The following is a 56,486-nucleotide window of genomic DNA, read 5'->3' as shown; positions in this document are numbered from 1 at the left end:
GAGCGTCGTTGGAGTTCCTGGAGGGCAGGACGCTGCCCGGACTGGCGGTTCTCTGACGGCCGGGTCGTCCGGCTGGCCGGGGGTCGTTTCGGTGCAGGCGGGTACGATCGCCCAGGGCGATCAGCGCAGCCCGCCAAACCCGGTGCGGGCCGGGCCCTCACCTGCCCCTCCACCAGCAGGAGCGAGGTCCAGCAGCATGTCGGCGGTGCCCCCAGTTTTGCCCCCGGACGCCTCCGGCCGCATCGCGGCGCACGACGAGGTGCACGTGCGCCGGGCCCGGCCGCTGCCGGTACCCCCCATGACCGCCCAGGTCACGATGCTCACCGACGGTGCCCCTCCATCGGCCGAGATAGCCCGTCTCAAGGAGCTCGCCGCGGCCCACGATGCGACAGCCAACGCGACCGACGTCGGGTTCATCCTGGGCTGCGTTCCGCGTAAATCAGGTCGTCTAGAGCCGCGATGTGGTGCTTGACCTGCGGGAACGGGTCGAGACGCCCCGAAGGGGCGTGTCTCTAGGCGGTGATGTCGCTGCTGGTCAGCGGCCTGCGATGGTGAGTTCGATGATCTGCTTCGGTGCGGGGATGTCGAGGCGGGCGAGCAGATCTTGTTGGGGCTTGGACAGCTCGGTGCGCTGGCGGAACGTTCCCGGCGGGTCCGGTGAAGGTACCGGCGTGGAGCCGGTCGAGGTGATGGCGGACGTGGTGCCAGGTCTGGCCGGTCGTGGTCTCGACGATCCTGATCAGGAGCAGCGCGAGCCAGCAGAGCAGCAGACCAGCCGAATTACGCGGAACGCGGGCCGGTCGACCCTATGGAAAGTCGACCGGGGACACCGGACATCTGTCCCGTCGGGTCAGTCCGTCTGGTCACCCGGGTACTTCTGCGGGTCCGGCGGCACCGCGGGAATCGCACCGTCGTGCCGGGTGGCGGTCTCCCTGATCGTCGCCGCGGCGTTCTCGGCCGCGTCCTGTCGGGATGATGGCTCACGACCGACCGTTCGCCGTCGGCGACCGTGACGACGGCCCAGCCCTCATCCTGCGGCTCGACAGCGACCTCGAAATCCGACACAGGCGACTGCTCGGGCCTGTTCGACCTCCAGCTCATTTGACCTCGTTGGACGTAAACGGGTTCCCGTTCGGCACCGCTTCCACGCATCGGAGTCGATCGAACCGCGGAATCCCCGTAAAGTGGGGCTGTGTAGGGTGGCGTCACGTGTACAGGCTGATGCCTCGGCGGTCCCCACGAAGGGCATGCCGTAACGCCAGGTCTGCGCGGATGTCACATGCGCTCGCACACTGACGGAGGCATTTCTGTGCACGAGCTTTCGATCTGCCGTGCCATTGTCGACATCGTCGACCGGCACGCGGAGGGTCGCCCTGTCCAGACGGTTCATCTGCAGGTCGGGATGCTGCGCCAGATCGTGCCGGCCACACTCTCCTACTGCTGGACGCTCGTCACCGCAGGATCCTCGCTCGAGTCCGCCACGCTGGAGGTCGAGCATGTGCCGGCCACTGCACGATGCCCGACCTGCGGCCACACTGCCGAGCTCGAGACCCAAATGCTCGTCTGCAATGCTTGCGCCAGCGACGGCGTCGAGATCATCACGGGCGAAGAGTTCCTCATCACTTCGCTCGAACTCACGGAGGTTTGAGCTGCAATGGGGCGTTTCCACCGCCACGATGACAACGACGGCCACGGCCACGGCCACGCGCCAAGTCTCGATCATTCCGGCTACACGACCGGCACCGAGCGAATCGAGGTTCTCGAGCGCATCTTCGACGAGAACGACCGCACCGCCGATGCCAACCGAGCCGACTTCGACCATGCGGGCGTGCTGACGATCAACCTCATGTCGTCACCCGGCGCCGGCAAGACGTCGCTGCTCCGGGAGACCCTCAAGGCGCTTCGCGGCCGCCTCCGGATCGGGATCGTCGAGGGGGACATCGAGACGAGCATCGACGCGGACCGGCTCCAGGGACTCGGCGCCACCGTCGCCCTGCTCAACACCGCCAACGGCTTCGGTGGCGAATGCCATCTCGATGCGCCGATGGTCCGCACAGCCCTCAAGTCCCTTGACCTGACCCAGCTCGACCTGCTCATCGTCGAGAACGTGGGGAATCTCGTCTGCCCGGCCGAGTTCCACGTCGGGGAGCACCGGCGCGCGATGGTTTACTCGATCACCGAGGGCGAGGAGAAGCCACTGAAGTACCCGGTCATGTTCCGCTCCGTGGACCTGGTGCTCGTCAACAAGATGGATCTGCTTCCACACCTCGATTTCAATCTGGACGAGTTCTACGGCAACTTGCGCAAGGTGAATAAGGACGTTGAAGTAGTGGAGACAAGTGCCCGATCCGGGAAGGGCGTGGCCGGCTGGTGTGACTGGCTCCTCACCCAGCGCACACTGCCGCAGGTCAAGCGCTCCTAGCCTAGCGCGGGATCGTCCTCGGCAATGAGCCCGCAACTCCTTGAGCCTCGCTGTGCTTGGAGCAGCGAGAGGAGAGCCGCGGGCCGTGGTTGACCGTAGTGATGATGCGTCATGTCTGTTGGGGCTGGCCGGGTTGGCGGTGGAGCGTGTCGTGCTCACCGTGCTCGGGGTGAAGATCGTGCAGTTGGTGACCGACGACTCGGACGCGGCCCGGTGCCCGTCGTGCGCGACGGTGTCGACGTCGGGGAAGGACTGGGTGCTGACCCGGCCGCGGGACCTGCCGTGCGGGGGTGAGTTCGCGGTGGTGCAGTGGCGTAAGCGGCGCTGGCGCTGTCGCACCGTGGACTGTGTGCGGCAGTCGTTCACCGAGCAGGTCGCGCAGGTGCCGGCGGGGATGCGCACGACGACCCGGCTGCGGGCCGCGCTCGCGGTGGCGGTCGAGGACGGGCGGGATCAGTCCGAGGTCGCTGCGGCGTATCGGGTGTCGTGGCCGACGGTGCAGCGCGCGGTGGTTGCCCTGGGCGCGGTGGAGCTGGTCGAGCCGGAGCCCACGACGGTGTTGGGCATGGATGAGACCCGGTTCGGGCGCCCGCGATGGCTGCCCGACGGCGTGCACGACGACGGCCGGGTCCGCTGGGTCCGCACGGATCCGTGGGAGACCGGGTTCGTCGACATCACCGGCGATCAAGCGCTGTTGGGGCAGGTCGACGGCCGGACCAGCGCCGAGGGAACGAACCGGTTGATCAAGCAGGTGAAACGGGCCGCCTGCGGCTTCCGGAACTGGGACAACTACCGGCGCCGAGTACGGTTGCACTACACCCGGCGCACCCGCCGATTGTCAGCGAGGAAACCGACGGTGCCCGCTCAAAGTTGAAGAGCCGGATTGCCACCAGCGCGGCGAACAACAACAACGCTACGGACGGGCGGACGCGGACGATCTTGCGGTCGGTGATTCGCCCGGCTTCCGTAGGGGACGCTCCACCCGACCGACCATCGCGAGTCCATCGAGGTGTGCCCGCAGCTCGCGACGAGCCCGGTCGACGTGGTCGGGCCGCCCCTTCCAGACCGCCGCGATCGCCGAGAGGATCGTGCCATCGACCCGGAAGCCCAGGGGATACGGCAGTCTGCGTCCGTGCAACGCGTACAGGCTTGCCAACAGGTCCGCTGACGACGCGTTCCCGCCGACTGCCACGCCGGCGAACGACTCATGTCCTGCGCCACCCAGACTGCGCGCGGTCGCGTATGCGACGTCATCTGCGCTGGCAACATCCCAGGCGAGCGGGCCTGGAACGACGACGTTCACCGCCAAGACGATGTTGCCGAGATCAACGCGTCCAGATCGAAACGCCATCATCAGCTCGTCGACAGCCACGCGATGCGCGCGTTCCGCCACTGACATCGATGCACGTGCCGGCGGATTGATCGTGCAGCTCAGCAGTGCGGGTAGACCCACCGCGGACGACGCCTTGGCCCACGACACGGCAAGCGCTGTCCGTCTGGATGATTCGTCGGAAGTCAGTTCGGCGCCCGCGATATGGGTCCAACCGCTGAACGTCACGCCGGCACTCGCGAGGCGGGCGATCCGACACTCGAGATAGGCGCCGGAGTCTCGGAGTCGCAGCGGTACGGTTCCGCTGACGTCGGCACCGACGCGAACCCCCGCCGGGGCGGACCACGATCGGGGCCGATCCGACGAAGCCATGGCGCTGGCGTCGAGAAGTACTCCGCTGACAACGCGGTCGAGCATCGGCAGGCCAAGAACGACCTCGATGAAATCGGCAACTGATCCAACATCAGTCGACAGGCCCGCTCGCCTCAATGCCTTAGCTACCTGCGTCTGGAGCGGAGAGAGAACCATCACGCCTCGACCACTCGACAGCAACGATCTCATGCGTAGCCTCCGCGCGACCCAGAACGTGCCGCATTCGCAGTAGGGCGAAAGGTCGATGAATCTACTTCAGACAGCTATCTTCGTGACCCAAACGCACGACTTGCGTCCCGTTCCCGCGGGGGACAGCCAGGGGTCACTGAAGCTGAGATGGGTGTTCGTCGATTGTATTGATCAGCGCCCGGTTGAGTTAATCGATGCTCCGTAGCGGTCGCCGCGCCTACTCGCCCCGCGCGATGGTCACCGGCCACTCCCTACTCGATTGGGGGCGTCACCCACTCCTGCATACTCGTATCGTAGCCACGGGATTGCAGGAACCTGCGTCGGCGCCGCAGCCAGCATCGACGTCGACCAATCCGCGCCATTGCCTCGGCGTACTCGACGTACTCCGCGTCGCTCTGATCGAGGACAAAACGTCGACGAGCCAGCGCGATGTCTTCCCCCGAAAGAAGGGACATTGATGTCGCACCTCCATGACATTTGGATTGCCCGGATTGACTCGAGTGGTCCCAACGGGGCGAAACCGCAGTCGTCAAGGGCGCCCAAAGTGTGGCATGCTACGCCGATCACTTAATCCCCCAAGGTGGGGGGTGGGGGGGTGAGGACCAGGGCTTCTCGCCACGAGCTCTACCGAGCACAGCACGTTGGGAGCGCTCGATCAGGGTGGGGAGCCGAGACCGACGAGGCCGGGATCGAACGTTGCTCGAGCGGCGACCGATGCCGCCGTCGCCGCAACGACCAGAGCGGCGTCGCCCTCCTGCCCCTTGGGGATCACGACCGCTGCGCTGTCAGGTCCATCGCGATGCGCCATCAAGAAGTCGTACAGCAGCCAATCCAGTGCGCACGCGACGGCGAACGGGTCCGCATCAGCGGACTCGGCAGCTGTCATCACCGACAACAGCGCCTCCCGGTGTTCTCGGCGGGCGGCATCCTTGTTGGTGCCGGAGCTGTCGAACAGAAGTGTCGACAATGTCAGGGGGATTCGACGCCCGGCCTCTGTGCGGACCACCCATCGACCTCCCCGCCACGGCTTACTCGGGTCGACCTGCACCATTTCCCCGAATCCGCCGACGACGCCCATCTCGGGTTCGTCCAGCTCGCCGTCGAGCGGCGCCGGCCCGAGCAGATCCAGGGGCTGGCGTGCACGGATCGAGAACAGCGTCGCGGTTCCGACGATCTGACCGGCCCGCACGTCGGCGTTCAGGCCGGTGAGCTTGAGCGCGATGGCGAACTCGTGGCTCAGACGGTCCAGGACCCGGTGCAGCTCCAGGAGCCCGTCACGTTCCTCCTCCCCCGTCGGCCGCCGTGCACCACCGAGCAGTTCGCCGAACCGCTCGGCGGCAATGATCAGTGCGTCGTCCAGGGCCGCCAGGTGTGTGGCTACGAGCCGGTCCGGCTCGTCGTCGTCGACGACCAGGGACTGCAGTGACGTCGGCTGACCGTCCGGGGTCGCCCACTGGAATCCGACCTGTCCGTCGGACTGGAGGATGCGAGGCCTCATCGTTCCCTCTTGAGTCGACGATTGGTGTGCTGTAGCTGGCGCTGGGTGCTCATCTCGAGATCGCGGACCTGCCGCGCATCGAGTCGACCGCAGATCTGACCCCAGTGCAGCGCGACGGTGTCACCCACAGCCGTGTGGGGAACTGCGCTGTAGCCGTCGACCCAAACCGGTACGCGAAAGACAGCCGGGTCGGACAGCTGTAGCCCCACTTCGCCGAGCGCGAGCCGACGGCACCAGACGTCGGCCTCCGAGCCGTCCCGGGAGAGCACGGTACCCCAGGAGATCCGGCAGTTGTCGAGGACGTGCAACGCGGGTCCATCGGCCCCCCTGGCGAGAAGCCTGGTCCAGGGGTAGACGCCGAAGACATGGAAGCAGTGGTTCGCCGAGGTTTCGGCGAACAGCTCGGGAGTGAGGTGCGTCCAGTAGGACCCGGCCTGTGGGCCGATGACGGCCAGCAGTTCGCTGCCGAACTCCTGGGGGTCCAGCCGGGCACCCAACCCGCCTCCCAGCCAGTACGACTCGACCAACCGATGATCCAGGGGATCGGAGATCCCGGACATCCGCGCGAGTACCTGAAGATAGGGCCACGCACCGGAGAAGCGCCGGGCCGCCGAACGGACCTCCACACCCGATCCCCTACGCATCGCCGACGCGCCCGGGGGACCGCAGTAGCCCAGCGCGTTGGGCGCGAAGGCGTAGCGGGCGAAAATCTCCGTTCCCCGTTGGTCGGACTGCGCCTCCTCTGCCAACTCCGTCGGGTTCGACACAGTCAGGGCCGTCCCGCCTGCCCGACCAGCTGAGCCGCGTCCCGGTGCATCCGGCCGAAGTTGTAGTAGGCGGCGCAGGCGCCCTCGGGGGACACCATGCAGGTGCCGATCGGGGTCTCCGGCGTGCAAGCGGTACCGAACACCTTGCACTCCCACGGCTTGAGCACACCCTTGAGGACCTCGCCGCACTGACACGCCTTGGGGTCGGCGACGCGCACACCGGGCATCGCGTAGCGCTGTTCGGCGTCGAAAGCCGCGAAGTCGTCGTGTAGCTTCAGCGCGCTCTGCGAGATGAACCCGAGCCCCCGCCATTCGAAGTGCGGTCGCAGGGCGAAGACCTGTGCCATCAGGGCGAGCGCTGCGGGGTTGCCGTCCTCCTGCACCACCCGCGCGTACTGGTTCTCGACCTCGCAACGGCCCTCGCGCAGCTGGCGCAGCAGCATCGCGACCGACGCGAGGATGTCGAGCGGCTCGAACCCGGCCACGACGAGCGGCTTGCCGTAGACATCGGGCACGAACCGGTAGGGCCGGTTGCCCACGACGGTCGAGACATGCCCGGGGCCGAGGAATCCCGACAGCCGCAAGTCCGGCGAGTCCAGGATCGCCTTGATCGGCGGGACGATGGTGACGTGGTTGCAGAAGACGCTGAAGTTGGTCACGCCGAGCTCGCGCGCCCGGACCAGGGTCACCGCCGTCGACGGCGCGGTAGTCTCGAAGCCGATCGCGAAGAAGACGACCTGCCTGCCCGGGTTGTCGACGGCCATCTTCAGAGCGTCCAACGGCGAGTAGACGAACCGTACGTCCGCCCCGCGGGCCTTGGCGTCCAGCAGGCTTCCGCTGGAGCCGGGAACGCGCATCATGTCCCCGAAGCAGGTGAAGATCACGTCGGGCTGCTCGGCGAGCCAGATCGCGTCGTCGACACGACCCATCGGGATGACGCACACCGGGCAGCCAGGGCCGTGCACCAGCTCCACGTTGTCCGGGAGCAGGTGTTCGATGCCGTGCCGGTAGATGGTGTGGGTGTGCCCCCCGCAGACCTCCATGAACTTGTAGTGCTGATCGTCACCGCCCGTGGCGAGCGATCTGATGGCGCCCAGCAGCTTCCGCGCTGCGGCAGGGTCACGGAACTCGTCGACGAACCTCATGGCTGACTCCGTACTCAGACGATCGACGACGAGTCGAATGCTTCGATCTCGTCCTGGTAGGCATCACCGAGCTTCTGGACCGCCGCCAGCGTGAGCAGCGCTTCGGCCTCGTCGATCTTCGCCATTGCGAAGCCGACGTGGACGAGCACCCAGTCGTCCGGCTGCGGAAGGTCCTTCTCCAGCAGCCTCACACTGATGGTGCGCTGCACGCCGCTCACGTCGACCTTCGCCAAGCAGTTCTCGGTGTCGGTGACCTCTACGATTCGGCCCGGGATTCCGAGGCACATGGTCCAAACCTTCCTCTAGCAGATCCGCGGCAAGGGGTCACCGACGAGCATGTCGACGATCCTTGTGCCGCCGAAGCCGGTACGGAGCACGACCGTCGCCGCCGGCTCGGCCACGATCGTTCCGATGATCGCCGCTTCCTCACCCGCGGCGTCCGCGAGCAGGGCGTCGAGTGCGGCATCGGTCTCCTCCGGCGCGACGACCGCGAGGAACCGGCCCTCGTTGGCGACATAGAGCGGGTCGATGCCGAGCATCTCGCAGGCACCGTTGACCATCGGCCGCACCGGCAGGCGTTCCTCGTCGAGCACCACGCCCAGTCCCGTCGCCTGAGCCAGTTCGTTGCACACGGTCCCGACGCCGCCACGAGTGGGGTCGCGCAACCAGCGGGTGGACGGGGCCGCAGCGAGCAACGACTCCACCTGGCCGCTCACCGCCGCGGTATCGGAGCGGATGTCGGCTTCGATCGCGAGGTCGCCACGGGCCAGCATCACCGCCATGCCGTGGTCACCCATCGGACCGGACAGAATCAGCCGGTCGCCCTCGCGTACGGCGTCGGCCGACAGCCGCCGGCCGGCCGGGATGACGCCGACGCCCGCGGTCGTGATGAACACGCCGTCGGCCGCGCCACGGGGGACGACCTTGGTGTCGCCGGTGACGATCTGTACGTCGGCGGCGGCGGCCGCGGCGGCCATGTCGGCCACTATCTCCTTGAGTTCGTCGATCGGGAAACCCTCCTCGAGCACGAAGGCTGCGGAGATCCACGAAGGGATGGCACCGGACATCGCGAGATCGTTGACGGTTCCGTGCACCGCGAGGTGCCCGATCGAGCCACCCGGGAAGCGCAACGGCTGCACGACGAACGAGTCTGTGGAGAACGCCATTCGCTCGCCTCCGGGCAGGGTCACGATGCCGCCGTCTCCGCGTGCGTCGAGCACGGGGTTGCGGAACGCCTCGATGAACACCGCATCGACCAGCGCAGCGGACGACTTGCCGCCCGCCCCGTGTGCGAGGGTGACGATCGTGTCCCGTAGCCGCGGTCGCCGCTTGCGGAAGGCCTCGATCCGCGCAATGACCTCGCCCTCGGCGAACGTCGGACCCGACGTCAGGTAGTCGTGGACTGTGTTGCTCATGGGTTTTCCGTTCCGTGCTCTCGCACTGTGCACCACAGCTGGAACCCCAGCAGGGCCTGTGCCTCCTGGATCCGGTGGACACTTTGTGATGCGACGACGAAGCACACGTCGACGTCCCGGCTGCGGGCGAAGTCACCGCCGTCGTACCCGGCGAAGCCGACCGTGTACATCCCCCGGCGCTTGGCCTCCCATAGCCCTTGAAGGAGGTCCGCCGAGCTCCCGCTGGTCGACATCGCGACCGCGATGTCAGCGGCGCCGGCGCGGGCGATCAGCTGGCGCGCGAATATGAGATTGAACCCGACGTCGTTGCCAAGTGCCGTGACGATCGCCTGGTCGGCAGTGAGCGACCAGGCAGGCAGCCCGGGCCCGGCCGGCGGGCGGGAGAACAGAGTCGCCAACGTCGTGGCGTCGGTGGAGCTCCCACCGTTGCCGAACGTGAACATCCGTCCGCCGCGAGCGAACCGACGTGCGATCTGCAACCCCGCTTCGGCGACCAGGGCAGCAGAGGACGACAGCGTCGCCCGGCGCAACGCCGCGCTCTCGATCGCCTTTGCCCGTGCCGAGGCGGCGAGGTCGGAGAGCAGCGACCGCGGGCCACTCTCCTCCGCGTCGATGAACGGATAGAGGAAGCTGGTCGCCTCGGCCCGCGGCGCGCCCGGCAGGCTCTGCGGCTTCATCGTTGACCCACGGTCTCGAGCACCTTGCTGATCGCCGTGCCTGCGTGCACGAGTACCAGGTCACCGAGCTCGAGCGGCTCCACGAGCACCGTCGACACCTGCTCCGGTCCGTCCGCGGTCCGTACCGTCGCGGTACCCCCCTCCGGCGCCCCGGCCACCTCGCCCAGCCGGCCTTCGTCGCTGCATGTGACGCAGACCGGCCCCTCGCAGTCGCCGGGTTGTTCGGCGAGCAGCCCCGGGTGCTCGAAGCAGACGTGCGTGAGCTCCCAGAGGAGGTGGTAGAGCAGTACGAAACCCCCGGTCGCCGGCACGCGTGGGTCCGGATCGTCGAGCCACAACACGTGGTCAGCGGCGCCCGCGGTCGGCCGTGATCCACTACCGATCCAGATCGTGGTCGCACCCCAGGCCGGGCCGCGTCGCATGATCGACCGGACGTCACATTCTGCCGCTCCCGCGACCGCGACGATAATATCGCCGGCGCGAACGGCGAGCCGCGCGGTCGACACCAGGTCGGGCCCGGTGAGGGCAACCGCCGGCAGCGCTCGCTTGCCCACGATCACTGGGTGGACGAACTCCACGGCGACGTGCTGAGCATGTGGCTCCCACGACGGAGCCAGGCACCACATGGTGGCGCCGGCCGCGAAGCGGCGGGCCAGGGTGAGCGACGCGGCCGCGAGGTCCGCCGCCAGCTCCTCGCTCAGTCCCTCGTCGACGACGGTCGTCATGTGGGCACTACGTTCTCGTCGCCGAACACGCCGTACTCGGCCATGGTGGCGAGCGTGACCCGCGCGGAGTCCTCGTCGATCCTGCTCAGCGCGAACCCGGCGTGCGCGATGGTGTACTCGCCGACCTGCAGGTCTGGAAGGTAGGCCAGGCACAGCTTCTTCGTCTCCCCCGGGAACTCGACGTGGGCCATCCGGGCGCCGGACCCCTCGTCCCAGATCTCCGAGATCCGTCCCGGAATGCCAAGGCACATCGCTATCACTCCTTCAGCTCGAACTCGTGGCGCTCGGCCAACGCCCGCAGCACACCTGCGGCCGCCTGCCCGAGGGCGAGGCCTCCGTCGTTCGGCGGAACGACGCGGTGGGTGAGCACCTCGAAGCCCTCTTCCTCAAGCCGCGCACGGCAGGCACGCAGCAGGAGGACGTTCTGGAACACCCCACCTGTGAGACCGACGACGCGAACCGGACCTGCCACTCCGGTCACAACCTGGCCGACCGCGACGGCGACGGCGTCGTGGAAGGCGCGTGCCACATCCGCAGCGCCGTCCGTTCCGCTTCGGATCGCCCGCGCGATCGCGCGGATCATCGGCCGTGTGTCAATCGACCCATCAGAACCGACCACGAGACGCAGCCGATGGGTGAGCTCAGGCTTGAACGCTGAGGAGCAGGCTAGCACCTCCAGCTCGATCGCCGCCTGGCCTTCGTAGCCGATGCGATGGCGAACTCCCAGCAGCGAGGCCACCGCATCGAACAGCCTGCCCATGCTGGTGGTGTCGACACACCCCAACCCGCTGTCGAGCTGGGATTCGAGCAGGCCCAGCTCGCCCGGCGACGCCGCCTGTACGGGCGGCAGGTCAGTGGTCCACGGCACACCCGCCGATCGCAGGTGCGACAGAGCCATCCGCCACGGATTGCGCACCGCGACGTCACCGCCGGGAAGCGGTACCGCGGTCAGGTGCCCGGCGCGGACGAACCGGTGCCCGTCGGGGCCGAGCAACAGGATCTCGCCGCCCCAGACGGTGGCGTCGCAGCCGTAGCCGGTGCCGTCGAAAGCCACCCCGACCACGGGTTCGCCGAGCCGACCGTGCTCGGCGAGCAGGGAGAGCACGTGGGCATGGTGGTGCTGGACGAGGTCCAGCGGCCGGTCCCCGGCGGCACGCTCGGCCCAGGACCGGGTCTGGTAGCCCGGATGTAGGTCGGCCGCCAGCCGCTCCGGGATCCCGCGCAGCCCGCTGAGCTGGCTCAGCGAGCGCTCGAACGCGCGCAAAGTCTCCAGGCTGCCCATGTCTCCGATGTGGGCCGAGCAGAACGCGCGCCGCCCGTCGGTGAGGCAGAACGTGTTCTTCAGCTCGCCACCCACCGCGAGCACTCGCGGCCCGTCACGGCCCAGGTCGATCGGGAGCGGGGCGAATCCTCGGGAGCGGCGGATCGGCAGTTCGTGGCCGTCGACGACCCGTACGACGGAGTCGTCGCAGGGCACATGGATCGACCGGTCGTGGTCGAGCACGGCGTCGCAGAGCGCCGGCAACCGCTCGCGCGCATCCTCGTCGGTGTAACAGATCGGCTCGTCCGACAGGTTGGCGCTGGTCAGCACGACCGCCTCGGGGGCCGGGTCCGCAGTACCCGGAACCGGTGTCAGCAGCAGATGGTGTACCGGGGTGTAGGGCAGCATCAGTCCCAACAGCGGGCTACCCGGGGCGACGGCCGGCGCGACCGGCGCGCCCGGGCGGCGGTGCAGCAGCACCACCGGACGTGCCGGCGACAGAAGCACCGCGGCCTCCGCGTCGTCGATCTCGGCGTAACGACGCGCCGTCTCGAGATCGCGAACGAGCACGGCGAACGGCTTGCCGCCGCGGGCCTTCCGGGAGCGCAAGGCGGTGACGGCGGACTCGTTGTCGGCCGCGCAAGCCAGGTGGTAGCCGCCGACGCCCTTGACCGCCACCACGCGGCCGCTGCGGATCGCCGCCTGCGCGGCGCCCAACGCGGCGTCAGGCGGCCCGGAGATGCGTTGGGCCGCGTCGAGCAGCCACAGCGATGGCCCACACTGCGGACAGGCCACCGGTTGCGCGTGGAAGCGCCGGTCAGCGGGGTCGCGGTACTCGGCTGCGCAGCGCGGACACATCGCGAAGTCGGCCATCGTGGTGGCCGGGCGGTCGTAGGGCAACCCGCGGATGATCGTGAAGCGCGGACCGCAGTTGGTGCATGTGATGAAGGGGTGGCGATACCGCCGGTCGGTAGTATCGAACAGCTCGGAGAGGCAGTCCGCGCACACCGCCACATCCGGGGGGATCGCCGTAGCCGACCCATCGGAGGCCCCGCTGGCGACGATTCGGAAACCTTCGTCGTCCGCGCCGGGCTCAATATCGACCCATGACAGGTCGCTGACAACGGCGAGCGGAGGCGCATCGGTGCGCAGCCGGCGAGTGAAGTCCCCGACGGCCACGGCGCTCCCCTGAACCTCGGCGAACACCGCAGCCGAGTCGTTGCCGACGAAGCCGCCCAACCCGAGCTCACGAGCCGTGCGGTGCACAAAGGGGCGGAAGCCGACACCCTGCACGACACCGGTCACCGTGAACCGGCGCCGGACCTGCGCGGCCCCCGTCAGCATGAGCGCATCCATCAGCGGTGCCGCCAAATCATCACCCGGTTGTTGCCGGCGTCGGCCACGGCAAGTTGGTCGCCCCGCAGCGAGAGACCGTAGGGCCAGCACAGGGTGTCGTGCTTCACCGCCGCCCAACGGTTCTCCCCGTTGGCGGCGAAGGTCGGCTGGGCCAGCACGTGATCCGCGCCTCGGCCGTCGGTCGGGAACCCGTCCCACAGCAGGATCCGGTTGTTCGCCGTGTCCGCGACAGCGACGCGCTCGGCGCCATCCGGCGTGCGGTCCATGCCGATCGCGTAGGGAAAGCGGAATCGGTCGTTGCTGTGTGGGCCGTAAGGCCATTCGTCGGCCGTGTCGAAACCGGGCTGGCCGAGCACCGACGACGCTTCGGCGTCGCCGTCCGGTGGTGGCGACCAGCCCAGGACACGATGGTCGCCGGCGTCGGCGACCAGCAGCAGGTCATCACGGCCGGCGACGTCGTGCGGCCACCGGAAACTCGCCGGGCCAACCACGTCGCCGCGGTTCTCCTCCCGACGGGTCGGATCGGGCTGTCCGAGCACCACATCGGCCGGGCGGTCCATATCTGGTAGCCCGCCATCCCAGCCAAGGACCCGCCGGTTTCCGGTGTCCGCCACCCAGAATCGCCCACCGACGATGCCGATGCCGAACGGCCAGTACAGCGTTGACGCCGAGCAATCCCCGCCGCGGTTCGGGGCTACCGACGACGCGTCGTTCTGCCCAAGCACCAGATCGGGCGCCCGATCGCTGGCCTGCGGCACCTGATTCCAGACCAGGATCCGGTGGTGCCACGCGTCCGCGACGACGAGCTGCCCCTCGTGGATGAGCACGCCGGTAGGCAGGTTCATTCCGCGCTCGGGGCCGCGGCCCGCGGCCGCGCGGCCCTCAGTCGTTCCGTCTGGTTGCCCGAGCACGACATCGGCGGGCTGGTGGTTGGAGGTGGGAACCCCGTGCCAGATCAGCACTCGGTGGTTGCCCGAGTCGGCGACCACCAACACCTCGTCGCTGAGAAACACCGCCCGCGGCGAGTACATGAAGGCCAACGTCGGGTTGGCCTGCGGAAGCGCGAGCCCGCCGGGTGCAGGGGCGCCGAGCCACCGGCTCGCTTCCCACCCCCCTGCCAGGCTCGCCTCGGGTGCCAAGTCCAGCCGCGCCGGTCGACCAGCGACGTTGTGCCGGACTGTGAACCTGCTCATGTGCCGACCCTGATCCAGACTTCGCCGTCGTCAACGCGCATAGGCAGCTGCTCCAGCTGCGCGCCAGGGGCACTGAGGCACTCACCCGAGGTGGCGTCGTAGCAGAAGCCGTGCCACGGGCAGGTCAGTGTGCCGTTCGACCTGTCGATCATCGCATCGTCGAGCGGCAGCCCTTCGTGGGCACACTCGTTGAGGTAGGCCGTGAGCCGCTGCTCCAAGTTCACCACGACGACCTGCACGTCTGTGCCCGACCCGGTGGTGAGATCGAGCCGGGTCAGCTGACCTTCGACGACCTCGTCGGTCGCCGCAGCCCGTACCCAGCCCTCCTTTGCCGGATCGGAGCCGATCCGCAGGGACTCCAGCGGGATGAGGGTGGGCGACGGCTCGTTGGGCAGGACCTCGACACCCGTGACCGACGGCACGCCCTCTACCAGCGCGGTCTCGACAAGGTTGCGCAGCGTCACCGACGACATGGAGCAGCCGTTGCAGGCTCCTTCCAACCGGACGTAGGCGGTGCCGTCCTCGATGCGGACGAGACTGACGTTGCCACCGTGGCTCTGGAGTTGTGGCCGCACCTCGGTGAGGACCCGGTTCGCCAGCGTGGTCGGATCCGGACGGATGATCCCGTGCAAGGAGAGCAGGAGGTGCACGACCGGGTCGTCGACCAGGTCGAACAGCACTGCTCGGGCGTTCTCGTCCTCCCGCATCCGGCGCACGACGACGACCAGGCCCGCCCGGTGCACCGCCTCTATGGCGTTCTTCAGCTCGTCGGCGACCCCGCGCGCGTCGGGTTCGAGCTTGTCCAGGGCGGCGATCGCGTCATCGACCCGCCGGGCGAGGTCCTCGAACGTGGGCTCGGACGTCCCATCCGTGGAAGGGCGGGCGTCACTCGCCGTCTGATCGGCGACCGTCATGGACATCGTCGTCTCCTTGTTGCTGGTACGTGGCATCGCGCGGGTGGTCGGTGCCGGGCGTCGCGACGGTCAGTCGGCCGTCCGGGCCAGCGCAAGCTGGCGGGCGATCTCATCGAGCACGCCGCGCACAGCCCGGACCGACTCCTCGTCGGTGTTCTCCTCGAAGAGGAACCGGGCCTCGAACAGCTTGGCTTTCGCGTCCTCGAACATCCCCAGATGCGCGAGTACGTTGCCCTGATTGGCGAGCACGCGCGCGCGGCCGACGGGATCGGTGCTTCGGTCCCGTGTCTGGAGGACGGCCTCGTACAGCTCGACGGCTTCGACGAGGTTGTCCGCCTGGTGCTTCGACGGGGTGTAGACGAGAGAGTTGGCCAGGTTCAGCTGCACGCTCGCCCACTCCGCGGGGTGATCCTCGCGGTTGTAGACCTTCAGAGCCGACCTCAGTGACTGGGCTGCGATGCCCAGCCGCAGCTGACCCGATGCCTCGACCATCGGCATCGTGAGGTAGGCGGTACCGAGCCCGGCGTGGGCCGCCGCCCAGGTCAGGGGCGCTTCGTCGCGAAGAACCAGCTGCAGCGTCGTGTGGTAGTGCGGGATGGCCTTGTTCAGCAGATCCGGCCGGTCCGACGACCGGCCGTGCAGGAAACCCGCCAGGTTGAGGTGGATCTCGGCGCGCCCGACCCGCAGGTCGGACGCACCGTCCAGCAGGGCCAGGGCCCGCGTGAGCAATTCCTCGCACGTCGGGTCCTCTTGGTCGCGCAGGATCGAACCGGCGGCGCCGAGCAGCAGGCCGGCCAGCGCCGGGCTGACCGGCTCCGCCATCGCCGCGGCCCTGTCCAACAGCTCGACCGCGCCATCCCGGTCGCCGTCCGTGGTCGCCTGGGTGGCCTGTGCCGAGAGCGCAAGGGCCGCCAGTTCCCCGTCCGCCCCGGCGTCCGCCGGGACGACATCGGTGCGGCCGACAGCGAAGCACACCAGGTCGACGAGCAGGCCGAGATCGCCGAGCTCGCTGCGCATGGCCTCGATCTCATCGTGCATCCCGGCGCTTTCGGGGTCGAGGACGAAGCGGTTGTAGCGCGATATGACGTCCTCACCTTCGACTAGAACGGCCAGTGCGCCGTCGCGATCACCGGCGAGAGCGAGCTCGTGCGCGCGCAGAGCATCCGGCCACTTCTCGGGTAGTCGTCCCGCCAGCATCTCCTCGCGGATCGGGTCGGTGTCGTCCCCATCGGGGACGAGCATGAAGCCGAGCGGTAGCGGAAACGCACCGATCGGTTGCGGCCGACACGCCGACGCAGAAAGTTCGCGTGATGTGGTGGGAGAAGCAGGCGCAATCAGTCCATCAACCATTCAACGGTCCTCGAAGATCTCGTTCGGCGGCGTGCTTGATCAATCCGGCTGACAGATGCGCGCGAGCCTCGGTCGGAAAGGTGTCGATGCGGGTTCGCACGACACCGTCGGCGAAGATGACGACGATCTCGACCGCCCATCGCCCACGCTCGGGAACGACCATGGTCTGCACGTCGAGCGCCTCCTCCGCCGAGCTGCCGGATCGAACACTGGTCTTCGGGCGTACCCCCGGGTCCTCGGTCACGACGATCACTGCTCCCGCTCCAGCCGGATTCGCAGCGCACCCTGCGCCTCGTCCCAGTATGCGGTTCGGAAGCCGTGGCCCGTCCAGCCGTCGAGAACTTCACGAACCAGCAACGAGCGGTCTCCGGCCGGATTGCGCTGCTTGAGCAGCAATCCGCCTGCTCGTGGTCCGCGGAGCGGGATCAGCCACAGCTCCAGATCCCGTACGGCGGCGACGACGGCATCGGACGGAAAGCGGTACGCCGCGAGACACGCGTCCATCCGGAGATATCCGTCCTCGGTCAGCTCGACGGTCGGCTCGCCGTTCAAACCGTCAGGACGCAACGGGCCCAGATAGTCACGCTCGATGATGTCGATCACCTGCTCCATCGTCGCGGTCACCGGCTCGGACAGATCCGCGCCCAGCTCGACCTGGACTGCCTCGATAAGGAAGACCGTGATGTCGCTGGGGCACGCGTCGCCAAGCGCCCAGCGGGCCAGCGCGATCGCGTTGTCCCAGCGGAACGCGTGGCTGTGCAGGCCCTCCAGCGGAGGGAGCTCGGCCAGCTCCGCGCCGGGCACCCGGAAGAGGGTGCCCGGTGCCGAGCCGGTTGCCGCCGCGTCGACGATGACGACCCGGTCGGCGTTGCGCATCTGGAACGCGACGTCCATCCCCGCGGTACCACCGTCGACGAGCCGAGCCCCGTCGGGCACCCCACGTTCCCAGAGGTGCCGCACGAGAACCGGCCCTACGCCGTCGTCGCCGCGCAGGAGGTTCCCGCAACCGACCACGAGCACCGCGCATCCTGGTGGCTCGATGTCGACGGCGGGGACCTCTTGTCCGGTGAACCGTTCCGAAGGCGTCGGACTCACACCATTCCGTTGATCACGAACTTGGACAGCTCCCGCCCGGTCTTCCCGTCATAGGCATGCACCGTGCACACCAGGCAGGAATCGAAGCTGCGGGCCACGTGGCCGAGCTCCACCGGATCTTCGGGGTCGACGATCGGCGAACCGACCAGCGCCTGCTCGATCGGGCCGAGCGTCGACGCACCGTCGCGCGGGCCGATGTTCCAAGCGGTGGGTGTCACCACCTGGTAGTTCTTGATCTTGTTGTCCTCGATGACGATCCAGTCCGACAGCGAGCCACGGGCCGCCTCCGTCGAACCGAAGCCCCGTCCCTCGGCGTGCTCGACCGGCTTGGAGTAGAAGGACTCCTTGAGGTCAAGCTGATCGAGCCAGCTCCGCACCCACTTGTAGTACTTGGGCGCTTCGTGCATCCGGGCCAGCTGGCGCACGAAAACGCTGGGGCCGATCTTGTTGAACATGTCGACGAACAGGCCGTCGTCGTCCTGATGCGATGCAGCGTTCGGACCTCCCGCGGCCATGCGGCGAGCCAGCGGGCCGGCCTCGAGCGGGATGTGGCCCATGCCGCCCACGTTGTAGCGGGGCGACTTCGCCCAGCTGTACTTGCCCTGCTTGGCCCCGACCGCCGGGTCGATGGGGTTCGTCTCCCCGTCGAACGGGTGCAGTGAGCCGGTGCCCTCGTAGAAGGAGTGGGTGACGTCCTCGGTGACGTTGGCCTGATCGAACTCGTGCCACCGGCCATCGGCGAAGACGCCGGACCGGCCGATGAGCGCCGCGTTACGCCCGTCGATGGTGGGATTCTCGTACAGCGACGGCTCGAAGTAGGTACCGGTCGCGAGGTAGTTGCCCACACCCTTGCCGTACTTGTCGAGACCGGTGTCGAGGCAGTAGCGGATGAAGAACCCGCAGTCGCTGTTGTACTGCGACTCGTTCTCATCGACCCAGGCGAGCACGTCCTCCCAGGTCCGGTTGGCCAGCCAGCGATCAACCGAGCAGCCGAGCCACATCTTCTCCAGCCAGTTGTCCTTCCAGTGCTCCAGGATCGCGATGGCACGGGTGACGTCGGTCAACGTCGGACCGCACATCACGCCACCCGGGACCATGAAGCTGGAGTGCGGCCACTGTCCGCCGAAGATGGCGTACATCTCGACCGGCTTCGCCGAGAGAACCACCCCGGGCTGGTAGCTGGTCCCCACGTAGGGCGCGAAGCGGCGCACGGCCTCCGCGTAGAGCTTGGACTTGGCGTAGTTCTTGTTGGTGAAGTCGATCGCGAACAGCGCGTAGAAGTAGCGCGGGATGGACTGCAGCGTTTCCGCGGCCTGACAGATGTTGCGGATCAGTGTCGCGTTAGGTGGCATGTGCGTCCGCCACGCTGTGTCGAGCGCGTACGCCGACTTGTACAGGTGGCTGCCGCCGCAGATACCGCAGATGCGGGGGCACACGATGAGTCCGGCCTGCGGGTCCTTGCCACGCAGGATGATCTCGAAGCCGCGGAACATCGCCGCTTCGGTCCAGGCCGACGTCACGACGCCGTCCTCGATGGTCACTCGCACGTCGAGGTCACCCTCAACTCGGCCCAGCGGGCTCACGTGCAGGTCGAGCGCGGTCATGGTGGGTCCTTTCAGGACGACCGTGAATTGTTGAGGCTAAGGAGTCTCGACCCCTCAGACGACGAACATGTCCTCCTTGGACCATTGCGGCGCCGCGATGCGGGCGGCCGCAGCATGGGCCATGTAGGTGAGGTGGTCACTGCCTTCGGGGACCTCCTTCGGGATGGTTCCGCTGACCTTCTGGGTCTTGAAGACCGTGCCGGGAGCAAGGTCGAAGTGCGGGAACTCGGGTTCTGTACAGCCCAGGCACGGCATGCCGGCGCGCGTCTTGGACGACACCCGGTTCCACAGGATCCGGTTGCACGGGGAATGGGTCATCGGGCCCCGGCATCCGAGTTCGTAGAACAGGCAGCCGGTGCGCGTGCCCTCGCCGAACGAGTAGGTGGACTGCTTGTACTCGAAGAATTGCACGCGGGTACAGCCGGTCTGGGTGAACGACTTGAAGAACGTCTCGGGCCGGTGCAGGTCGTCGAGCGAGATGTCACCGGCGCGGCCGGTTGCCAACGCCACGAGGATTTGGGTGATCCAGTCGGGGTGTGCTGGGCAGCCCGGTATGTTGATCACCGGCAGGCCCATCTTCGACGTGAAGTCCGGGCCCAGGAACCCGCCCTTGGCGCGCTTGTGGAACTGCAGACCGGTCGAACCCGACGGGTTGGGTTCCATCGCCGGGATGCCACCCCAACAAGCGCAGTCACCGATCGCGACGACGATCTGGGCGGAGTTGGCGAGGTCGATCACCCAGTCCTTCATCGGGCGGTCGGCAAACATATCCATGCGACCACTGCCGTCGGGCGCCTCGATGACGGTGCCCTCGAACACGAAGATGTCGAGCGGTCGGTCGCCGTTGGCGCAGTCCCAGAACAGCTTCTGCGCATTTTTGCCGAGTTCGAGCCCCAAGGACGGGTGCCAGATCAGGTCCAGTCCAAAGTCGACGATCAGATCGACGACATTCGGCTCCTCGGCGTTCAGGAACGACATGGTGTTCCCACTGCATGCCCCTCCTTGCAACCACAGCACGGACGCCATGCGAAATCCTCTCAGAACCATGTCCGCATCAACTGCACGGACGCAGGTGGCGTCAGCAACCCGTGTCGCTGACGAGATTCGGGTGGATCCAATGCGAGATCGGGCTCAGGCGAGCCTTCGACCGAGCGACCGGACGATCTCGATCAGGAGATTGAGACCTCGGGACACGTTCTCGTCCTTGAGCACTCGGAGCAGGCCGAAGACTCCCGTCGGACCGGCCTTAATTGCCGAGGCGGCATCCGCGCCCTCGACGACCGCATCGCCGAGCAGCGCGATCGCCTTCGCTGCGCGGGGATCAGTCACCAGAGTCGAAGTAAGGAGCGCGTGAAGGGTAGGAGTGGCAGCTACCACACCCCCCGACAAGGTTGTCGCGCTGGACATCAGTCCCTGCACATCGATGCCTGACAGCGACGACACGCCGGGGCCAGACGCCTGGCGCAGGTCGCGCACGCCGTCGGCCACGCCCTCCATGATGGTGTCGCCACGCCGCAGGAACCCGTCGAGTGCGACGACCAGCACAGCAAGCAGGTCTGCGTGTTCGAGCACGACTGACAGCGACGCCGCGACCGTGGGGTCGTCGAGCCGCTCGAGTAGCTCGTCCGCCGGGGAGTGGGCGGCGAGCTGGCCGTTGACGACCAAGGGGCCCCCTTCGTTGGGTTCCGGTGTGAGGTGAGGCACAAAGCTACCTCCCATCGCCCAGTTAGCCTAGCGAGATCGCGCGAAGACTGTCACGATCGCGCAGAGATGCACTCGCAGGAGCGCTGATACCCGCGCCACAGCTTGCACGTTCGAACAGAAACGGCTTCTCGCGGTCAAGGCTTGTGGCGCGACTGTCGCGGGGGTAGTGATGTCCAGGCTTGAGCGGCTGCGGTTCATTGACATCCGCCGCACACAGGGCCCTGTGCGGCGCAAGGTTCGGTCGCGGGGCGTGCCACCCGCGCTGGCCGCGCACGAGATCTTCTACTCCGAGAGCGTTCGCGAAACCGCTGCACTCCTGGGCGCAGCCCTCGCGCCTGGCCATCTGGTGGTCGATGCTGCGCCCCCGGCTGTCTTCGCTGCAAGCCTGCACGGCGTCCGACTTCGTGACGTGAGCCTGCTGCACCTTGACCTGTCCGTCACCGGAACCCTCGACATCCCGGTCCTTGGCAACTACTACACGGTATGCCTACCGACGAATGGGCAGGTCACGTATCAACATGCGGGACAGAAGCTCGAAGCGAACACGGTTTGCGCACTTGTCACGAGTCCCGGCTTGCCCCTGACGCTACATCTAGGGGTCGACACCCCGATCTTGATCGTGCGAATCGAAGAGTCAGCATTGAACGCCCTGCTTGCACGACTGCTCGGCCGCACCCTACCGTCGAAGATAATCTTCGAGCCCGCGTTCGACCTCACCTCAGAGGCGGCAATGCGCTGGAGTTCGGCAGTTCAGCTCATGCACACAGAGGTCTATTATCCGGGGTCACTAATTCAACGCGGAGAAGGAATAGGGGCAATTGAGGAGCTGCTAATGAGCAGTCTGCTCCACCTTCAGCCGTCGAACTTCCGCCACCACTTCAGTGACGCGTCCATCCACAGTGAGGGTCGTGTCGTGCGCAAGGCGTTGAATTTTATCGAGACTCATCTAGGCGATGCGCTGACCGTTGCTGACATCGCCCGAAGCGTACATCTCAGCAAACGCTCAATCCAACAAGTGTTTCACGACGAACTGGGAGTCAGCCCTATGGCCTACGTTCAGCGGCGCCGTCTCGAACGCGTTCGAGACGAGCTGGTCGACGCCATGCCTTCCGAAGGAGTAACCGTAGCTGCGGTTGCACATCGGTGGGGATTCAATCACCCTGGAAGCTTCGCAGTAGCGTATCGAAGGCAGTGGGGAGAATCCCCATCCACTACGCTACGCACGTAGCGCAAACGCCGTGCCACCCTGCGGTATTCACGGTGATCTTGAGGTATGCGCGTCGCGACAAAAGTGCTCTGCCCCGAATCGGCGAGTAGCACTCCAGCCGTAGATCGTTATGTCCATGGCTGGGCTGCTTCGTGGCGCTGGTAGTGGCTGGTGCGGGCGCGGTGTTGGTGGCGTCGGCGCCAGAGTGACCAGGCCAGTGGGCAGGTGAGTGTGCGTGCGGGCTCGATGACGTAGGTGACGAACAGGCGGCGGATCTCGTTGCAGGTCAGCGCGATCAGCCCGTCGGGAGCGGGCTGTTCGGCGTGTTCGTGGGCGGCGATCGCGGCGAGCAGGGCGTGCGCGAGCATGGCGAGCAGGGTCCAGCGCCGCCAGGAGGTCCAGCGCCGGACCTGGTGCTCGCCAGGCCCTTGCCGGCCTGGAAGCTCTCCTCCACGGTCCATCGTCGCCGGCGACGCGGACCAGTTCGCGGAGTGGGACGACATCGGGTGAGTAGCAGCGGTAGAACGCCAGTTCACCGGTGTCTCGGTGGCGGCGCACGAGTAGCCACCAGCACTGGGTGTCGGCCGGGGTCTGCGGCGCCTGTGGGGTCGGGGCGGCTGATCAGTGCCCAGTCGTAGTAGCGCTGCCCTCTCGCGCCTGCGCCTGCGGAGAGTCGTTGCCAGGCCCGGCGTGGGAGGTCGGCGGCGATCTCGTCGGCTCGTATGAGCCCGGCCTGGGTGGGGATGCGGCGGTCGCAGCCGATGGCCAGCACGTAACCGACCCGGCGGGTTGTCCAGCTCGGCGCGCAGGACCGGGTCGGCGCCGTAGACCTCCTGACCTGACTCATGCCACTTATGATGATCTTGGTGCGGTCGTAGGGGTTGACCTGGTGGTTCTCGGGCACGAGCACGGGGATCTGGTCACTAAGAATTGGGTGGCTCGGTAGCCTCGCCCGGGTGAGTTCGCGGTTCGTGCGTCGGGCGCGGGCGGCGTCGGGTGCCACTTGACCGTCGTGTTCGCCGCGCTGGCGGTCTCCCGCCACCTCCAGGACGCCACCGGAGTCTCGATCCAGAACCTCGTGCGCACGCTACGGACGGTCCGCTCCGCCACGATCCGTCTCGGCCGCCACGAGATCACCCTCGCCCTCGACATTCCCGCCGCAGCCCAGGCCATCCTCGATCGGCTACCGCCGAGAGGTCACTAAACAGCGGCACGAGTCATCCCTGAAGGAGCGGGGCCGGTCAACCCCCGGTTCTTGTTCTTGATCTTTGTTCTGGTTGCTCTCCACCTGGGTCGAGCGCCACTACGGCTACGGCATCGCCCGCGCCTTCGCCGAACACACCGACAGCGCCGGAGCGGCGACCACCACCTACATCAAGGCCGACATCCACGCCGTCGCCACCGCATTGGCCGCAATGACGGGCCACTCGCATCCTTTCGCCGTACCGGCTCACCGACCACGACCAAAATGATCACGCCGCACGATCCGCGGGTTGGGCCCGGGTTCCGCAGCTGATGTCGGTGCTGGACACGGAATCTGGGGGTTGACCTGCGAGAACGCCGAAGGCCGCCCGGACGGGCGTGTGTCCAGGCGGTGAGGTTCGTGCTGGTCAGAGCGTTGTGGCGGGCCCGAGTTCGATGATCTTCTTGGGTGCGTTGATGTCGAGCTTGGCGAGGATGTCGCGCTGGGCGGTGGTCAGCTCGGTGCGTTGGCGGAACGTGCCGGCGGGGCCGGTGAAGGTGCCGACGTGCAGGTCTTGGAGGTCCTCGCGGACGCGGTTCCAGGTAGCACCGGTGGTGGTCTCGACGATGCGGACCAGGAGCAGCGCGAGCCAGCAGAGGATGACGTGGGCACGGATGCGTTCTTCGAGGCGGTGATAGACCGGGCGCAGTTCCAGGGTGGTCTTCATGTCGCGCCAGCCGCGTTCGACCTGCAACAGCTGCTTGTAGCCCAGCGCGATGTCCTCCGCGGACAGGTGCGGGTCCGAGCAGCGCAGCAGGTACTTCCCGTCCAGGTTCACCTCGCCGGCGATCTTCTTGCGGTCGACGCGGAGCAGGCCCTTCGGGGTGACGCGCAGGAACCGGTTGAGCCCGGGCATGGTCGAGATGCGCCCGCGCAGCTCGGCCCGCTTGGTCACCGTGAGCCGGTCGGTGTCGGCGATGAGCGCGGTGAGCTTGCCGACCATGACCTCGCGCAGCGCGGCGTCCCGTTCGGCCTGCTCAGGGTTGAAGCAGATCACGAACCGCTCATCAGCGGCGATCTTGACCTCTTTGACCTGCAGGTTGTCCCGGACATGGCTGTAGCGGCCCTGGCGGGACAGCGCCGCGGTGGCCTCCGCGGAACCGGAGCGGAGCTTCTCTCCGATGATGTAGTGCCCGCCGCCGCGGCGCAGCTCCCTGCGGTTCTGCGTCGAGGAGAACCCGCGGTCCGCGACCCACATCACCCTCGCCAGGGTCCAGTCCCGCATGTCCTCGCGGGCCTGGCGGATCAGCGCCGAGTCGGTGGTGTTGCCCGGCCAGCACCACACCCGCACCGGGATCCCGGCGCGGGTGACGGCCATGCCGATCACGACCTGGGGCAGGTCGTCACGGGAGTCCTTCGACTTGCCGTAAGTCCGGAACCCCACCCCGCCGCCGGTGTCCTCGCCCTCGCCGTCGCCGTCGCCGTCGCCGTCGCCGTCGCCGTCGCCGTCGCCGTCGCCGTCGCCGGGGTCCTGGTCGGGGACCGGGCGCCCGCGGACGTCACGGGCGAGCGGGTCGTCGGGCTCGTCGGTCTGGAAGTAGGTGGAGGTGGTGTCGAAGAACAGCAGGTCGACCTCGTGATCGAGCAGGGTCGCGACCTGCCAGAACACCTCCCGTTCCAGATCGGGGGCGATGTCGAGGAGCCAGTCCATCGCCCGGTAGCAGGCGTCGTCGGAGGTCTCGGCCAGGCCGTCGATGTGCGCGCGGCGGTTCACCCAGCCCGCGGCGGCCAGCTTCGAACCCGGCGCCAGCGCCCGGTTCGCCACCAGCGCGAACAGCACCCGCTCGGTGCGCGGGTCGCGCTTGCGCCCGGTGAGCAGCCGGGTCATGACGGTGTCGATCCCGAGGCGGCGCCACAACGCGTCGAGGACCAGGGTGCCGCCGACCGGGCGCGAGGAGGTGAACGCCAGCCCCGCCGCCCCGGGCGCCTGCGAGCCGGTCAGAGCGGTGGCCGGGTCGAGCAGCCTCGTCAGCGACGCGACCAGGCGCTTGATCGCGTCGCGGTCGAGTTGGTCCTCCCGGCCGAAGCTGTGCAGCACCTTGGGCCGCGAGGTCTTCGTGGTCGGGTCCCACTCGTTGTGGGTCAGCTGCAGGTACCGCACCGCGGTGCCGTCCTTGTTTCGCCGTGTCGACACTCGTACGTGCACGTGTCCAGACGTTACATGAGTTCCAGCAGCTCAACAGTTCGAACACCGATCGAACGTGTGTCCAGTATTTTCGCCGCTTCCGGACCTGCTCCCGCTCGCTGACCTGGGAGAATACCGCGGCGTGTGTCCAGATCCGCCCATCAGCTGCGGAACGCGGGTTGGGCGCCGGCAACGGATCCAGGTGCTCCGCGACGACCGGGTCCGATGCGGCGCTCGGCTCAGCGAGAAGGGCTTGCTCCCCGCTTCGGGCTGCACGGCCAGGAACGTCCGACGGATAGAATGCCCGAGTGGCTGGCTACCAGGTGAGTATCCTTCGCCGGTACTCATTCGAGGCGGCTCACCGGTTGAGCTGGCATCCGGGCAAGTGCCGTGCACTCCACGGTCATCGCTACGTGATGGAGGTCGAGGCCACGGGGCCCGTCGACGAGCGAGGGGTGGTCGCGGACTTCGCCGAACTCGACGCGCAAGTCGAGCAGCACGTGCTGGCCCGCCTAGACCACTCTTACCTGAACGACCTGCTCAACAATCCGACCGCTGAGCTGACCGCGTGCATGATCGGCGACTGGCTGAGTGAAGCGGCCGTCCCCTGGACCATGCTGCGCCTATGGGAGACGGAACGCGGATCGGTCGTTCTGCGTCGGCCCTCATGACGGCGTACCGCGGGGTGCTTCGGCCTGGCGCAAGTGAGCTGCTCGTCAGCGAGGTGTTTGGGCCCACTCTTCAGGGTGAAGGGCCGAGCGCGGGGCGCGCGGCAGTGTTCCTGCGACTCGGGATGTGCAATCTCGCCTGCGCGTGGTGCGACACGTCTTACACCTGGGACCGCTCCTCCCACGATCTCGCCGCCGAGCTCCGGACCACTGCCGTGGTCGACCTCGTCAGGGACGTGCTGTCGCGAGCGGCACCACTCGTCGTGGTCACCGGCGGGGAGCCTCTGCTGCAGAGGACTACGCTTCTCTCGTTCGTTCGCGCTGTTTCCGCGGCCGGCCGCCGGGTCGAGTTCGAGACCAGCGGCTCGGTCGCTCCCGGCGGTCTGGCCACGCTCGTTGACCGGTTCGTCGTATCACCGAAGCTCAGCAACAGCAGACAATCGGAACGGGCGCGGCTGCGGTGGGGGGTGCTGCACGAGTTTGCCGCCCTGCGCAGCACCGAGTTCAAGTTCGTCGTGTCATCGCCGTCCGACCTCGCCGAGGTCGACGAGATCGCGGCGCGGCTCGCGCTCGCTCCCCAGAGGATCTGGGTAATGCCCGAGGGGACCACCCGGGAGGCTGTCATCGACGGCCTGGCCGCGCTCGCACCAGGCGTCAACCGCCGCGGGTGGTCCCTGAGCGGGAGGATGCACGTTCTGCTGTGGGGTAACGAGCGAGCCAGGTGACTCGTCGCGATCAGCGCGGCGAGTCTCGGGAACTCAAGCGAATGATCTGGCAGGGTCCAGGGGTGTCCCGCGTGCGTCACCCGTGTCTGCTCCTGAGCGGTGGCGTCGACAGCGCGCTCGTTGCGCGGTTCCTGATAGAGGCCGGCACTCCGCCGACTGGACTGTTCGTGGACTACGGCCAGCCTGCGGCGAAGGCCGAGGCGCACGCCAGCACGGCCATCGCTGCGGCCTTCGGCCTGTCGCGCGAGTGCGTGACCATCGGCGGACTGAGCGTCCCGTCTTCGGGCGAGATCATCGGGCGTAACGACTTGCTGATCGCGGTGGCGCGCGCCGCGGCGCCCGGGCGGGACGTCGCGCTCGGCGTGCACGGGGGCACCGGCTACGCGGACTGCTCACCGGAGCACCGGGACGCCTGGCAGTCGCTGCTCGACGCGCAGCACGGCGGCGCAGTCCGACTCCTCGCGCCGCTGCTGCACCTGACCAAGCCCGAGGTGCTAGCACTCGCTGTGGACGGCTCGATCCCTCTGGGGCTGACGCACAGCTGCGAAGCTGGTGACACGGCCTGCGGCCGGTGTCGCTCCTGCCTCGACCGGGCGATCCTCGATGCGCGCGCGTAGCCGTCCATTGCGGTTGGCCGGAGCGACGCTGACCACTCCCCTGCTGATCCCTAGCGTGAGCAGCCGGGGCTTTCCCCTGGACCCGGCTGGGATCGCAGAGAGCAGCCTCTACCTGCAGTACGCTCTCGACGGCCTCGACGAGGCCCTGCTCGTCTCGGCGTACGACGTGGAGCACCGCACGCTCAAAGACGTCACCCGGCTGCTCGACGACACCGCCTCCGGCACGGTGTTCGACCGGCCGCGGCTGCTAGTCCTCGACAGCGGAGGCTACGAGACCGGCCTGGCGTGGGAATCCGGCCACATCCAACGAGACGATCCAGCCCGTCGCCTCTACGACGCGGCGGCGTTCGCCCGCATTGTGGATCGGCTGCCGCCACAGCGGCCCACGCTCGTCGTGTCCTACGACGGTCCCGACCTCGCGGGCGACACTTACGGCGAGCAGATCCGCAGAGCTCAGGCGTTCTTTGCCACGCGAACCCATGTGGCGAGCGACATCTTGCTGAAGCCGACCGAGCGGTGGCACTCGCCGCGCGAGCTCGCGCCCTACGCTCCTGATCTGGTTGCGTTCGACGTGGTCGGGTTCACCGAGAAGGAGCTGGGCGACTCGTACCTGGCCCGCCTGTGCACCCTGGCGCGTCTGCGAATCGTTCTCGACGAGGCCGGCGTCGACGCACCGATCCACCTGTTCGGAGCGCTCGATCCGCTCCTCACACCGCTGTACTTCTCGGCGGGCGCTGAGATCTTCGACGGACTGAGTTGGATGCGCTACGCGTACATCGGCGGCCTGGCCGTCCATCCCGACGCGGGCGCCCTGCTTCGTGGCGAGGACGATGACCGACAGCAACTACGGGACGCCAAGCGGCCCATCGTGAATCTCGGGCACCTGCGGGCGCTGAAACGGCAGATGGAGCGGTACGCGGCGACCGGCGGCCGTGGTTTCGATGAGTTCGCCGAGCACGGGGCGGTGCTGGCCCGAACCCATGCCACCATGCTGGCAAGGATCGAGAAGGGCATCGACTGATGGGCGGTAGTGGCGGCGGCACCTACAGCGGCAGCGACGAGGAGCTCGCGCGAACTCGTGCCGAGGTACGGCGAGAACTGGCGGAGCAGCAGCTCATCGCCGATATCAACCAGTTCCTCGCTGAGCAGTTGGTCGGCTTCAACGACCGCGACACCCAGGCGGTCTCGAACAAGCTCGATCAGCTTGAGGAAGTCCTGCGCGAGCTGGGACACGACGTGGACCACCTGCTGTTCGGCGGCAGTATCGCCAAGCACACCTACGTCGACGGCCTGTCGGACGTCGACAGCCTCGTCTTCCTCAACGGCCCCACCTCTGGGCCCCCTGACGCCGTCCTCACCGCCTTCGCCGACGCGCTCAGGGCGAGGCTCCCGGCCTCGCAGATCAACGACATCCAGGTCGGGCGGATGGCCGTAACTGTGACGTACCGCGACGGCACGCAGGTCCAGCTCCTCCCCGCGACCGAGCGGAGCGACCACACCGTTATCCCCGCGCCGGATGGCAGCGGCTGGAAGGCCGTTCGTCCGCACAAGTTCACCAAGAAGCTGACCGAGGCAAACCATCGCAACGGCCACCCCGGGTTCCGCAGCTGATGTCGGTGCTGGACACGGAATCTGGGGGTTGACCTGCGAGAACGCCGAAGGCCGCCCGGACGGGCGTGTGTCCAGGCGGTGAGGTTCGTGCTGGTCAGAGCGTTGTGGCGGGCCCGAGTTCGATGATCTTCTTGGGTGCGTTGATGTCGAGCTTGGCGAGGATGTCGCGCTGGGCGGTGGTCAGCTCGGTGCGTTGGCGGAACGTGCCGGCGGGGCCGGTGAAGGTGCCGACGTGCAGGTCTTGGAGGTCCTCGCGGACGCGGTTCCAGGTAGCACCGGTGGTGGTCTCGACGATGCGGACCAGGAGCAGCGCGAGCCAGCAGAGGATGACGTGGGCACGGATGCGTTCTTCGAGGCGGTGATAGACCGGGCGCAGTTCCAGGGTGGTCTTCATGTCGCGCCAGCCGCGTTCGACCTGCAACAGCTGCTTGTAGCCCAGCGCGATGTCCTCCGCGGACAGGTGCGGGTCCGAGCAGCGCAGCAGGTACTTCCCGTCCAGGTTCACCTCGCCGGCGATCTTCTTGCGGTCGACGCGGAGCAGGCCCTTCGGGGTGACGCGCAGGAACCGGTTGAGCCCGGGCATGGTCGAGATGCGCCCGCGCAGCTCGGCCCGCTTGGTCACCGTGAGCCGGTCGGTGTCGGCGATGAGCGCGGTGAGCTTGCCGACCATGACCTCGCGCAGCGCGGCGTCCCGTTCGGCCTGCTCAGGGTTGAAGCAGATCACGAACCGCTCATCAGCGGCGATCTTGACCTCTTTGACCTGCAGGTTGTCCCGGACATGGCTGTAGCGGCCCTGGCGGGACAGCGCCGCGGTGGCCTCCGCGGAACCGGAGCGGAGCTTCTCTCCGATGATGTAGTGCCCGCCGCCGCGGCGCAGCTCCCTGCGGTTCTGCGTCGAGGAGAACCCGCGGTCCGCGACCCACATCACCCTCGCCAGGGTCCAGTCCCGCATGTCCTCGCGGGCCTGGCGGATCAGCGCCGAGTCGGTGGTGTTGCCCGGCCAGCACCACACCCGCACCGGGATCCCGGCGCGGGTGACGGCCATGCCGATCACGACCTGGGGCAGGTCGTCACGGGAGTCCTTCGACTTGCCGTAAGTCCGGAACCCCACCCCGCCGCCGGTGTCCTCGCCCTCGCCGTCGCCCTCGCCGTCGCCGTCGCCGTCGCCGTCGCCGTCGCCGTCGCCGTCGCCGTCGCCGTCGCCGGGGTCCTGGTCGGGGACCGGGCGCCCGCGGACGTCACGGGCGAGCGGGTCGTCGGGCTCGTCGGTCTGGAAGTAGGTGGAGGTGGTGTCGAAGAACAGCAGGTCGACCTCGTGATCGAGCAGGGTCGCGACCTGCCAGAACACCTCCCGTTCCAGATCGGGGGCGATGTCGAGGAGCCAGTCCATCGCCCGGTAGCAGGCGTCGTCGGAGGTCTCGGCCAGGCCGTCGATGTGCGCGCGGCGGTTCACCCAGCCCGCGGCGGCCAGCTTCGAACCCGGCGCCAGCGCCCGGTTCGCCACCAGCGCGAACAGCACCCGCTCGGTGCGCGGGTCGCGCTTGCGCCCGGTGAGCAGCCGGGTCATGACGGTGTCGATCCCGAGGCGGCGCCACAACGCGTCGAGGACCAGGGTGCCGCCGACCGGGCGCGAGGAGGTGAACGCCAGCCCCGCCGCCCCGGGCGCCTGCGAGCCGGTCAGAGCGGTGGCCGGGTCGAGCAGCCTCGTCAGCGACGCGACCAGGCGCTTGATCGCGTCGCGGTCGAGTTGGTCCTCCCGGCCGAAGCTGTGCAGCACCTTGGGCCGCGAGGTCTTCGTGGTCGGGTCCCACTCGTTGTGGGTCAGCTGCAGGTACCGCGGTAGCTGTCAAGTCAACTGAGACAGTTGATCTTACTGAGTTGGCTGTAGGACGGGTTGATTGATCCACGCCTGCTCGGGCAGGCGCGGCGGGCTGGGCCGGCGACTGAATCGCTCGGGATACTGGGCGTGTGCGCGGTCGAGGACGGTCTGACGCTGAGCCCGGACCTCGGTCGCGGTGTCGAAGTGGATCGACGCCGGGGTGTGCATGCCGATGCCGGAGTGCCGATGCTCGTGGTTGTAGTGCTCGAAGAACCGCTCGCAGAACGCGCGGGCATCAGCGAGCGAGCCGAACCGGTCCGGGAAGTCCGGCACGTACTTCAGCGTCTTGAACTGCGCCTCGGAGAACGGGTTGTCATTCGAGCACTGCGGCCGGGAATGTGACCGGCAGATACCGAGATCGACCATCAGCTCCGATACCGGTTTCGAGGTCATCGACCCGCCCCGGTCGGCATGAATCGTCTGCGGGATGACGTGGTTGCGGGCGACTGCGTCGGCGAGGAAATCCTTCGCCACGACGGCATCCTCAGCGTTCGCGGCGAGCCATCCGACTACGTAGCGGGAGAAGATGTCGAGCACCACATACAGCTTGTACCACTCGCCCTTCCGCGGGCCCTTCAGCGCGGTGATGTCCCACGACCACACCTCGCTCGGGCCATGAGCGACCAGCTCCGGGCGCACCCGCGGCGGATGCGTGGCCTGGGCGCGCCGTTCCCGGTTCTGACCCGCTGCGCGGGCGATCCGGTACATGCTCGACTGCGAGCACCACCACCGGCCCTCGTCGAGCTCCCGGGCCCACACCTGCGGAATGGCCAGATCCCGGTAGTCCTCGGAGTTCAGCAGCGCGAGCACGGCGGCACGCTCGTCGTCGGTGATCGTCGAGGGCGGGAGCCGGCGCGCACGGTGCGGGCCGTGCAGCGGCCCGAGCGTCACCCCCGCCGGGTCGGCGCGGCGGTAGTGCGTGGCCCGCGACCGACCGGTCAACGCGCACGCCGCCTTGATCGACACCTCAGCGGCGCGCAACTCGGTGAACGCGCCGTTCAACGCCGCTTCCGCGGCGCCGGTGGTTCCTGGTCGTCCGCGCTCTCGGACAGCTGCTCCAAGAGCGCGTGCGCTTTTCCCATGATGTCCAACGCGGTCCGCGTCTTCGTCAGGTCGGATTCGAGTTTCGCGTTCCGGGCCCGGAGCCGTTCCAACTCGGCCGCCTCCGCCGACCGCTTCGGACGTTTCGCCGACCGCCTCGAATCGGCTACGCCCTCCAGCGCGCCGACGTCCCGGGCCCGGGTCCACTCGATCACGTGCGACGAATACAGGCCCTCCCGGCGCAGGACCGCGCCCTTCTCACCGTTCGGCGCGTTCTCATACTCCGCGACGATCGCCAGCTTGTATTCCGCGCTGAACGACCTACGCGACGGACGCGGCGACGGACCACCAGCCGACCGCGGACCCGACGACGACGCCGTCGACCCGCTGCTGCCGGCCCCCGCACCGCGACGCTCCTCCGATGACACGAGCACCAGGATCTCCGATCACGCCCTCTACTGTGAACCGCTGACTTCAACCTGTCTCAGGTGATCTTGGCAGAGAGGGCCGCACCGCGGTGCCGTCCTTGTTTCGCCGTGTCGACACTCGTACGTGCACGTGTCCAGACGTTACATGAGTTCCAGCAGCTCAACAGTTCGAACACCGATCGAACGTGTGTCCAGTATTTTCGCCGCTTCCGGACCTGCTCCCGCTCGCTGACCTGGGAGAATACCGCGGCGTGTGTCCAGATCCGCCCATCAGCTGCGGAACGCGGGGCCACGGCGTCGTTCCCGCGATCAAACTCGCGAAGGCCCTGATCGACAAGTTCCCGCAGGACCGGCGGCTGTCCGGCTACCACGTCGAAGCGTTGGCCATCGACGCGTTCAAGAGGTACGACGGCCCCCTCAACAGGGCCTCGATGCTGCACCATGTGCTCCGGCACGCCGCCGAAGCGGTCCTGCGGCCCACAGGCGACATCACCGGCCAGACCGTGCACATCGACGACCACCTCGGAGCGCCCGGGTCGGCTGCTCGGCGCGCGATCGCCGCATCGCTGAACGCCATAGCGACGACGCTGAGCTCCGCTCGCACCGAGCAGGAGTACCGGCGCGCGTTCGAAGGCGAGTAGCGGCATGGCGACCGTTCCCGTTCCGGACGAGGTGACGAGACAGCAACGGCTCGTGGACCAGGCCGTATCGATACACGCCGCGCTACGCGATCGTGCCAACCGCGTTGCCACCATCACTACCGTCACCCTGCTCTGCGCCTCTGCGATCGGTACCGCGCTCGCGTTCGCCGGCGACGACACACCCCTGCAGCTGCTCGGGCTGCAAGCGACCACGTCAACCTGGCTCGGCGCATTCTCCGTCGTCGTGTTCTGCGGCACCCTCAGCGAGCTCGTCACCGACCGACGCGGGACGGCTCGACGCCACGACGCTGCGGTACGGCTCCTGGCCGACCTCAAGTCCGAGTACCGGAGCGCCGCACCCGATGGCGACGCCAGCTGGACAACCGCCCAGGGTCGGCTGCGAGAGCGGTACGACCACGTGATGGGGCTCGTCCCACCGATACCAGAGGCCCGGTTCGCCGGGCTAAAGGCGCGACACCTGCGCAAGGTCGAGCTGAGCAAGCTGCTCTCCGCACATCCCGGGCTGACCGTCAGGCGGGCCCGCCGGCGGCTCGACCGGCGGCTGCGCGAAGTCGAGTGAGCGAGTCTGCGGTGACGAAGGCCGACTATGCGAGAGGCTGTGTGCGTGCCACAGGACCGCATCCTCGCCACGCACGACCTGGTCAGCGCCTACGTCGTTGCCAAAAAGGAGGTCGTTCGAGCGGGCCACCTCGATGAGATCGCCGACCAACGCAACGCTCGCGTCGCCGCTATCGACCACATTTCCTTCACCCGGGAGGCAGCGTGGGTCGTGCTGTCGACCGGCATGCGCGAACAGGTCATCCGAAGCCTGTTTGGTCGGCTCGGCGAGACGTTGCACCACTGGGACCCGCACGAGATAGCCGGTGACGAGCGCGCGGCGGCACGCGCGCTCACGGTGTTCCGCCACCCCGGCAAGATCACCGCCATACGGTCGATCGCCGCCACCGTCGCGGCACTCACCCGCTGCGAACTCCGCCACCAGCTCCAGGACGATCCGAAGACCTTCCTGCTGCGGCTGCCGTTCATCGGCCCGGTCACATGGGCGCACCTGGCGAAGAACCTCGGCACGCCCGTCGCGAAGGCGGATCGGCACCTCGTCCGGCTCGCACGTGCCTGCCGTCGCGCCTCCGCCGCTGACCTATGCTCCGAGATCGGGTCCTGGCTGAGCGAACCGATCTCGGTCGTTGACGTCGTCCTGTGGAGGTATGCCGTCCTGCACGCCAGACAGTGCTCGTCGCGCCCGTGCCTGCCGCACGTGCTGCCATTCGTCGTAGCCGGGGCGAACGCCGCTGGACCTCGCCGCCCGCCCCCCGTGGCGCAACCGATGGAGTGGCCGGCCGATGGATCACCGGATGCGATGTGCCAGGAGGGGTCAGGCCGCCTACGGCTGACGCGGAGCAGCGTCCGGCGGACTGCGGGGCCGGTCAGCAACCGAACGCCAGCCGGCTGGCTCTGATGCGGGCGACAACAGGCAGACGTCCGAGCTAGGCGCGGACCCCGGCACATGTCGCAGTCGTGACTGGCAGCTGAGTATACCAATCGCTATACTTTGGTCGTGGTCCACGAGCAGTGGGAGGTGTACATCGCCAACGAGGTACGCGACTGGCTCGACACACTCGACCCCGCCAGCCACAGCCGGGTCGTGCAGGCCATCGACACCCTCGCCGACACCGGACCCGGCCTCGGACGCCCGCTGGTCGACACCATCCACGGATCCACCGTCGCCAACCTCAAGGAACTCCGCCCCGGCAGCGTGCGGATCCTGTTCGCCTTCGACCCGTGGCGATCCACGATCCTGCTCGTCGCCGGGGACAAGGCCGGACGGTGGAAGACCTGGTACACCGAAGCGATACCGCTGGCCGAGTACCGATACGAGCGCTATCTGAAGGAACGAGCCCACGAGGAGGGAGAGTCATGAGCAGCCACGTGGCCTGGAACGACATCCGCGCCGCCCACGTCGAGCGGGCCGGCGGTGAGGCCGCCGTCGACGCCGGCAAGCGCCAGATGCTCGCCGAGGTCGTCGGCCACCGCCTTGCCGAGATCCGACGTGCTCGCGGTCTGACCCAGCAGCAGGTCGCCGACCGCATGGGCGTCACCAAGGGCCGCATCTCCCAGATCGAACGCGGCAAGGTCTCTGGACAGGACGTCCTCGCCCGCTACGCCCTCGCCCTCGGCGGCCGCCTGCACCAGGCCATCTACTTCGACGACGGCGACATCACCGCCATCGCCTGAATGCGGGTCGCGCTATCGTCGTGCACATGAACCCCTGTCTGCCGCAGGGGTGCAACTCTGGGGTGATCATGTCCCTCGGACACAGTATTACCCCATGACTGGCTGGTTGCCTCGCGCGGAGTACCGGGCTCGGTCAGAGTTCATCGCGGACAGCCACCCTCCATCCGGTGCGCTCGTGCACTATCACCATGCTGCGCGACCGTAGGAGCGCCACCGCAGTCACTGCGCTCGAAGCGTGCGTGGCTCCGTCGACCAGTTGGCGCTGGGTGAACTCTTCCAGCAGGTGATCCTCGCGGACGTAGAGGTTCTTCGGTCGGCCCGGGGGCGCGGGCCGGGCACTGTTGTGACCGTGACGGCAGCGGTAGCCGGCGCGGCCGTTGACCCAGTGGGTGAGGTTCCCCCGCTTTGCCGGAGTGTCTGAACACTGGTTCGATCTTGAGAACCAGGAAGGAAGGCACTGGTGCCCGCACCGAAGAAGTACCCCGATGAGCTGCGCGAACGAGCGGTCCGGCTGTATCGGGAGTCCGACCCCCGCCCGACGTTCCGCGGGCTCGCGCAGCAGCTCGGGGTGCATCACGAGGCCCTGCGCAACTGGGTCCGCCAAGCGGAGGCCGACAAGGGCGAGCGCGATGATCGGCCGTCGACCGACATGCTCGCCGAGAACCGGCGGTTGGCGAAGGAGAACGCCGAGCTGCGGCGGGTCAACGAGGTCCTGCGCGCGGCGAGCGCCTATTTCGCCAGCGAGATCGGCCCGACCCGGAGGTGGTCATGAGCTTCGTCGACGCCCATGACTTCCCCGTCGGTCTCGTACTACGGGTCCTGAACATCGCGGCCTCGACCTACTACGACTGGCGCGCCCGCCGCGCGTCACCATCGCAGCGGCAGCTCGACGACGCCGTCCTGCTCGAGCAAATCGTGAAGATCCGCTCGATCAGCGAGTTCGCCACCACCTACGGCTCCCCGCGGGTCTGGCTCGAGCTGCGCCGCCAGGGCGTGCACGTCGGCCGCAAGCGCGTCGAGCGGATCATGCGCGAGCACGGCCTACAGGGCGCCCACCTGCGCCGCGGCTGGAAGGGCGGCTCGACCCGGCAGAACCCCGCCCACCGGCCGGCGCCGGACCTGCTCGAACGCGACTTCACCGCGACCGCGCCGAACCGCGTCTGGGTGGCCGACCTGACCCGGATCGTCACCGGCGAGGGCGTGTTGTGGCTGGCCTCGGTGCGTGACGCGTTCTCCAACCGGGTCGTCGGCTGGGCCACCGACCCCCGTGCGACGACCGCGCTGGTCCTCACCGCGCTCAACCACGCCCTGCGCTCGCGGGACCTGCGCCCCGGCCAGTTGATCTTTCACAGCGACAAGGGAGCCCAGTACACGGCGCTGCGACTCACCCAGCGCCTGGTCGACGCCGGTGTCGCCCCGTCGACCGGGTCCACAGGGGACAGCTACGACAACGCCCTCGCCGAGAACCTGTGGTCCACCCTCAAGATCGAGCTGCTCTACTGGCCCGGCACCACCTTCACAACCCGCCGCGACGCCGAGCACGCCCTGATCCGCTACCTCGACGGCTGGTACAACCCGCGCCGGATCCAGGCCCGCCTCGGCGGGCTCTCACCCGACGAGTACGAAGACGACTATCGTCGCACCCAGCGCGACGCCGACAGGTAACCCGCACTCCGGCGAACCGGGGGAAGCTCAGGGCGTCCATGAGCCGACCGCAAGGCCTGCACCGGATCAGCCCGGCGAGCTCATACCGGCGGATGACGCCGTCGTCGGCTACGCGTGCGGCCCGGATCTGCTGGACGGCCACGAAGTCCGCCTCGGCCACCAACGCCGGGTGCGCCAACGCCGCGGAGATCGCCCACTCGCCTGGGATCACCCGTCGTCCCCCGCCCGGTGTCGCGCACTGGTGGCGACGCCAGACCTCCCTGCCCGTGTAGCGCGGGTTCGCCAGAATCACCGCCACCGACCGCAGGTTCCACATCTGCCCGCTGCGGTGGCGATTCCGTCCGGGATCCGCGGCCGACGGGCAGGGCACACCTTGTTCGTTCAGCCTGCGAGCTATCCGAGCCACGCTGCGACCGGCGAGCCGCTCGGCGAAGATCCACCGTACGTGCCGCGCGGTCAGCGGATCCGGATCCAGCTGCTGTTGACGCCGCCCCCAGGCCGCGTGCGCCCGATTCGGATGGGGTCCGGCGTCCACCAGTCGGTACCCGTAGGGCGGCCGAACCCCGAGGAACCGGCCCTGCTCAACCGTCTGAGCGGTCATCGCCGCCAACGTCCGGTGCCGCGACCGCACTACCTCGCGCTGCGACTGCGCAGCGAGTACCTGCATCAACACCCGGTGGTCCGGGTCGGTGAGATCCACCGGCCCGCCCGTCTCGGGCAGCCACACCGCCACGCCTTGTGCGACCAGCAGTGCGGCGACCTCATGGAACTGGCGATCGGTGAACGCCCGCTCGAACTCCCCGACCACGACGGCATCGAAACCACAGGCCATTCCTTGCGTCTCCTCCAGCAACGCCGCCGCCCGCGGCCGCCGCATCCACGGCACCCGACGTGAGCATCCGACGTCGAAGAACTCGCCAGCGATCACGCCATGCCCGGCGATGACCGACTCGGCCATCTCCCGCTGCCACGCACGCGACGTCACCGGATCCTGGAACTCCGCCGTCGACGTCCGTCCGTAGAACGCGAACCGCAACCCGGTGACGGCCATCTCGGGCTGCGCGTCGCGTCGACGCCGATCCCGACCGGGGGCTTCCGCCCACCCTTGAAGAACATCCCGATGATCGATCTCGAACAGAGATTCCATCCCACCATCAGAGCTACAAGCCGGGACCGGCTCGGCCCGACCGGTAGCTGTCAAGTCAACTGAGACAGTTGATCTTACTGAGTTGGCTGTAGGACGGGTTGATTGATCCACGCCTGCTCGGGCAGGCGCGGCGGGCTGGGCCGGCGACTGAATCGCTCGGGATACTGGGCGTGTGCGCGGTCGAGGACGGTCTGACGCTGAGCCCGGACCTCGGTCGCGGTGTCGAAGTGGATCGACGCCGGGGTGTGCATGCCGATGCCGGAGTGCCGATGCTCGTGGTTGTAGTGCTCGAAGAACCGCTCGCAGAACGCGCGGGCATCAGCGAGCGAGCCGAACCGGTCCGGGAAGTCCGGCACGTACTTCAGCGTCTTGAACTGCGCCTCGGAGAACGGGTTGTCATTCGAGCACTGCGGCCGGGAATGTGACCGGCAGATACCGAGATCGACCATCAGCTCCGATACCGGTTTCGAGGTCATCGACCCGCCCCGGTCGGCATGAATCGTCTGCGGGATGACGTGGTTGCGGGCGACTGCGTCGGCGAGGAAATCCTTCGCCACGACGGCATCCTCAGCGTTCGCGGCGAGCCATCCGACTACGTAGCGGGAGAAGATGTCGAGCACCACATACAGCTTGTACCACTCGCCCTTCCGCGGGCCCTTCAGCGCGGTGATGTCCCACGACCACACCTCGCTCGGGCCATGAGCGACCAGCTCCGGGCGCACCCGCGGCGGATGCGTGGCCTGGGCGCGCCGTTCCCGGTTCTGACCCGCTGCGCGGGCGATCCGGTACATGCTCGACTGCGAGCACCACCACCGGCCCTCGTCGAGCTCCCGGGCCCACACCTGCGGAATGGCCAGATCCCGGTAGTCCTCGGAGTTCAGCAGCGCGAGCACGGCGGCACGCTCGTCGTCGGTGATCGTCGAGGGCGGGAGCCGGCGCGCACGGTGCGGGCCGTGCAGCGGCCCGAGCGTCACCCCCGCCGGGTCGGCGCGGCGGTAGTGCGTGGCCCGCGACCGACCGGTCAACGCGCACGCCGCCTTGATCGACACCTCAGCGGCGCGCAACTCGGTGAACGCGCCGTTCAACGCCGCTTCCGCGGCGCCGGTGGTTCCTGGTCGTCCGCGCTCTCGGACAGCTGCTCCAAGAGCGCGTGCGCTTTTCCCATGATGTCCAACGCGGTCCGCGTCTTCGTCAGGTCGGATTCGAGTTTCGCGTTCCGGGCCCGGAGCCGTTCCAACTCGGCCGCCTCCGCCGACCGCTTCGGACGTTTCGCCGACCGCCTCGAATCGGCTACGCCCTCCAGCGCGCCGACGTCCCGGGCCCGGGTCCACTCGATCACGTGCGACGAATACAGGCCCTCCCGGCGCAGGACCGCGCCCTTCTCACCGTTCGGCGCGTTCTCATACTCCGCGACGATCGCCAGCTTGTATTCCGCGCTGAACGACCTACGCGACGGACGCGGCGACGGACCACCAGCCGACCGCGGACCCGACGACGACGCCGTCGACCCGCTGCTGCCGGCCCCCGCACCGCGACGCTCCTCCGATGACACGAGCACCAGGATCTCCGATCACGCCCTCTACTGTGAACCGCTGACTTCAACCTGTCTCAGGTGATCTTGGCAGAGAGGGGACCGTCGCGGTGGGACGTGCTGCGTCGTGCTCGGGTCGGGAAAGCCCAGGCTCCGGTAGCCGGGCGCGCGCTTGCGCAGGGAGGACGCGAGGACTCCGGTCTGGATGTCGTGGTAGTCGTGCACCTCGACTACGTGCTTGCCGGGTGCTGCGCGCAGCACCCGGCCGACGTACTGCACGAGCCGACCCTTGAACGCGATCGGTGCCACCAAGAACAGCGTGTCGAGAGCAGGGCAGTCGAAACCCTCACCGACGTACGGGCCCGTCGCGACCACCAGCAGCGGCCCGTCGCTGGGCTGGAGCTGCTCCAGGGCATCGCGGCGCTGACCGGCTCCCATCCCGCCACGCAGCACCACTGGTTCGTGCCCGGCCGCCCGCAACAGGCCGGCGAGCAGCGCGACATGCGCGGTCCACTGGGTCAGGACCAGGCAGTTGCGCCCGCGAGCGAGCGCGGCCTGGACGTCGGTGAGCACCTGCTGATTGCGGGCGTCGTCGGCGACGAGGTCGCGGTAGACATCGGCGATCCCGCCCGGAGCCGACGGATCTGCCTCGCCGCGGTAGACGAAGTCGGTCAGATGGACGGTGAGGGATCGGTCCGGTGCGCCACCGGCCGCGGCGGCGAGGGTGCCCGGCTCCGGGGCGCGCATGGTGTGTCGGACCGGGCCGAGTTGCAGCGCGATCAGGTCGTCGAGCTCGTCGCGCCGGTACGGGGTCGCGGTCAGCCCGAGCCAGCGCCGGGCCGGGATCTGGCGCACGGCGTTGTCGAACGCCGCGGCCGGAAGGTGATGACATTCGTCGACCACGACGAAGCCGTAACCGGCGGTCAGCGTCGGCAGGTCGTCGCGCCGAGCGAGGGTCTGGAGGGTCACCACATCGACCGTGCCGCGCAGCTTCGTGCGGCCGCCACCGAGCTGGCCCGCGACGACGCCGAGGTGCTCGGCCAGCCGCGCCCGCCACTGATCAGCGAGGGTCTTGCGGTCGACCAGCACCAGCGTCGAGGTGGCGTGCCGGGCGATCAGCGCGCACGCGATCACGGTCTTACCTACCCCGGGCGCCGCGACCAGCACCCCGTGGTCGTGATCGGCGAGGTCGGCGACGGCGTCGGTCTGGTCGTCCCGCAACGTCGCAGTGAAATCGAACTGCTGCGGCGTGCCGTCCGCGCGCCGGTCGTCGATCTCCAGCGCGCTGCCGGCCTCCGCCACGGCGCTCGCCAGCAGACCCGCCAGCCCGCGTGGAAGCACCAGCCGGCCGTCGAGAGTCTCGTCGAACGAGTGCAGGAACCTCGGGACGCCCCAGGTCGAGAACCGGCGACGCTGCCGGTCGTAGAAGGCCGGGTTCGGCATCGACGCCGCATGCTTGAGCGTCGCGAGCAACGCCGGGGTCAGCGCGGACATGTCGACCGAGGCGCCTGCGGCGAGTTGCACGCGCACCACCTGCGCCGGGCGAGGTTGGATGCCCGACGCCGTGGCCGGCACGAGCCTGGTGACGGCGACACCAACCTTCGGCGGGGCGACCTGCCCGGCGAGGCGCGCCACCTCACGTGGTGACAGCCGGTGCAAAGTCGCCAAATAGGACCACTGGTCGGCCTGCGGCTCCAGGGTCGCCAGGTCCAGGAAGACAGTCGCTCCGTGTCTGCGTGATCGGCCCTGCAGCGGTGCCGCGATCAGGTTGCCGATCCCACCCGATGCCGGGAGCACGTCCTGCGACGGGAACAGGCGGTCGTAGGCGGTCAGGTTCATCCGGCCCCGCAGCGCGATCGCCTCCCGCAGCAGGCCGGAACCCAGCGCCCGTGCGGTCGCGGCGGGCACCGGGCCGGTGAAAAAGATCCAGACGTGCGCACCGATCCCCGACCGGGACACCTCCAACGCGGCCGGAACCCCGACCACCCGAGCTGCCTTGAGATAGGCCAGCGCGTCGAGCATCGCGGACGGGCCGTCGAAGTCCGCCGCGAGCCAGTGACAGGTGTCGCCAGCGAGCAACGGATACAGCCCGAGGTGGACCTCGCCTTTCAGATGCGCCTCGACCACCCGGTCCGTCAGGCGCAGGTACGGCCGGTTGGTGCCCTTGCGCCACCCGCCTTCGACCACAGGCGACCACCCCGAACGGCCCGTCCGCGCGTTGTCCCACCGGATCGCGTACACGTCGGTGCGGGCGGCGAACAGCGTGCGGAAGAACTGCACCTTGTCCGGCCCGGACGACGACGCGGTCACCGGACCGGGGCGATCGAGAAACAGTCCCGTCTGCGCGGCAGCAGGCGGGCGAGCCTGCTCGGGCGTCAAGTCCAGCAGCCGTCGCAGCCGCGCGTTCTCCGCCCGCAGCGCCGCCAATTCAGCCTCGGGTGAGGAGGATGGTGGGCCTGTCACGGCCTGGCGTACCCAGGCCGCTCGACGTGCGCCCATGTCAACAGACCGCGCAACGCGCCGAGCTCGCAGGCACCCAGCCGCTGATCCATCGCCGCGAACTCGATGCACTCGCACCCGATCACCCCTCAACGGTAGCCAGAACGTCCGCGACCGAAGTCCGCTGGTGGCCGGCGTGTCGATCAGGGCACACTGTCGACATGACTCCGTCCGTGCTGCCGCTGGAGCGCCGGGTCTACGGCATGAGCCAGGCCGCGCGCCTGCTCGGCCTGCGCACCGACGCGCTGCGCCGCTGGATCGACGGCTACCAGCGCTCCGGCACCACCTACGCCCCGGTCATCCGGGAGGAATCCACCGGCGACGACATCGTGACTTGGGGCGAGTTCGTCGAAGCCGGCTACCTGCGCGAGTACCGCGCCAAGCAGGTCACCCTCCAGTACCTCCGCCCGGCCATCGCGATCCTGCGCGAGGAACTCGGCGTCCGCTACCCGCTCGCGACCCTCAAGCCCTACACGTCGGGCCGAAGCCTCGCACTCAAGGTGCAGAAGCAGGTCGGGCTCGACCCTTCTCTCAACATCGTCGTCCTCGGCCGCGACGGCACGCTGCAGCTCACCGACGCCGCGGAGGCGTTCCTGGAGAAGGTCGACTTCGACGACGACGGCACCCGCGACGCCCGCCGCCTCTTTCCCCTCGGTCGCGGCGTCCCCGTCGTCCTCGACCCCGACCACGGCTTCGGTGAACCCACCCTGACCAGCGGTGCCCGCACCGAGACGGTCGCCGAACTCGTCGCCGCCGGCGAATCCCGCGAACGGGTCGCAGAGGTATACGACATCGGCGTAAACGATGTCGACGCCGCGGTTCGATACGAGCACGACCGCGTCGCCTGACCACGTGCCCGCAGCCCCACAGTCCTCGCGCTGGTTCGTCGACGAGAACAGCCTCGGAGTCGCCAAGGCACTCGCCTACGTCCGGGGCGACATCACCTGGCCCGGAGCACCCGATGGGCCTGTCCCTGCCGGCGCCGCCGACACCGCATGGCTGCCGATCGTCGGACGAGCCGGCCTCGTGGTCCTCACCCGCGACAAACGCATCCGCAGCCGACCCCTCGAACGCCAGACCCTGCTCGATCACGGCGTCCGCGCCTGCTTCCTCACCAGTGGCGGCAGCCTCGACCTGTTCTCCCAGCTTCGGCTGTGGCTGCGGTACTGGGACGACATCGAGAGCCTCGTGATCGAGCAGCCTGCGCCCTGGCTCGCCAGCGTCACCCGCACCGGTGTTCGGGTCTTCGACACCTGTGGCACCGACCGACAACCATCCTGACACCTTCGTGTTACTCACCTCGTGCCGACCTCACGAAGCTGCAGGTCAGCGCGGTGCACGACGGTGGGGTTATGGTTCAACTCGGTCCTCGGACACACTTATCGCCTACAGACAGTTGCGGCGTCAGGTACACCGCTCCTTCGCCAGTTCATGGCAAACAGTCTGGTCGAGAGCGTCGTACAGCACCGCGAGGCCGACCGGGATCGTCGTCGCCGATGAGCAACGGGCCGTCGTCGCCGACGTGCCGGCGAGGTCCCAGACGGTCTCCATCGCCGACGAGTCGTTGTGCGAGATCAGGACGCCGGGATCACTTGATCGGGCTCATCCGGCACCGTCCTCAGGCCCGGCGTTTCTCAACCCCAACCGGAGGTCTCAGCCTCTGGATCGAGCTCAACCGGCCGTGTTCCCAGGATCTGGTGATCGCCGCTGCGCGACGCGGAGTCGCGTTGGCGTCCGGCCCCGGTTCGGGGTCGGCGGAGCCTTTCTGAAACATCTGCGATCCCCCTTCGTGCAGTCGACGGGGACGCTGTCCGATGCTGCCGACACTCGCCGAGGCGTGGGAGAGCGTCGTCCCCTCCGGACGCGCCGACCGCACCATGCCTGCGATACCCGGGTAGATCGGCCGCCCGACGTCACCGGTGTCCTGACGGCCGCCGACAGCGGGATCGCGGTCACGGCGACGACGCCGTTGAGCTCCCCGGCAATGGGGACGAGCAGCTCGTGGCCACCGCGACTCCCCTCCCCGCACCTCAGTGATCGTGATCGGCGAGCTCGCGCCGAGTGCGGGACACCGCCACGTCACCGTCGATCCCCTGCCGGCCGAGCCAGACAGCGACCTCGGCCCGGGCACCGCGCTCGGCGGCACTCGGGTCGTTCGCGCGGCCTTCCAGATCGAGTCGGACACCCGAACGCCATCGGCTACGCTCGGTGATCAGCCAGCCGGGCGGGTCCTGCTGAATCCCGCCGAGATCGGCTTCGCTGATAGAACATTCGAGAATTCCGACGGTGACGTGATAACGAGGCATCGACAAACTCCTTCTCGGGTCGCCGGAGCATGAACGAAACCCGATCTTCTTTTTCGCTTCAGCGGTGTGGCGACATCATCGATGCCGCCTCGCCGATGACATAGGTGTGTCACATTGTCGGGGGCCGGCCCCCGGAACTGCCCTCCATCGCGCTGCTCGTCGATCGATCCTGCAGCGCACGGGCTGCCCGGATCGTGGCGACGGCTGCGGCGACACTGCGGTGCCTGCCCGGCCCGGCGCTGCCCCACAGGGTCATGGCGACACGTTCCGGATGCGGGGAGCACCCGCACAGCGCGTAGCCGATCCGGCCCTCGGCGGCGATGCGGACGCCCTGCTCGAGCAGGCCGAACGCGCGCACCCCGCAGAACGTGACCCCCGACAGATCGATCAGCAGGTGACGGGGCCGGGCGCGCAATCCGGCACACAGCGACGACTGCATCTCGCGCTGGGTACCCGAGTCGATCTTGCCGGTCATCCGCAGTACGACGATCGTGCCCGGGGTTCGCCGGTCGATCGGCACCGTGTCGAGCATGCACTCGAATCCGTCCGTGTCGCCGCCGACGATCGCGAAACCGGTGTCGGCGCCGGGACGGCCCGAACCGGGACGCCCCATGCCGAAATCAGCGGCCGTCAGTTCGCCGCGCGGTGGAACAGGAATCTCCTGATGCCTGGGATCGACCACGATGCTGGACCTCACCTGCTCATCTCTTGGGTAGGTCACCGGGTCCGAGGCAACTGGCAGTTCGCACAGTACCGATTTCCACACGATATTGCGACCGCGCACGGCGCGCGAAGAATACGTCGCGCGCGTGTTCACGGGGCGTAGCCACAACGGGGTATCCGGAGACAGTGCATCCGACGGCCGGGCCCAGGAGACAGCACGTTCGGAGACCGGCCACCGGGCGAGGTCCCGGCCCCGCCCGCGGCCGGAGACGTTTGTTGACACCCCCGGCCGACGCGTAGCCTCGATGACAACGTTCGCTCATGCCCCCGGCGACCGAGTCCACTGTCTGCTGGAAGAGGTCTCCGATGCCGTCCACCCCTGCTGCGCCTGCGCCCTCCGGCGTCCCGCGGGCGGCGGGTCCCGGCTGTCGTGCCGTCTGAATTCCCTGGCCGGGCCGGGGCCACCGATCACCGTCCTGTCGATGACCGGAGAGCTCGACGCGAACACCCAGGATGCCGCGGCGAACACGCCGGCACGGCACTGGAGCACACCCCCGGGCCCGTGGTAGTCGACCTGGCCGGACTGAGTTTCTGCAGCGCACACGGGCTCACACAGCTGGCCACACCCACCCGCCGGCGAACACGTCTACGCCCTTGCCGGGATTTCCCCGCGCCTGCACCGGCCCAGCACTCTGATCCGGCCCGCCGATCACTCGGCCCGCCATCTCGGCGTCGCAGCCGTGCTGACCGCCCTGGACGCGGCCCCCGCGGTACCCCTTCGGGGCACCGGGTCCGACGCCGCCGACCCGGCCCAGCTCCTCGACGCCCCGTGGGAGAAGACCCGCTCGTGATCGTGCTCGACGCCGAACCGGGATCCACGGGTGTCCGCTGCGGATCGGTCCGCGCACCGGCCGCTACCTGGATAATGAGCACTCACCCGTGCCCCGACCTGAAAGGGACCCCGGCGTGACCAGTCCCGGACCGACCCCGAGCGCCTCGACACCGGCCGTGGACACAGGTCGGTCACCCGGCACCGGCGCCGAGCCTCCGATCCCCGAGGACCGCCCGGCGCAGCAACGCCACGTCAACGGCTACGTCGCGCTGGTCCACGCCGTCGACGAGCACGGGCTGCTGCGGCGTCGTCACGGCTACTACGGGATCCGGGCGGCCGCCACGATCGCCGCGTTCGTGGCGGTGATGGCATCGGTGGTGCTCATCGGGGACTCGTGGTGGCAGCTGGTCCCGGCGGCTGTACTCGGGGTCGTCAGTACCCAGTTCGGCTTCCTGGGCCACGACCTCGCGCACCGCCAGGTGTTCAACTCGGCACGGGCCAACGTGTGGTCCGCTCGGGTGGTGGCCGGCCTGTTCACCGGGCTGAGCTACACCTGGTGGATGGGCAAGCACAACGCCCACCACCGCAGCCCCAACCAGGAGGAACGCGATCCCGACATCGGGCCGGGCGTGCTGGCTTTCACCCCGGCCGCCGCCGCACCCCGTACCGGCCTCGCGGCGTGGCTCACCCGCCGTCAGGGATGGGCGTTCTTCCCGCTGCTCACCCTGGAGGGGGTGGCCCTGCACGTCGTCAGTGTGCAGACGCTGCTGCGGGACAGGACACGCACCCATCGGTGGCTGGAGCTGACGTTCATCGCGATCCGCCTCGGCGGGTACGCGGCGCTGCTGCTGTCGTTGCTGCCGGTCGGCAAGGCCGCCGCGGCAGCCGGTCTGCACCTGGCGGTGTTCGGGGTGCTGCTCGGTGGCTCGTTCGCACCGAACCACAAGGGGATGCCCATCGTGCCGGCCACGATGGAGGTGGACTTCCTGCACCGTCAGGTCGTGATGTCCCGCAACATCTCCGGCGGCCGGCTGGTCGAGTTCATGATGGGCGGACTGAACCGGCAGATCGAGCACCACCTGTTCCCCAGCATGCCGCGGCCGAACCTCGCCCGGGCCGCGCCGCTGGTCCGGGCCTACTGCGCCGAGCACGGCATCCCCTACACCGAGACGAGCCTGATCCGCTCCTACGGGATCGTCGTGCGCTACCTCAACGCCGTCGGCCTCGCCGAGCGCGACCCGTTCCAGTGCCCGCTGGTGCGCCGCTACCGAGCCTGATCGCGGCCGGGCGCCGCTCCGCCGGCGCCCTCTTGACCACGCTGGTCACGCCCCTGCGCGACCGTGCCCGGACTCCGGCGCCAGGATGGACAGGTCGCGGCGACCCTCGACGATCTGACCGGCCACCGTGCTCAGGCGCTCGTTGTTCCGCCGGGAGTGCGTGCGCAGCATCTCGAACGCGGTCGCCATGTCCACATCGAGCCGGTTGGCGACGATGCCCTCGGCCAGCTCGATGATCACCCGGCTCTGCAGGGCGTGCTGCAGCTGCCCGATGACCACCTCGCTGCGGTGGATCTCGCGCTCGGACAGGATCGCGATCGTCGCCACGTCCGCCAGCGCCTGGCCCAGCGCCAGGTCCGGCTCGGGCTTCGGCTCCGGCCTGAGCGTCCCGGCCAGCGCACTCTCGACGTCTCCATCCAGGCACAGGTGATCAACATGCTGACCCGGCTGATCCGAGACGAGGGCCTCTGCGGTCGCGCCGGCGCTCATCGGGCGAGTCCGAGCACGCGGGTTGCCTCCCGGCGGAGCTCGCGGGCGCGGAGGGTTCGTTCGCCCACGCGATCCTGGGACCAGCGGATCGTGCTGCGCACACGCGCCCGGCCCACCGGTGAGGCCCGAGTACTGCTCGACCCGTCGCCCTCGACGGCTGGAACGACCGTCACGCTGACCGAGAACGCCGTCGCCGGCGCGCTGGTACCGGGGCCGCTGCAGGACATCGGCCTGCATCCCCGCAACGTGGAGTCGATCGCGCGGGCTGTCCGCGGTGGTCTCGAACCGGTCCCGCGCAGCCGACCGGACGGGGTGACCCCCAGCGTGGGTGAATCCCGCCGGCGGCCGGTGTGGACGGTGCCGAAACGGGTACCTCCTCCGACGTGGTCGCTCATCCCGGGCAGGGTGCCGAGTACGCCGACGTCGTCGTGATCGGCGCCGGGCACAACGGGCTGGTCGCGGCGAACCTGCTCGCCGACGCGGGCTGGGACGTGCTGGTGCTGGAGGCGGCGCCCGAACCGGGCGGTGCCGTACGCAGCGCCGAGATCACCGAGGCCGGGTTCGTGAACGACCTGGCCAGTGCCTTCTATCCGCTCGGCGCGGCCTCGCCGGTGCTGCGCGAGCTCGACCTCGGCGCGCACGGCCTGCGCTGGCGGCACGCGCCCGCGGTGCTCGCCCACGTCACGCCGGACGACCGCAGCGTGGTGCTGCACCGCGATGTCGAGCGGACCGCGGCCCGGCTGGACGCGTTCGCGCCCGGCGACGGCCGGACCTGGAGCGCGATGGCCCGGGAGTGGTCGCGGATCGGGCCGGACCTGCTCGAGACCGTGCTGCGGCCGTTCCCACCCGTCCGGGCCGGGGCCCGGCTTACGCGCACGCTCGGCGTCGCCGACGGGATGCGCCTGGCCCGCACTCTGATGCAGCCCGTCCGTGCCTTCGCCGAGGAGCGGTTCGGCGGGGACGGCGCACGGTTGCTGTTGTTCGGCAACGCCCTGCACACCGATCTCGGGCCGGACATCGCGGGCAGCGCGGCGTTCGGATGGCTGCTCTCGATGCTGGGCCAGGACGTCGGGTTCCCGGTGCCCGAGGGCGGGGCGGGGATGATCACGGCCGCGCTGATGGACCGGCTCGTCCACCGTGGCGGACGGGTGAGCTGCGGGCGGGGGGTACGCGAGGTGCTGGTGCGGGGCGGCCGCGCCGTGGGCGTCCGTGACGAGCAGGGTGGGCCGATCACCGCGCGGCGGGCGGTGCTGGCCGCCGTCGCCGCCCCGGTGCTCTACCGCGACCTGGTCGGGGAGGAGCACCTGCCGCCACGGTTCGTGACCGACCTGGACCGCTTCAGCTGGGACTTCTCGACCGTCAAGCTGGACTGGGCGCTGTCGGGCCCGATTCCGTGGACGGCCGGTGAGGTCGCCGGGGCCGGCACCGTGCACCTCGGCGCGGACCTCGACGGGATGCGCCGCTACACCGCCGATCTCGGTGCCGGCCGGGTGCCGGAGGACCGGTTCCTGCTCCTCGGTCAGATGACGACCGCGGACCCCACCCGCTCCCCGCCCGGGACCGAGTCCGCATGGGCCTACACGCACATCCCGCGGGGGCTCGGCTGGACGCGGGACGAGGTGCTCGGTTACGCCCGCCGCATCGAGGACACCGTGGAGCGCAACGCACCCGGTTTCCGTGACCTGATCCGCGCCCGGGCGGTGAGCGGCCCGGCCGACCTGCAGGCCCGCGATCCCAGCCTCGTCGACGGCGCGATCGGCGGCGGCACGCAGGCCGTGCACCAGCAGCTGTTCTTCCGTCCGGTGCCGGGATTGGGCCGGGCGGACACGCCGGTCGACCGCCTGTTCCTGGCCGGGGCCTCGGCGCACCCGGGCGGGGCGGTACACGGTGGCCCCGGAGCCAACGCCGCCCGTGCCGCGCTGGCAGCCGACGGGATCACCGGCGGCCTCTACCGCGGGCTGGTGCGCCGGCTGCACCGCCGGATCTACGCCGACGGCCCCGATGACGGTCGCCGCTGAGCGGGCGATCCGCGCGCCGGCCCCCGCCGATCGCCGGATCGAGGGAGAAGAGCGCGCTGACCGCGTGACTGCCGATGAGGCGTAGCGCGCAGAAGTCCGGCCAGAACGCCCCGGCGACCCCGATCACCCCGAGATCAGCAGGATCCACACGCTCGCGCCGGCCGGGGACGGCGGCGCCACCGGGGAGAACGGGCTCAGCAGCACCGCCGACCCGGCGACGCTCAGGGGGCCAGGAGGTCGGCGCCGCCGCGGCCCACGGCTCGGCTCGACAGGGTCTACAGCGCGAGCGCGTCGCCGGCGGCGCGGTCGCGGCAGCGGACAGCTGGATCGCCGCGCAGGATGCCACCACCGCTGCCGTGCCCCACAGGACGCGGGACCCGGCCGTGCTCACGATGTCGTCCGATTCCGCCTGCGGTACTCCCGAGCCTTGTGCTGCCCGCCGCACACCTGCATCGAGCACCATCGGCCCGTCCCGGGCCGGGACGCGTCCCAGAACGCCCACCGGCAGTCGTCGTTCGCGCACAGATTCAGCCTGCGGATCCGCCCGATCCCGACGGCCGTGTGCACGGCGAGCAGGATCCGTGCGGCGTACCGGTCGGAAGCGGCACCGTCGGGTGCCGCGTCGACACCGGTACCCGTGACCGAGAGCGCGCCACCCGGCCGGCCTGGCTCGGCGGTACAGCCGGGTGGCACGCACACCCACCGGACGGTGCCGGCCCGGCTCGGCTCGCCGCGGTCACCGGGGTCCCGGTGACGACGTCGCCGTAGACGCCGGTCTGCTCGAACGCGTGCGAGGCCGCCAGCACGGTCGTGTCCTCCCACCGGCGACCGACGACCATCATGCCGACCGACAGGGCGTTGGAGCGGGCACAGGGCACCGACATCGCCGGGTGACGTCGGCGTCGAATCCGCTGGGCCGGTGACGCCGCGATCGACACGAGCCGGTGCGCCGTCGCGTCGCGGCCACCCGATCCCGGCCCGGACCGGGTGCGAGCGCCGCGCCCCTCCCCGCAGAGGTCAGGACATGCCCAGATTCTCTGCGATGAGGCGCGGATCGCTCACTTCCCGTCATGTGAAAGACCTTGCCTGTCACCAGTGCCAGTTACGCATGTTCTTCTCCTTCGTTCCGACGGTCGGTGTGCGGTCGGCGCGGAGCCACTGCCGTGCTGCCGTTCGGTTGTTGCTCGACTCTGCCGTTCGGTTGTTGCTCGACACTGCCGTTCGGTTGTTGCTCGACACTGCCGTTCGGTTGTTGCTCGACACTGCCGTGCCGGGTGGCCGACCACTCTGTTCACCGGTGCCAGTTACGCAGTGGGCTGTCCTTCCGGATTCGTGTAGCGGGATCGGCCTTGTCGGCGGTGTCACCAGTGCCAGTTGCGCACGTCGACCTCCTCGTAGCGTGTAGTCGCAGATGTGAGGGCCATCGGAATTCACCAGTGCCAGTTACGCATTACGCTGTCCTCCGGGCTCGTGTAGCGGGAACGGTTCCGGTTGCCGATGTCACCAGCGCCAGTTACGCACGTCGACCTCCCTACGGTGTGCGCTTCCGGGAATGAGTTTCGGCAGGGATTCACCAGTGCCAGTTGCGCATTGTGTCGTCCTCTCGGGCTCGTGTAGCGGGATCGGCTTCCATCTGCGGTGTCACCAGTGCCAGTTGCGCACGTCGGCCTCCTCGTAGCGTGTGGTCGCGGATGTGCAGGACTGCCGGTACTCACCAGTGCCAGTTACGCACGTCAACCTCCCTGTCATATGTGATCGCCGGTGCAGGTGGCGTCTGCACTCACCAGTGCCGGTTACGCATCGCATTCCTCCTCGTTCGAGTGGTCTGCATGTTCGGAACGTAGCGGATCGCCACGCGAAACCGCTTCGGGCTTCCATCGTGATCACCGCAGGATGGTTACCGACGACGCCCCTTCCGGATTTCGTGTACAGACTCCGCCCACGCGAACGTGCACCGGCAGAGACAGCGGCGGCCGCAGGCAACAGTTCGTGACGTTCAGATCCCACGGAGCCCCGATCACTCGAGGTGTCACGACGCATGCACTCCGTGACATCTCTACCTGGAGGGTAGGGCAGTGTGAACCCCCACGTCATCGACCATGTTGATCATGATTGTGCGGTCATGATCGGTGCCGGCGGTTCGCGGTCACCACTCTGACGGGGGAACGGCGGATTGACCTGGGCAGACACGTATGCTCGATGCAGAAGAAGTCGATCAAAGGGGCTCTTCCCAGATGAGGGTGTAGGTCGGCGCGTCGGTCCGCAGATAGACGTCGAGGTCTCCCGACGATGGAGGTTCCTACGCCATCCATCCGAAAGACCTCGACGTGTCCGACGCTACCCCGCCGGCCGGCTTCGGCCGCCCTGACCTGACCGCCTTCGCTCGACTCGACGGCCTCGGTCTGAGCGTGACCGGGCAACGACTTGAACCGGATCGTGCGGTCCTCGCGTGCCGCGTGGTGGAACCAGATCAGTCTTGCCGACGGTGCGGCAGCGAAGGCGCTGCTCGTGACACCGTGATCCGGCGGTTGGCCCACGAGCCGCTGGGCTGGCGACCGACCGTGCTGGAAGTTGTAGTGCGCCGCTACCGCTGTGCCGACTGCGGACACGTGTGGCGCCAAGACACCAGCGCCGCGGCGGAGCCACGCGCGAAGCTCTCGCGCACCGGGTTGCGGTGGGCGCTGGAAGGGATCGTGGTCGCACACCTCACCGTCGCCCGTGTCGCCGAGGGACTCGGGGTCGCGTGGGACACCGCCAACAACGCGGTCCTGGCCGAAGGCAATCGGCTGCTGATCAACGACCCCACGCGGTTCGAGGGCGTGAAGGTCATTGGCGTCGATGAGCACGTCTGGCGCCACACCAGGCGTGGCGACAAGTACGTCACCGTGATCATCGACCTCACCCCGGTCCGCGATGGCGCCGGCCCAGCAAGGCTGCTGGACATGGTCGAGGGCCGGTCGAAGGCGGCGTTCAAGACCTGGCTCGCCGACCGCGACGACGCCTTCCGTGACGCGGTCGAGGTGGTCGCGATGGACGGCTTCACCGGGTTCAAGACCGCCGCTGCGGAGGAGATCCCGGACGCGGTCACGGTGATGGATCCCTTCCACGTCGTGCGCCTGGCCGGTGACGCCCTCGACAGGTGCCGGCGCCGGGTCCAACTCGCGATCCACGGGCACCGTGGGTTCAGGGACGACCCGCTCTACAAGTCGCGGCGCACGCTGCACACCGGCGCGGACCTGCTCACCGACAAGCAGAGCGACAGGCTACGCGCGCTGTTCGTTGATGACGCTCACGTCGAGGTCGAGGCGACCTGGGGTGTCTACCAGCGCATGATCGCCGCCTATCGCCACGAGGACCGGCAACGTGGCCGCGAGCTCATGGAGAAGCTGATCACCGACCTCAGCGCCGGCGTCCCCAAGGTGCTCACCGAGCTCACCACCCTGGGCCGGACCCTGAAGAAGCGAGCCGCCGACGTGCTCGCCTACTTCGAACGACCCGGCACCAGCAACGGGCCGACCGAGGCGCTCAACGGACGGCTCGAACACCTGCGCGGCTCCGCACTCGGGTTCCGCAACCTGACCAACTACATCGCCCGAAGCCTGCTCGAGACCGGCGGCTTCAGACCCCAACTCCTACACCCCCGATTGGGATGAGCCATCAAAGGGTGGCCCTTGTCCGAGCATTGCGGTGACTCAGGTCGCGCAACGCCGACGGCGTCCTGGGCGACCCGGTGAAGGCGTGGACCCTGTGGGGTGTACCCCGCCGGGTTCGAGCACTCGTCCTCATTGTTGATCTTTTGGCGCTGGTCGTCGTTGCCGCATCGATCGCCGGCCTCGTGCTCACCCCTGCGACGGGTGGCGAGCTGATCGTGGCGGCGGCCCTCACCGTGTCGTTCATTGTTCATGTCGAGTTGTCGCTGCACGCCGAGCGCGTGCGCCGCACCGTCGCCGAAACCCGGTACTGCGATCTCAGCTCCGTGTGGACATTCGCGGCGGCCCTCGCGTTACCGTTGCCGCTGGCGATCGGCCTGCTGATCATCAGCTACTCGCACCTCTACTGGCGGGTTTGTCGGCCCTCAGGTGTCCCGTCCTACCGCGAGGGCTATTCCGGAGCGACGGTCGTCTTGGCGATGGGTGCGGTCAGCGCCGTCCGCTGGGCCACCGGGCTGGACGGCAACTACGCTTCGACATTCGGCGCTGCGGTGATCGTCGCCTGCGTCGTCGTGTACGCGGCGACGAACACGATACTGGTCGTTCTGGCGATTCGGCTGTCGCAGCCCGGAAGCCGTTTCATGGCCATCCTGCGCGGGGGCGATCTCGAACTGGAGCTGGCGACGCTCAGCCTCGGAGCCATCGTCGCCGCGGCGATTCTGCCCTCGGCCGGATTCGTGATCCCGCTGGTGTTCGTCGTGCTCCTGGTCCTCGAACGCACGACGCTGGTCCGCGAGCTGAAGGAACGGGTCCAGACCGACACGAAGACAGGCCTGCTCAACTGAACGTTTTCCAACCTGGTGATCATGAGGTCGGTCGGCCTGCGGCGTGGTGTCACTGAAGTAGGTGAAGCTCCTGGTAGATGGGTGATTGCCTAGATCAACCCGTCCCAACCAGGAGCTTCAGGGTGCTTGTCTACCCCTCGTCGATGCCCGTGTCCAACCGCGCCCTGCACACCCTCTCCGACGCACTACGCCGACACCGCAAGAACCTCGGCAGTAGGTGGCGCCGACTCCCGCCCGGGCAACAGGCCCTGCTGGTGCTCGCGTACCTGAACAAGGGCGAGACCTACACCGCTCTGGCCTGCGGCTTCGGGATCGGCACCACGACGGTGTTCCGCTACGTCCGCGAAGGCGTCGACGTCCTCGCCGCGGCGGCACCATCGCTGGACGAGGCGCTCGGCGTGGCCCGACGTAAGGCGTTCGTGATCCTCGACGGCACGCTGCTGGCGATCGACCGGGTCGGCATGGGATCGGGCTACGACCGGGCGTTCTACTCCGGGAAACACAAGCGCCACGGCGTGAACGTGCAGGTCCTCGCCGACCCGGCCGGTCGACTGGTGTGGGCATCACCCGCGCTGCCCGGTGCCCGCCACGACATGGGCGCAGCCCGCGAACACGGTCTGATCGACGCCCTGTCCGAGCACGCGATCCAGGTCGTCGCCGACACCGCCTACCAAGGCGGCGGTCCGGCGATCCGGGTCCCACAGCGTCGTCGCCGCCTCGACCCAGACACCGGCCGCTACCGACCGCTGTCGCAGGCGCAGAAGCAGGTCAACGTCGCGCACGCACGCCAGCGCGGTCCCGGAGAACGAGCCAACGCCCAGCTCAAGTCGTGGCAGGTGCTCCGCAAGATCCGCAGCTGCCCGAAGCGAGCAACCGCACTGGTCCAGGCCGTGATGGTCCTGATCCAGGCTCGCTGAGATCAAGTTGGAAAGCGTTCACTGTGACACATGGATGAGCCGAGTCGAACGCGAGCTCGATCTGGCACGCCGTGATGTGACGTCGTCCGCGGTTCTGGTGCTGGATCTCGACCATTTCAAGAGGGTCAATGACGAGCACGGGCATCTCGCGGGTGACGAGGTGCTGCGCGCTGTCGGCGCCGCGGTGACCGCCGAAATCCGTGACCGCGACGTCGCCGGACGGTTCGGCGGCGAGGAGTTCCTGGTCTTCCTCGGCGGCCTGCGGGGACGTCCTCCGTCGTGCGTCGCCGCGGCACGCGACGCCGCTGAGCGGATCCGACGCCGGGTCCGGGCACTGGAGGTGCAGGTGTCCGGTGACTCGGGCTCCCAGCCGCTGCGCGGGCTGAGCGTGTCGATCGGGGTCTCCTGGTGCTCACCGGGCGCTGCGGCGTTGCCCGATCTGCTGGCCCGGGCCGACGAGGCGCTCTACGTCGCGAAGCGAGCCGGACGCAACCGGGTCGAGGTCCACGAAGGCGAGGCCGAGCACCGGAGCCCCACCTCGCCGGGATGATCAACGGCCGGGCCCGCGCACACGGCCCGGCATCGCCGAGCGGTCGTCAGTCCCGAGCAGCCGTCGCGGTATCCGAACCGAGGGCCGCGTCGACCATCTCCAGCAGATCGGCCTCCAGCCGCTCCCGCACCGGCGGCAACAGGTCCGCGGCCCACAACGGCCGGCCGCCGATACCGTCGGCGGCGGCGAGCACGAGGGTCCGGGCGGCCTCCGGCACCCCGTCGGCACTCAGCGCGGCCTGCCAGCGACGGTCGTCGGCGCGGGCGAGGTCGAGTACCGCCGGCACCGCGAGGAGCTGCGCGATCAGCGTGAACCGGGCGAGCGCCTCACCCTCGTCGACGGGCGCCAGACTCGCCCGCACGTAGGCCCGCACGAGCCGGCCCGGCGTGCCGTCGGCTCCCTCGAGGTGCGCACGGACGGCGTCGTCGAACGCGTCGAGTTCCCCCTGGGCGAGTGCGACGAGCAGCGCCTCCTTACTCGCGAAGTGGTAGACGAGTCCGCCCTTGGAGACCCCGGCCTCGCGGGCGATGAGATCGAGGGTCGCGCCGACACCGTGCCGGCGGATGGCGGCGCCGGCCGCCTGCAGCACCAGCCTGCGGGTGTCCTCCGGGGACCGTCCGGTCGTGCGACCCATGGATGCAT

Annotated in this window: 59 protein-coding genes and 3 pseudogenes (1 of these 62 cut by a window edge); 27 read left to right on the top strand and 35 right to left on the bottom strand. The window is 68.7% G+C overall.

From position 1 onward, the window contains the following. Positions 1-56, top strand: partial view of a phosphoglycerate kinase gene (locus tag Pdca_RS07960; protein WP_085916844.1) — the end only. Its footprint begins 1,126 nt before the window's first position; only the last 56 of its 1,182 coding nucleotides appear in the window; the start codon falls outside the window, past its left edge; the stop codon is at positions 54-56. A gap of 479 nt (positions 57-535) precedes the next feature. On the opposite strand, the pseudogene Pdca_RS38165 reads toward Pdca_RS07960, so the two are convergent. Beyond that, positions 536-770: pseudogene (locus Pdca_RS38165) on the bottom strand (IS1634 family transposase); the annotation flags it as partial. Positions 771-1,309: 539 nt separating this feature from the next. Between Pdca_RS38165 and Pdca_RS07950 the strand changes: the two are divergent. From Pdca_RS07950 to Pdca_RS07940, 3 genes are all read left to right on the top strand, one after another. Next, positions 1,310-1,648 carry a hydrogenase maturation nickel metallochaperone HypA gene (locus tag Pdca_RS07950; protein ID WP_085916845.1) on the top strand — a complete coding sequence of 113 codons (339 nt, stop codon included), beginning with the start codon at positions 1,310-1,312 and terminating at the stop codon, positions 1,646-1,648. A 6-nt stretch (positions 1,649-1,654) separates the two neighbouring features. Continuing rightward, positions 1,655-2,422: a hydrogenase nickel incorporation protein HypB gene (hypB, locus tag Pdca_RS07945; protein ID WP_085916843.1), complete on the top strand. Its 768-nt coding sequence runs from the start codon at positions 1,655-1,657 to the stop codon at positions 2,420-2,422. Between the two features lie 151 nt (positions 2,423-2,573). Then, positions 2,574-3,296, top strand: coding sequence for a transposase family protein (locus Pdca_RS07940; protein WP_166665910.1), 723 nt, complete (start codon positions 2,574-2,576; stop codon positions 3,294-3,296). A 39-nt stretch (positions 3,297-3,335) separates the two neighbouring features. Here Pdca_RS07940 and Pdca_RS07935 read toward each other — a convergent pair whose 3' ends face one another. The 18 genes from Pdca_RS07935 to Pdca_RS07850 form a co-directional block, all read right to left on the bottom strand. Then, positions 3,336-4,313 carry a class I fructose-bisphosphate aldolase gene (locus Pdca_RS07935; RefSeq protein ID WP_085916630.1) on the bottom strand — a complete coding sequence of 326 codons (978 nt, stop codon included), beginning with the start codon at positions 4,311-4,313 and terminating at the stop codon, positions 3,336-3,338. Between the two features lie 655 nt (positions 4,314-4,968). Further along, positions 4,969-5,811, bottom strand: coding sequence for a hypothetical protein (locus Pdca_RS07930; RefSeq protein WP_085916631.1), 843 nt, complete (start codon positions 5,809-5,811; stop codon positions 4,969-4,971). Continuing rightward, positions 5,808-6,578 carry a DUF6390 family protein gene (locus tag Pdca_RS07925; protein WP_232021459.1) on the bottom strand — a complete coding sequence of 257 codons (771 nt, stop codon included), beginning with the start codon at positions 6,576-6,578 and terminating at the stop codon, positions 5,808-5,810. The genes Pdca_RS07930 and Pdca_RS07925 overlap by 4 nt, the downstream gene beginning before the upstream one ends. Positions 6,579-6,580: 2 nt before the next feature. Further along, a complete protein-coding gene (gene hypD / locus Pdca_RS07920) occupies positions 6,581-7,723 on the bottom strand; it encodes a hydrogenase formation protein HypD (protein WP_085916632.1) in 1,143 nt (380 codons plus the stop codon). 14 nt (positions 7,724-7,737) lie between these two features. Further along, positions 7,738-8,010 carry a HypC/HybG/HupF family hydrogenase formation chaperone gene (locus tag Pdca_RS07915; RefSeq protein WP_085916633.1) on the bottom strand — a complete coding sequence of 91 codons (273 nt, stop codon included), beginning with the start codon at positions 8,008-8,010 and terminating at the stop codon, positions 7,738-7,740. 15 nt (positions 8,011-8,025) lie between these two features. Continuing rightward, complete coding sequence (gene hypE / locus Pdca_RS07910; protein WP_085916634.1) at positions 8,026-9,138, bottom strand: hydrogenase expression/formation protein HypE; 1,113 nt, start codon at positions 9,136-9,138, stop codon at positions 8,026-8,028. Then, on the bottom strand, positions 9,135-9,815 hold the full coding sequence (locus Pdca_RS07905) for a D-sedoheptulose-7-phosphate isomerase (RefSeq protein ID WP_085916635.1): 681 nt from the start codon (positions 9,813-9,815) through the stop codon (positions 9,135-9,137). Before Pdca_RS07905 ends, hypE begins: the two co-directional genes overlap by 4 nt. Next, positions 9,812-10,540, bottom strand: a complete 729-nt coding sequence (locus Pdca_RS07900) for a HypC/HybG/HupF family hydrogenase formation chaperone (RefSeq protein WP_085916636.1) — start codon at positions 10,538-10,540, stop codon at positions 9,812-9,814. Before Pdca_RS07900 ends, Pdca_RS07905 begins: the two co-directional genes overlap by 4 nt. Then, positions 10,537-10,791 carry a HypC/HybG/HupF family hydrogenase formation chaperone gene (locus Pdca_RS07895; RefSeq protein ID WP_085916645.1) on the bottom strand — a complete coding sequence of 85 codons (255 nt, stop codon included), beginning with the start codon at positions 10,789-10,791 and terminating at the stop codon, positions 10,537-10,539. The genes Pdca_RS07900 and Pdca_RS07895 overlap by 4 nt, the downstream gene beginning before the upstream one ends. 5 nt (positions 10,792-10,796) lie before the next feature. Next, positions 10,797-13,172, bottom strand: coding sequence for a carbamoyltransferase HypF (gene hypF / locus Pdca_RS07890; protein ID WP_307724078.1), 2,376 nt, complete (start codon positions 13,170-13,172; stop codon positions 10,797-10,799). Next, a complete protein-coding gene (locus tag Pdca_RS07885) occupies positions 13,157-14,350 on the bottom strand; it encodes an NHL repeat-containing protein (protein ID WP_125911310.1) in 1,194 nt (397 codons plus the stop codon). Before Pdca_RS07885 ends, hypF begins: the two co-directional genes overlap by 16 nt. Further along, positions 14,347-15,300, bottom strand: coding sequence for a NifU family protein (locus Pdca_RS07880; protein WP_232021458.1), 954 nt, complete (start codon positions 15,298-15,300; stop codon positions 14,347-14,349). Before Pdca_RS07880 ends, Pdca_RS07885 begins: the two co-directional genes overlap by 4 nt. A 33-nt stretch (positions 15,301-15,333) precedes the next feature. Then, positions 15,334-16,614 carry a hypothetical protein gene (locus tag Pdca_RS07875; RefSeq protein WP_197719948.1) on the bottom strand — a complete coding sequence of 427 codons (1,281 nt, stop codon included), beginning with the start codon at positions 16,612-16,614 and terminating at the stop codon, positions 15,334-15,336. Beyond that, positions 16,607-16,867, bottom strand: coding sequence for a hypothetical protein (locus tag Pdca_RS07870; RefSeq protein ID WP_085916639.1), 261 nt, complete (start codon positions 16,865-16,867; stop codon positions 16,607-16,609). The genes Pdca_RS07875 and Pdca_RS07870 overlap by 8 nt, the downstream gene beginning before the upstream one ends. Beyond that, complete coding sequence (locus Pdca_RS07865) at positions 16,864-17,628, bottom strand: hydrogenase maturation protease (RefSeq protein ID WP_085916648.1); 765 nt, start codon at positions 17,626-17,628, stop codon at positions 16,864-16,866. Before Pdca_RS07865 ends, Pdca_RS07870 begins: the two co-directional genes overlap by 4 nt. 77 nt (positions 17,629-17,705) lie before the next feature. After that, positions 17,706-19,313, bottom strand: coding sequence for a nickel-dependent hydrogenase large subunit (locus Pdca_RS07860; RefSeq protein WP_085916640.1), 1,608 nt, complete (start codon positions 19,311-19,313; stop codon positions 17,706-17,708). A gap of 54 nt (positions 19,314-19,367) precedes the next feature. After that, positions 19,368-20,339: an NADH-quinone oxidoreductase subunit B family protein gene (locus Pdca_RS07855; RefSeq protein ID WP_085916641.1), complete on the bottom strand. Its 972-nt coding sequence runs from the start codon at positions 20,337-20,339 to the stop codon at positions 19,368-19,370. A 105-nt stretch (positions 20,340-20,444) separates the two neighbouring features. Then, positions 20,445-20,978 carry a DUF1641 domain-containing protein gene (locus Pdca_RS07850; protein WP_085916642.1) on the bottom strand — a complete coding sequence of 178 codons (534 nt, stop codon included), beginning with the start codon at positions 20,976-20,978 and terminating at the stop codon, positions 20,445-20,447. 289 nt (positions 20,979-21,267) lie between these two features. Here Pdca_RS07850 and Pdca_RS07845 point away from each other — a divergent pair, with 289 nt between their 5' ends. After that, positions 21,268-22,245, top strand: a complete 978-nt coding sequence (locus Pdca_RS07845; RefSeq protein ID WP_232021457.1) for an AraC family transcriptional regulator — start codon at positions 21,268-21,270, stop codon at positions 22,243-22,245. 107 nt (positions 22,246-22,352) lie between these two features. Here Pdca_RS07845 and Pdca_RS37945 read toward each other — a convergent pair whose 3' ends face one another. After that, positions 22,353-22,592 (bottom strand): hypothetical protein, encoded by a 240-nt coding sequence (locus Pdca_RS37945; RefSeq protein ID WP_085916643.1) that lies wholly within the window; start codon positions 22,590-22,592, stop codon positions 22,353-22,355. A gap of 623 nt (positions 22,593-23,215) precedes the next feature. Here Pdca_RS37945 and Pdca_RS07835 point away from each other — a divergent pair. Next, positions 23,216-23,428, top strand: a pseudogene (locus Pdca_RS07835) (IS1634 family transposase); the annotation flags it as partial. Between the two features lie 73 nt (positions 23,429-23,501). Then, positions 23,502-23,696 (top strand): hypothetical protein, encoded by a 195-nt coding sequence (locus Pdca_RS07830; RefSeq protein ID WP_125911308.1) that lies wholly within the window; start codon positions 23,502-23,504, stop codon positions 23,694-23,696. A gap of 138 nt (positions 23,697-23,834) precedes the next feature. On the opposite strand, the gene Pdca_RS07825 is transcribed toward Pdca_RS07830, so the two are convergent. Beyond that, positions 23,835-25,613 (bottom strand): IS1634 family transposase, encoded by a 1,779-nt coding sequence (locus Pdca_RS07825; RefSeq protein ID WP_125911307.1) that lies wholly within the window; start codon positions 25,611-25,613, stop codon positions 23,835-23,837. Between the two features lie 287 nt (positions 25,614-25,900). Here Pdca_RS07825 and Pdca_RS07820 point away from each other — a divergent pair, with 287 nt between their 5' ends. The 5 genes from Pdca_RS07820 to Pdca_RS07800 all read left to right on the top strand — a co-directional run bounded on the left by Pdca_RS07820 (position 25,901) and on the right by Pdca_RS07800 (position 29,213). Then, on the top strand, positions 25,901-26,263 hold the full coding sequence (locus tag Pdca_RS07820; RefSeq protein ID WP_085916908.1) for a 6-pyruvoyl trahydropterin synthase family protein: 363 nt from the start codon (positions 25,901-25,903) through the stop codon (positions 26,261-26,263). After that, positions 26,218-26,985 (top strand): 7-carboxy-7-deazaguanine synthase QueE, encoded by a 768-nt coding sequence (locus Pdca_RS07815; protein WP_085916907.1) that lies wholly within the window; start codon positions 26,218-26,220, stop codon positions 26,983-26,985. The genes Pdca_RS07820 and Pdca_RS07815 overlap by 46 nt, the downstream gene beginning before the upstream one ends. Before the next feature lie 62 nt (positions 26,986-27,047). Next, positions 27,048-27,602 carry a 7-cyano-7-deazaguanine synthase gene (locus Pdca_RS07810; RefSeq protein ID WP_158092394.1) on the top strand — a complete coding sequence of 185 codons (555 nt, stop codon included), beginning with the start codon at positions 27,048-27,050 and terminating at the stop codon, positions 27,600-27,602. A 55-nt stretch (positions 27,603-27,657) separates the two neighbouring features. Beyond that, on the top strand, positions 27,658-28,623 hold the full coding sequence (locus Pdca_RS07805; protein ID WP_085916905.1) for a hypothetical protein: 966 nt from the start codon (positions 27,658-27,660) through the stop codon (positions 28,621-28,623). Continuing rightward, positions 28,623-29,213, top strand: a complete 591-nt coding sequence (locus Pdca_RS07800) for a nucleotidyltransferase domain-containing protein (RefSeq protein WP_125911306.1) — start codon at positions 28,623-28,625, stop codon at positions 29,211-29,213. The genes Pdca_RS07805 and Pdca_RS07800 overlap by 1 nt, the downstream gene beginning before the upstream one ends. 94 nt (positions 29,214-29,307) lie before the next feature. Here the strand turns inward: Pdca_RS07800 and Pdca_RS07795 are convergent, their stop codons facing one another. From Pdca_RS07795 to Pdca_RS36010, 3 genes are read right to left on the bottom strand one after another with little or no spacing between them, the layout of a single operon-like run. Continuing rightward, the gene (locus Pdca_RS07795) at positions 29,308-31,044 is read right to left on the bottom strand and encodes an IS1634 family transposase (protein ID WP_125911305.1); all 1,737 of its coding nucleotides are present in this window, start codon (positions 31,042-31,044) and stop codon (positions 29,308-29,310) included. A gap of 39 nt (positions 31,045-31,083) precedes the next feature. Beyond that, positions 31,084-32,094 carry an IS3 family transposase gene (locus tag Pdca_RS07790; protein WP_125911267.1) on the bottom strand — a complete coding sequence of 337 codons (1,011 nt, stop codon included), beginning with the start codon at positions 32,092-32,094 and terminating at the stop codon, positions 31,084-31,086. Further along, positions 32,091-32,567 (bottom strand): transposase, encoded by a 477-nt coding sequence (locus Pdca_RS36010; protein WP_179956585.1) that lies wholly within the window; start codon positions 32,565-32,567, stop codon positions 32,091-32,093. The genes Pdca_RS07790 and Pdca_RS36010 overlap by 4 nt, the downstream gene beginning before the upstream one ends. Before the next feature lie 245 nt (positions 32,568-32,812). Here Pdca_RS36010 and Pdca_RS07780 point away from each other — a divergent pair, with 245 nt between their 5' ends. The 7 genes and pseudogenes from Pdca_RS07780 to Pdca_RS36740 all read left to right on the top strand — a co-directional run. After that, entirely contained in the window at positions 32,813-33,202 is a 390-nt protein-coding gene (locus Pdca_RS07780; RefSeq protein WP_085916913.1) for a hypothetical protein, read from the top strand. A 4-nt stretch (positions 33,203-33,206) separates the two neighbouring features. Beyond that, positions 33,207-33,782: a hypothetical protein gene (locus Pdca_RS07775; RefSeq protein WP_085916914.1), complete on the top strand. Its 576-nt coding sequence runs from the start codon at positions 33,207-33,209 to the stop codon at positions 33,780-33,782. 45 nt (positions 33,783-33,827) lie between these two features. Further along, positions 33,828-34,679, top strand: a complete 852-nt coding sequence (locus Pdca_RS07770; protein WP_125911303.1) for a hypothetical protein — start codon at positions 33,828-33,830, stop codon at positions 34,677-34,679. Between the two features lie 99 nt (positions 34,680-34,778). Beyond that, the gene (locus Pdca_RS07765; protein ID WP_085916916.1) at positions 34,779-35,141 is read left to right on the top strand and encodes a type II toxin-antitoxin system RelE/ParE family toxin; all 363 of its coding nucleotides are present in this window, start codon (positions 34,779-34,781) and stop codon (positions 35,139-35,141) included. Beyond that, positions 35,138-35,455, top strand: a complete 318-nt coding sequence (locus Pdca_RS07760) for a helix-turn-helix domain-containing protein (protein ID WP_085916917.1) — start codon at positions 35,138-35,140, stop codon at positions 35,453-35,455. The genes Pdca_RS07765 and Pdca_RS07760 overlap by 4 nt, the downstream gene beginning before the upstream one ends. 460 nt (positions 35,456-35,915) lie before the next feature. Next, positions 35,916-36,227 carry a transposase gene (locus Pdca_RS07750; RefSeq protein ID WP_166665856.1) on the top strand — a complete coding sequence of 104 codons (312 nt, stop codon included), beginning with the start codon at positions 35,916-35,918 and terminating at the stop codon, positions 36,225-36,227. Further along, positions 36,224-37,024, top strand: a pseudogene (locus Pdca_RS36740) (IS3 family transposase); the annotation flags it as partial. The gene Pdca_RS07750 and the pseudogene Pdca_RS36740, both read left to right, overlap by 4 nt. Here Pdca_RS36740 and Pdca_RS07740 read toward each other — a convergent pair. The 5 genes from Pdca_RS07740 to Pdca_RS37475 all read right to left on the bottom strand — a co-directional run bounded on the left by Pdca_RS07740 (position 36,972) and on the right by Pdca_RS37475 (position 42,383). Next, complete coding sequence (locus tag Pdca_RS07740) at positions 36,972-38,267, bottom strand: recombinase family protein (protein WP_232021454.1); 1,296 nt, start codon at positions 38,265-38,267, stop codon at positions 36,972-36,974. The pseudogene Pdca_RS36740 and the gene Pdca_RS07740 overlap by 53 nt on opposite strands. Before the next feature lie 74 nt (positions 38,268-38,341). Continuing rightward, the gene (locus Pdca_RS07735) at positions 38,342-39,352 is read right to left on the bottom strand and encodes an IS3 family transposase (protein ID WP_125911267.1); all 1,011 of its coding nucleotides are present in this window, start codon (positions 39,350-39,352) and stop codon (positions 38,342-38,344) included. Beyond that, positions 39,349-39,825, bottom strand: a complete 477-nt coding sequence (locus tag Pdca_RS36005; protein WP_179956585.1) for a transposase — start codon at positions 39,823-39,825, stop codon at positions 39,349-39,351. Before Pdca_RS36005 ends, Pdca_RS07735 begins: the two co-directional genes overlap by 4 nt. 21 nt (positions 39,826-39,846) lie before the next feature. Continuing rightward, on the bottom strand, positions 39,847-42,225 hold the full coding sequence (locus Pdca_RS07725; protein ID WP_197719947.1) for a DEAD/DEAH box helicase: 2,379 nt from the start codon (positions 42,223-42,225) through the stop codon (positions 39,847-39,849). A gap of 32 nt (positions 42,226-42,257) precedes the next feature. Beyond that, positions 42,258-42,383 (bottom strand): hypothetical protein, encoded by a 126-nt coding sequence (locus Pdca_RS37475; RefSeq protein WP_269462847.1) that lies wholly within the window; start codon positions 42,381-42,383, stop codon positions 42,258-42,260. A 75-nt stretch (positions 42,384-42,458) separates the two neighbouring features. On the opposite strand from Pdca_RS37475, the gene Pdca_RS07720 reads away from it, so the two are divergent. Next, a complete protein-coding gene (locus tag Pdca_RS07720) occupies positions 42,459-43,145 on the top strand; it encodes a DUF433 domain-containing protein (RefSeq protein ID WP_085916748.1) in 687 nt (228 codons plus the stop codon). A gap of 4 nt (positions 43,146-43,149) precedes the next feature. Then, a complete protein-coding gene (locus Pdca_RS07715; protein ID WP_085916747.1) occupies positions 43,150-43,578 on the top strand; it encodes a PIN-like domain-containing protein in 429 nt (142 codons plus the stop codon). A gap of 123 nt (positions 43,579-43,701) precedes the next feature. Here the strand turns inward: Pdca_RS07715 and Pdca_RS35385 are convergent, their stop codons facing one another. From Pdca_RS35385 to Pdca_RS07705, 3 genes are all read right to left on the bottom strand, one after another. Beyond that, on the bottom strand, positions 43,702-43,848 hold the full coding sequence (locus Pdca_RS35385; protein WP_158092380.1) for a hypothetical protein: 147 nt from the start codon (positions 43,846-43,848) through the stop codon (positions 43,702-43,704). Positions 43,849-44,327: 479 nt separating this feature from the next. Next, entirely contained in the window at positions 44,328-44,603 is a 276-nt protein-coding gene (locus tag Pdca_RS07710; RefSeq protein WP_085916746.1) for a hypothetical protein, read from the bottom strand. 109 nt (positions 44,604-44,712) lie between these two features. Next, on the bottom strand, positions 44,713-45,420 hold the full coding sequence (locus Pdca_RS07705; RefSeq protein ID WP_125911298.1) for an STAS domain-containing protein: 708 nt from the start codon (positions 45,418-45,420) through the stop codon (positions 44,713-44,715). Between the two features lie 812 nt (positions 45,421-46,232). Between Pdca_RS07705 and Pdca_RS07700 the strand changes: the two genes are divergently transcribed. Next, a complete protein-coding gene (locus Pdca_RS07700; protein WP_197719946.1) occupies positions 46,233-47,375 on the top strand; it encodes a fatty acid desaturase family protein in 1,143 nt (380 codons plus the stop codon). Between the two features lie 45 nt (positions 47,376-47,420). Here the strand turns inward: Pdca_RS07700 and Pdca_RS07695 are convergent, their stop codons facing one another. Further along, positions 47,421-47,864 (bottom strand): ANTAR domain-containing protein, encoded by a 444-nt coding sequence (locus tag Pdca_RS07695; RefSeq protein ID WP_158092379.1) that lies wholly within the window; start codon positions 47,862-47,864, stop codon positions 47,421-47,423. A gap of 383 nt (positions 47,865-48,247) precedes the next feature. On the opposite strand from Pdca_RS07695, the gene Pdca_RS07690 reads away from it, so the two are divergent. Further along, entirely contained in the window at positions 48,248-49,882 is a 1,635-nt protein-coding gene (locus Pdca_RS07690) for a phytoene desaturase family protein (protein ID WP_085916743.1), read from the top strand. Between the two features lie 387 nt (positions 49,883-50,269). On the opposite strand, the gene Pdca_RS36735 is transcribed toward Pdca_RS07690, so the two are convergent. Further along, positions 50,270-50,581, bottom strand: a complete 312-nt coding sequence (locus Pdca_RS36735; RefSeq protein ID WP_232021453.1) for a CGNR zinc finger domain-containing protein — start codon at positions 50,579-50,581, stop codon at positions 50,270-50,272. 1,628 nt (positions 50,582-52,209) lie between these two features. Here Pdca_RS36735 and Pdca_RS07680 point away from each other — a divergent pair. From Pdca_RS07680 to Pdca_RS07665, 4 genes are all read left to right on the top strand, one after another. Then, positions 52,210-53,535 (top strand): ISL3-like element ISPfr2 family transposase, encoded by a 1,326-nt coding sequence (locus Pdca_RS07680; protein WP_026197714.1) that lies wholly within the window; start codon positions 52,210-52,212, stop codon positions 53,533-53,535. A 143-nt stretch (positions 53,536-53,678) separates the two neighbouring features. Beyond that, positions 53,679-54,377 carry a hypothetical protein gene (locus Pdca_RS07675; protein WP_125911297.1) on the top strand — a complete coding sequence of 233 codons (699 nt, stop codon included), beginning with the start codon at positions 53,679-53,681 and terminating at the stop codon, positions 54,375-54,377. A 122-nt stretch (positions 54,378-54,499) separates the two neighbouring features. Next, on the top strand, positions 54,500-55,294 hold the full coding sequence (locus Pdca_RS07670; protein WP_125911222.1) for a transposase family protein: 795 nt from the start codon (positions 54,500-54,502) through the stop codon (positions 55,292-55,294). A gap of 34 nt (positions 55,295-55,328) precedes the next feature. Further along, positions 55,329-55,844, top strand: a complete 516-nt coding sequence (locus Pdca_RS07665; protein WP_085916050.1) for a GGDEF domain-containing protein — start codon at positions 55,329-55,331, stop codon at positions 55,842-55,844. 46 nt (positions 55,845-55,890) lie between these two features. On the opposite strand, the gene Pdca_RS07660 is transcribed toward Pdca_RS07665, so the two are convergent. Continuing rightward, the gene (locus tag Pdca_RS07660; RefSeq protein ID WP_085916051.1) at positions 55,891-56,478 is read right to left on the bottom strand and encodes a TetR/AcrR family transcriptional regulator; all 588 of its coding nucleotides are present in this window, start codon (positions 56,476-56,478) and stop codon (positions 55,891-55,893) included. Positions 56,479-56,486 lie beyond the last annotated feature (8 nt).

This window comes from Pseudonocardia autotrophica, assembly GCF_003945385.1.
GTDB lineage: Bacteria > Actinomycetota > Actinomycetes > Mycobacteriales > Pseudonocardiaceae > Pseudonocardia > Pseudonocardia autotrophica.
This window is presented reverse-complemented; position numbering and strand designations above follow the sequence as displayed.

What these genes read in the sequence shown, in the direction of transcription:
- hypB (WP_085916843.1), top strand. Translation starts at nt 1,655, where the DNA reads ATGGGGCGTTTCCACCGCCACGATGACAACGACGGCCACGGCCACGGC.
- Pdca_RS07935 (WP_085916630.1), bottom strand. Translation starts at nt 4,313, where the DNA reads ATGAGATCGTTGCTGTCGAGTGGTCGAGGCGTGATGGTTCTCTCTCCG.
- Pdca_RS07930 (WP_085916631.1), bottom strand. Translation starts at nt 5,811, where the DNA reads ATGAGGCCTCGCATCCTCCAGTCCGACGGACAGGTCGGATTCCAGTGG.
- hypD (WP_085916632.1), bottom strand. Translation starts at nt 7,723, where the DNA reads ATGAGGTTCGTCGACGAGTTCCGTGACCCTGCCGCAGCGCGGAAGCTG.
- Pdca_RS07915 (WP_085916633.1), bottom strand. Translation starts at nt 8,010, where the DNA reads ATGTGCCTCGGAATCCCGGGCCGAATCGTAGAGGTCACCGACACCGAG.
- hypE (WP_085916634.1), bottom strand. Translation starts at nt 9,138, where the DNA reads ATGAGCAACACAGTCCACGACTACCTGACGTCGGGTCCGACGTTCGCC.
- Pdca_RS07905 (WP_085916635.1), bottom strand. Translation starts at nt 9,815, where the DNA reads ATGAAGCCGCAGAGCCTGCCGGGCGCGCCGCGGGCCGAGGCGACCAGC.
- Pdca_RS07900 (WP_085916636.1), bottom strand. Translation starts at nt 10,540, where the DNA reads ATGACGACCGTCGTCGACGAGGGACTGAGCGAGGAGCTGGCGGCGGAC.
- Pdca_RS07895 (WP_085916645.1), bottom strand. Translation starts at nt 10,791, where the DNA reads ATGTGCCTTGGCATTCCGGGACGGATCTCGGAGATCTGGGACGAGGGG.
- Pdca_RS07885 (WP_125911310.1), bottom strand. Translation starts at nt 14,350, where the DNA reads ATGAGCAGGTTCACAGTCCGGCACAACGTCGCTGGTCGACCGGCGCGG.
- Pdca_RS07880 (WP_232021458.1), bottom strand. Translation starts at nt 15,300, where the DNA reads ATGCCACGTACCAGCAACAAGGAGACGACGATGTCCATGACGGTCGCC.
- Pdca_RS07875 (WP_197719948.1), bottom strand. Translation starts at nt 16,614, where the DNA reads ATGGTTGATGGACTGATTGCGCCTGCTTCTCCCACCACATCACGCGAA.
- Pdca_RS07860 (WP_085916640.1), bottom strand. Translation starts at nt 19,313, where the DNA reads ATGACCGCGCTCGACCTGCACGTGAGCCCGCTGGGCCGAGTTGAGGGT.
- Pdca_RS07855 (WP_085916641.1), bottom strand. Translation starts at nt 20,339, where the DNA reads ATGGCGTCCGTGCTGTGGTTGCAAGGAGGGGCATGCAGTGGGAACACC.
- Pdca_RS37945 (WP_085916643.1), bottom strand. Translation starts at nt 22,592, where the DNA reads ATGCTCGCGCACGCCCTGCTCGCCGCGATCGCCGCCCACGAACACGCC.
- Pdca_RS07815 (WP_085916907.1), top strand. Translation starts at nt 26,218, where the DNA reads ATGGGAGACGGAACGCGGATCGGTCGTTCTGCGTCGGCCCTCATGACG.
- Pdca_RS07800 (WP_125911306.1), top strand. Translation starts at nt 28,623, where the DNA reads ATGGGCGGTAGTGGCGGCGGCACCTACAGCGGCAGCGACGAGGAGCTC.
- Pdca_RS07775 (WP_085916914.1), top strand. Translation starts at nt 33,207, where the DNA reads ATGGCGACCGTTCCCGTTCCGGACGAGGTGACGAGACAGCAACGGCTC.
- Pdca_RS07760 (WP_085916917.1), top strand. Translation starts at nt 35,138, where the DNA reads ATGAGCAGCCACGTGGCCTGGAACGACATCCGCGCCGCCCACGTCGAG.
- Pdca_RS07740 (WP_232021454.1), bottom strand. Translation starts at nt 38,267, where the DNA reads ATGGAATCTCTGTTCGAGATCGATCATCGGGATGTTCTTCAAGGGTGG.
- Pdca_RS07720 (WP_085916748.1), top strand. Translation starts at nt 42,459, where the DNA reads ATGACTCCGTCCGTGCTGCCGCTGGAGCGCCGGGTCTACGGCATGAGC.
- Pdca_RS35385 (WP_158092380.1), bottom strand. Translation starts at nt 43,848, where the DNA reads ATGGAGACCGTCTGGGACCTCGCCGGCACGTCGGCGACGACGGCCCGT.
- Pdca_RS07710 (WP_085916746.1), bottom strand. Translation starts at nt 44,603, where the DNA reads ATGCCTCGTTATCACGTCACCGTCGGAATTCTCGAATGTTCTATCAGC.
- Pdca_RS07695 (WP_158092379.1), bottom strand. Translation starts at nt 47,864, where the DNA reads ATGAGCGCCGGCGCGACCGCAGAGGCCCTCGTCTCGGATCAGCCGGGT.
- Pdca_RS07665 (WP_085916050.1), top strand. Translation starts at nt 55,329, where the DNA reads ATGAGCCGAGTCGAACGCGAGCTCGATCTGGCACGCCGTGATGTGACG.
- Pdca_RS07660 (WP_085916051.1), bottom strand. Translation starts at nt 56,478, where the DNA reads ATGGGTCGCACGACCGGACGGTCCCCGGAGGACACCCGCAGGCTGGTG.